The 55,158-nt window shown below is 73.7% G+C and carries 55 protein-coding genes (1 of these 55 only partly in view); 26 read left to right on the forward strand and 29 right to left on the reverse strand.

The annotated features are described in order from the left end of the window. Positions 1-34: 34 nt before the first annotated feature. Positions 35-712: a snapalysin gene (gene snpA, locus NX794_RS30525; protein WP_258782689.1), complete on the reverse strand. Its 678-nt coding sequence runs from the start codon at positions 710-712 to the stop codon at positions 35-37. Between the two features lie 185 nt (positions 713-897). Here snpA and NX794_RS30530 point away from each other — a divergent pair, with 185 nt between their 5' ends. Further along, on the forward strand, positions 898-1,836 hold the full coding sequence (locus NX794_RS30530; RefSeq protein WP_258782691.1) for a LysR family transcriptional regulator: 939 nt from the start codon (positions 898-900) through the stop codon (positions 1,834-1,836). Between the two features lie 7 nt (positions 1,837-1,843). Here the strand turns inward: NX794_RS30530 and NX794_RS30535 are convergent, their stop codons facing one another. Genes NX794_RS30535 through NX794_RS30545 form a run of 3 tightly spaced genes read right to left on the reverse strand, consistent with a single transcriptional unit; the run spans position 1,844 to position 5,983 of the window. Further along, positions 1,844-3,832 (reverse strand): glycoside hydrolase, encoded by a 1,989-nt coding sequence (locus tag NX794_RS30535; protein ID WP_258782692.1) that lies wholly within the window; start codon positions 3,830-3,832, stop codon positions 1,844-1,846. A 58-nt stretch (positions 3,833-3,890) separates the two neighbouring features. Beyond that, entirely contained in the window at positions 3,891-5,279 is a 1,389-nt protein-coding gene (locus NX794_RS30540; RefSeq protein ID WP_258782693.1) for a HAMP domain-containing sensor histidine kinase, read from the reverse strand. Next, complete coding sequence (locus NX794_RS30545) at positions 5,276-5,983, reverse strand: response regulator transcription factor (protein ID WP_258782695.1); 708 nt, start codon at positions 5,981-5,983, stop codon at positions 5,276-5,278. Before NX794_RS30545 ends, NX794_RS30540 begins: the two co-directional genes overlap by 4 nt. A 145-nt stretch (positions 5,984-6,128) precedes the next feature. Here NX794_RS30545 and NX794_RS30550 point away from each other — a divergent pair, with 145 nt between their 5' ends. Then, the gene (locus tag NX794_RS30550) at positions 6,129-6,917 is read left to right on the forward strand and encodes an SAM-dependent methyltransferase (RefSeq protein WP_258782696.1); all 789 of its coding nucleotides are present in this window, start codon (positions 6,129-6,131) and stop codon (positions 6,915-6,917) included. A 43-nt stretch (positions 6,918-6,960) separates the two neighbouring features. On the opposite strand, the gene NX794_RS30555 is transcribed toward NX794_RS30550, so the two are convergent. After that, on the reverse strand, positions 6,961-7,557 hold the full coding sequence (locus NX794_RS30555; protein ID WP_258782697.1) for a TetR/AcrR family transcriptional regulator: 597 nt from the start codon (positions 7,555-7,557) through the stop codon (positions 6,961-6,963). Positions 7,558-7,629: 72 nt separating this feature from the next. Here NX794_RS30555 and NX794_RS30560 point away from each other — a divergent pair, with 72 nt between their 5' ends. The 3 genes from NX794_RS30560 to NX794_RS30570 all read left to right on the forward strand — a co-directional run bounded on the left by NX794_RS30560 (position 7,630) and on the right by NX794_RS30570 (position 11,689). Continuing rightward, complete coding sequence (locus NX794_RS30560) at positions 7,630-9,252, forward strand: FAD-binding oxidoreductase (protein ID WP_258782699.1); 1,623 nt, start codon at positions 7,630-7,632, stop codon at positions 9,250-9,252. Between the two features lie 10 nt (positions 9,253-9,262). After that, positions 9,263-10,957: a serine/threonine-protein kinase gene (locus NX794_RS30565; RefSeq protein ID WP_258782700.1), complete on the forward strand. Its 1,695-nt coding sequence runs from the start codon at positions 9,263-9,265 to the stop codon at positions 10,955-10,957. Between the two features lie 96 nt (positions 10,958-11,053). Further along, on the forward strand, positions 11,054-11,689 hold the full coding sequence (locus NX794_RS30570) for a hypothetical protein (RefSeq protein WP_258782701.1): 636 nt from the start codon (positions 11,054-11,056) through the stop codon (positions 11,687-11,689). A gap of 12 nt (positions 11,690-11,701) precedes the next feature. Here NX794_RS30570 and NX794_RS30575 read toward each other — a convergent pair whose 3' ends face one another. Beyond that, entirely contained in the window at positions 11,702-12,895 is a 1,194-nt protein-coding gene (locus NX794_RS30575) for a spore photoproduct lyase family protein (RefSeq protein WP_258782702.1), read from the reverse strand. Positions 12,896-12,971: 76 nt separating this feature from the next. Next, positions 12,972-13,700 carry a TetR/AcrR family transcriptional regulator gene (locus tag NX794_RS30580; RefSeq protein ID WP_258782704.1) on the reverse strand — a complete coding sequence of 243 codons (729 nt, stop codon included), beginning with the start codon at positions 13,698-13,700 and terminating at the stop codon, positions 12,972-12,974. 148 nt (positions 13,701-13,848) lie between these two features. Between NX794_RS30580 and NX794_RS30585 the strand changes: the two genes are divergently transcribed. Beyond that, complete coding sequence (locus NX794_RS30585; protein WP_258782706.1) at positions 13,849-15,072, forward strand: saccharopine dehydrogenase family protein; 1,224 nt, start codon at positions 13,849-13,851, stop codon at positions 15,070-15,072. A 28-nt stretch (positions 15,073-15,100) separates the two neighbouring features. On the opposite strand, the gene NX794_RS30590 is transcribed toward NX794_RS30585, so the two are convergent. The 4 genes from NX794_RS30590 to NX794_RS30605 form a co-directional block, all read right to left on the reverse strand. After that, positions 15,101-15,553 carry a phospholipase gene (locus tag NX794_RS30590; RefSeq protein WP_258782708.1) on the reverse strand — a complete coding sequence of 151 codons (453 nt, stop codon included), beginning with the start codon at positions 15,551-15,553 and terminating at the stop codon, positions 15,101-15,103. Positions 15,554-15,756: 203 nt separating this feature from the next. After that, positions 15,757-16,176 (reverse strand): hypothetical protein, encoded by a 420-nt coding sequence (locus NX794_RS30595; protein WP_258782710.1) that lies wholly within the window; start codon positions 16,174-16,176, stop codon positions 15,757-15,759. A gap of 72 nt (positions 16,177-16,248) precedes the next feature. Then, positions 16,249-17,388, reverse strand: coding sequence for a fatty acid desaturase family protein (locus tag NX794_RS30600; protein WP_258782711.1), 1,140 nt, complete (start codon positions 17,386-17,388; stop codon positions 16,249-16,251). Positions 17,389-17,532: 144 nt separating this feature from the next. Continuing rightward, positions 17,533-18,645: an aminotransferase class V-fold PLP-dependent enzyme gene (locus NX794_RS30605; RefSeq protein ID WP_258782714.1), complete on the reverse strand. Its 1,113-nt coding sequence runs from the start codon at positions 18,643-18,645 to the stop codon at positions 17,533-17,535. 75 nt (positions 18,646-18,720) lie between these two features. Here NX794_RS30605 and NX794_RS30610 point away from each other — a divergent pair, with 75 nt between their 5' ends. The 3 genes from NX794_RS30610 (at position 18,721) to NX794_RS30625 (ending at position 22,386) form a co-directional block, all read left to right on the forward strand. Continuing rightward, the gene (locus NX794_RS30610; RefSeq protein WP_258782721.1) at positions 18,721-19,212 is read left to right on the forward strand and encodes a MarR family winged helix-turn-helix transcriptional regulator; all 492 of its coding nucleotides are present in this window, start codon (positions 18,721-18,723) and stop codon (positions 19,210-19,212) included. After that, positions 19,212-21,515, forward strand: a complete 2,304-nt coding sequence (locus NX794_RS30615) for an MFS transporter (protein WP_428985991.1) — start codon at positions 19,212-19,214, stop codon at positions 21,513-21,515. The genes NX794_RS30610 and NX794_RS30615 overlap by 1 nt, the downstream gene beginning before the upstream one ends. 106 nt (positions 21,516-21,621) lie before the next feature. Then, positions 21,622-22,386 (forward strand): SDR family oxidoreductase, encoded by a 765-nt coding sequence (locus NX794_RS30625; protein ID WP_258782723.1) that lies wholly within the window; start codon positions 21,622-21,624, stop codon positions 22,384-22,386. 19 nt (positions 22,387-22,405) lie between these two features. Here NX794_RS30625 and NX794_RS30630 read toward each other — a convergent pair whose 3' ends face one another. After that, the gene (locus NX794_RS30630) at positions 22,406-23,725 is read right to left on the reverse strand and encodes a phosphatase PAP2 family protein (protein WP_428985992.1); all 1,320 of its coding nucleotides are present in this window, start codon (positions 23,723-23,725) and stop codon (positions 22,406-22,408) included. 287 nt (positions 23,726-24,012) lie between these two features. Between NX794_RS30630 and NX794_RS30635 the strand changes: the two genes are divergently transcribed. Further along, complete coding sequence (locus tag NX794_RS30635; RefSeq protein WP_258782724.1) at positions 24,013-24,717, forward strand: SDR family oxidoreductase; 705 nt, start codon at positions 24,013-24,015, stop codon at positions 24,715-24,717. Between the two features lie 9 nt (positions 24,718-24,726). Here the strand turns inward: NX794_RS30635 and NX794_RS30640 are convergent, their stop codons facing one another. Beyond that, complete coding sequence (locus NX794_RS30640; RefSeq protein WP_258782728.1) at positions 24,727-25,908, reverse strand: alanine--tRNA ligase-related protein; 1,182 nt, start codon at positions 25,906-25,908, stop codon at positions 24,727-24,729. Between the two features lie 459 nt (positions 25,909-26,367). On the opposite strand from NX794_RS30640, the gene NX794_RS30645 reads away from it, so the two are divergent. The 5 genes from NX794_RS30645 (at position 26,368) to NX794_RS30665 (ending at position 29,167) form a co-directional block, all read left to right on the forward strand. Beyond that, positions 26,368-26,961, forward strand: coding sequence for a hypothetical protein (locus tag NX794_RS30645; protein ID WP_258782730.1), 594 nt, complete (start codon positions 26,368-26,370; stop codon positions 26,959-26,961). Positions 26,962-27,078: 117 nt separating this feature from the next. Then, positions 27,079-27,522, forward strand: coding sequence for a helix-turn-helix domain-containing protein (locus NX794_RS30650; protein ID WP_258782732.1), 444 nt, complete (start codon positions 27,079-27,081; stop codon positions 27,520-27,522). Positions 27,523-27,638: 116 nt separating this feature from the next. Beyond that, on the forward strand, positions 27,639-28,202 hold the full coding sequence (locus tag NX794_RS30655) for a hypothetical protein (RefSeq protein WP_258782733.1): 564 nt from the start codon (positions 27,639-27,641) through the stop codon (positions 28,200-28,202). A 196-nt stretch (positions 28,203-28,398) separates the two neighbouring features. Beyond that, positions 28,399-28,542: a hypothetical protein gene (locus NX794_RS30660; RefSeq protein WP_258782734.1), complete on the forward strand. Its 144-nt coding sequence runs from the start codon at positions 28,399-28,401 to the stop codon at positions 28,540-28,542. A gap of 43 nt (positions 28,543-28,585) precedes the next feature. Continuing rightward, on the forward strand, positions 28,586-29,167 hold the full coding sequence (locus tag NX794_RS30665) for a GNAT family N-acetyltransferase (protein ID WP_258782735.1): 582 nt from the start codon (positions 28,586-28,588) through the stop codon (positions 29,165-29,167). 3 nt (positions 29,168-29,170) lie between these two features. Here the strand turns inward: NX794_RS30665 and NX794_RS30670 are convergent, their stop codons facing one another. Continuing rightward, entirely contained in the window at positions 29,171-30,025 is an 855-nt protein-coding gene (locus NX794_RS30670; protein ID WP_258782736.1) for an alpha/beta hydrolase, read from the reverse strand. 166 nt (positions 30,026-30,191) lie between these two features. Between NX794_RS30670 and NX794_RS30675 the strand changes: the two genes are divergently transcribed. Further along, positions 30,192-31,043: an ABC transporter ATP-binding protein gene (locus NX794_RS30675; RefSeq protein WP_258782737.1), complete on the forward strand. Its 852-nt coding sequence runs from the start codon at positions 30,192-30,194 to the stop codon at positions 31,041-31,043. Positions 31,044-31,086: 43 nt separating this feature from the next. On the opposite strand, the gene NX794_RS30680 is transcribed toward NX794_RS30675, so the two are convergent. From NX794_RS30680 to aceA, 3 genes are all read right to left on the reverse strand, one after another. Then, positions 31,087-31,956: a 3-hydroxybutyryl-CoA dehydrogenase gene (locus NX794_RS30680; protein WP_258782738.1), complete on the reverse strand. Its 870-nt coding sequence runs from the start codon at positions 31,954-31,956 to the stop codon at positions 31,087-31,089. Then, positions 31,953-33,545: a malate synthase A gene (gene aceB, locus NX794_RS30685; RefSeq protein ID WP_258782740.1), complete on the reverse strand. Its 1,593-nt coding sequence runs from the start codon at positions 33,543-33,545 to the stop codon at positions 31,953-31,955. Before aceB ends, NX794_RS30680 begins: the two co-directional genes overlap by 4 nt. Positions 33,546-33,645: 100 nt before the next feature. Next, positions 33,646-34,929, reverse strand: a complete 1,284-nt coding sequence (aceA, locus tag NX794_RS30690) for an isocitrate lyase (RefSeq protein WP_258782741.1) — start codon at positions 34,927-34,929, stop codon at positions 33,646-33,648. A gap of 377 nt (positions 34,930-35,306) precedes the next feature. On the opposite strand from aceA, the gene NX794_RS30695 reads away from it, so the two are divergent. Then, positions 35,307-36,713 carry a short-chain fatty acyl-CoA regulator family protein gene (locus NX794_RS30695; protein WP_258782743.1) on the forward strand — a complete coding sequence of 469 codons (1,407 nt, stop codon included), beginning with the start codon at positions 35,307-35,309 and terminating at the stop codon, positions 36,711-36,713. 74 nt (positions 36,714-36,787) lie between these two features. Here NX794_RS30695 and NX794_RS30700 read toward each other — a convergent pair whose 3' ends face one another. Next, positions 36,788-38,011, reverse strand: coding sequence for an FAD-dependent monooxygenase (locus tag NX794_RS30700; protein WP_258782745.1), 1,224 nt, complete (start codon positions 38,009-38,011; stop codon positions 36,788-36,790). Positions 38,012-38,138: 127 nt separating this feature from the next. On the opposite strand from NX794_RS30700, the gene NX794_RS30705 reads away from it, so the two are divergent. Further along, on the forward strand, positions 38,139-38,645 hold the full coding sequence (locus NX794_RS30705; protein ID WP_258782747.1) for a MarR family winged helix-turn-helix transcriptional regulator: 507 nt from the start codon (positions 38,139-38,141) through the stop codon (positions 38,643-38,645). Positions 38,646-38,684: 39 nt separating this feature from the next. Here NX794_RS30705 and NX794_RS30710 read toward each other — a convergent pair whose 3' ends face one another. Further along, the gene (locus tag NX794_RS30710) at positions 38,685-39,335 is read right to left on the reverse strand and encodes a CatB-related O-acetyltransferase (protein WP_258782749.1); all 651 of its coding nucleotides are present in this window, start codon (positions 39,333-39,335) and stop codon (positions 38,685-38,687) included. Positions 39,336-39,504: 169 nt separating this feature from the next. On the opposite strand from NX794_RS30710, the gene NX794_RS30715 reads away from it, so the two are divergent. Continuing rightward, the gene (locus tag NX794_RS30715) at positions 39,505-40,512 is read left to right on the forward strand and encodes a zinc-binding alcohol dehydrogenase family protein (RefSeq protein WP_258782799.1); all 1,008 of its coding nucleotides are present in this window, start codon (positions 39,505-39,507) and stop codon (positions 40,510-40,512) included. Between the two features lie 70 nt (positions 40,513-40,582). On the opposite strand, the gene NX794_RS30720 is transcribed toward NX794_RS30715, so the two are convergent. Beyond that, a complete protein-coding gene (locus tag NX794_RS30720) occupies positions 40,583-40,804 on the reverse strand; it encodes a DUF3072 domain-containing protein (protein ID WP_258782755.1) in 222 nt (73 codons plus the stop codon). Between the two features lie 108 nt (positions 40,805-40,912). On the opposite strand from NX794_RS30720, the gene NX794_RS30725 reads away from it, so the two are divergent. The 5 genes from NX794_RS30725 (at position 40,913) to NX794_RS30745 (ending at position 44,605) form a co-directional block, all read left to right on the forward strand. Then, positions 40,913-41,221, forward strand: coding sequence for a hypothetical protein (locus NX794_RS30725; protein ID WP_258782757.1), 309 nt, complete (start codon positions 40,913-40,915; stop codon positions 41,219-41,221). A gap of 88 nt (positions 41,222-41,309) precedes the next feature. Next, complete coding sequence (locus NX794_RS30730; RefSeq protein ID WP_258782759.1) at positions 41,310-41,825, forward strand: SRPBCC family protein; 516 nt, start codon at positions 41,310-41,312, stop codon at positions 41,823-41,825. 119 nt (positions 41,826-41,944) lie between these two features. Next, positions 41,945-42,283, forward strand: coding sequence for a DUF3140 domain-containing protein (locus NX794_RS30735; RefSeq protein WP_258782760.1), 339 nt, complete (start codon positions 41,945-41,947; stop codon positions 42,281-42,283). A gap of 80 nt (positions 42,284-42,363) precedes the next feature. Then, positions 42,364-42,783, forward strand: a complete 420-nt coding sequence (locus NX794_RS30740) for a CBS domain-containing protein (RefSeq protein ID WP_258782762.1) — start codon at positions 42,364-42,366, stop codon at positions 42,781-42,783. 115 nt (positions 42,784-42,898) lie between these two features. Continuing rightward, positions 42,899-44,605, forward strand: coding sequence for a RecQ family ATP-dependent DNA helicase (locus NX794_RS30745; RefSeq protein ID WP_258782764.1), 1,707 nt, complete (start codon positions 42,899-42,901; stop codon positions 44,603-44,605). Positions 44,606-44,627: 22 nt separating this feature from the next. On the opposite strand, the gene NX794_RS30750 is transcribed toward NX794_RS30745, so the two are convergent. Continuing rightward, entirely contained in the window at positions 44,628-45,020 is a 393-nt protein-coding gene (locus NX794_RS30750) for a hypothetical protein (protein ID WP_258782766.1), read from the reverse strand. A 78-nt stretch (positions 45,021-45,098) separates the two neighbouring features. Next, positions 45,099-45,491, reverse strand: coding sequence for a VOC family protein (locus NX794_RS30755; protein WP_258782768.1), 393 nt, complete (start codon positions 45,489-45,491; stop codon positions 45,099-45,101). A gap of 147 nt (positions 45,492-45,638) precedes the next feature. Between NX794_RS30755 and NX794_RS30760 the strand changes: the two genes are divergently transcribed. Both NX794_RS30760 and NX794_RS30765 read left to right on the forward strand, forming a co-directional pair. After that, on the forward strand, positions 45,639-46,343 hold the full coding sequence (locus tag NX794_RS30760; RefSeq protein ID WP_258782774.1) for a DUF2470 domain-containing protein: 705 nt from the start codon (positions 45,639-45,641) through the stop codon (positions 46,341-46,343). Between the two features lie 17 nt (positions 46,344-46,360). Continuing rightward, positions 46,361-47,032: an isochorismatase family protein gene (locus NX794_RS30765; RefSeq protein ID WP_258782775.1), complete on the forward strand. Its 672-nt coding sequence runs from the start codon at positions 46,361-46,363 to the stop codon at positions 47,030-47,032. 19 nt (positions 47,033-47,051) lie between these two features. Here the strand turns inward: NX794_RS30765 and NX794_RS30770 are convergent, their stop codons facing one another. The 7 genes from NX794_RS30770 to NX794_RS30800 form a co-directional block, all read right to left on the reverse strand. After that, positions 47,052-49,127 carry an iron ABC transporter permease gene (locus tag NX794_RS30770; protein WP_258782776.1) on the reverse strand — a complete coding sequence of 692 codons (2,076 nt, stop codon included), beginning with the start codon at positions 49,125-49,127 and terminating at the stop codon, positions 47,052-47,054. A 4-nt stretch (positions 49,128-49,131) separates the two neighbouring features. Then, entirely contained in the window at positions 49,132-50,130 is a 999-nt protein-coding gene (locus NX794_RS30775) for an ABC transporter substrate-binding protein (protein ID WP_258782777.1), read from the reverse strand. Continuing rightward, complete coding sequence (locus NX794_RS30780; protein WP_258782778.1) at positions 50,127-50,987, reverse strand: ABC transporter ATP-binding protein; 861 nt, start codon at positions 50,985-50,987, stop codon at positions 50,127-50,129. The genes NX794_RS30775 and NX794_RS30780 overlap by 4 nt, the downstream gene beginning before the upstream one ends. A 52-nt stretch (positions 50,988-51,039) precedes the next feature. Further along, positions 51,040-52,032, reverse strand: coding sequence for an ABC transporter substrate-binding protein (locus tag NX794_RS30785; protein WP_258782780.1), 993 nt, complete (start codon positions 52,030-52,032; stop codon positions 51,040-51,042). A gap of 53 nt (positions 52,033-52,085) precedes the next feature. After that, positions 52,086-53,117 carry an ABC transporter substrate-binding protein gene (locus NX794_RS30790; protein WP_258782781.1) on the reverse strand — a complete coding sequence of 344 codons (1,032 nt, stop codon included), beginning with the start codon at positions 53,115-53,117 and terminating at the stop codon, positions 52,086-52,088. A gap of 109 nt (positions 53,118-53,226) precedes the next feature. Beyond that, positions 53,227-54,315 carry a FecCD family ABC transporter permease gene (locus NX794_RS30795; RefSeq protein ID WP_258782782.1) on the reverse strand — a complete coding sequence of 363 codons (1,089 nt, stop codon included), beginning with the start codon at positions 54,313-54,315 and terminating at the stop codon, positions 53,227-53,229. Further along, a protein-coding gene (locus NX794_RS30800; RefSeq protein WP_258782783.1) for a FecCD family ABC transporter permease crosses the window boundary here: on the reverse strand, positions 54,312-55,158 show its 3' portion. The gene runs 224 nt beyond the window's last position; 847 of the gene's 1,071 nt are visible here — the last part of the coding sequence; its start codon lies off the right edge, out of view; its stop codon occupies positions 54,312-54,314. The genes NX794_RS30795 and NX794_RS30800 overlap by 4 nt, the downstream gene beginning before the upstream one ends.

Here is a 55,158-nt window from a genome sequence, read left to right on the forward strand (position 1 = left end):
GCCCCGGTCCGACCCGCCGATGTCACACCCGTACTCAGCGGGCCGCGTTCACCTTGGCCAGCGCCTTGGCGAGGCCGTTGGCCCACAGCTGGTTGACGCGGGAGCGCTCGGCGGCGTTCGGGTACCGGTTGGTGCAGGACGTGCCCGGGCCGCCACCCGACATCAGCTCGCTGCACGGACCGCTGTAGTGGTCCGGCAGCCCCAGCACATGGCCGGTCTCGTGGGCGGTCACCCGGATCGAGTCGTACTGCCGGTTCTGCGCGTAGTCCAGGAAGATGTAGCCGCTGCCGTGGCCATCGGTGGAGGCGTACGAACCACGCGAGTCGTTGCCCTCGTAGTACGAGAAGTCGGCGCCGCCCGACGTCGCCGCGAGCTTGACGTTGGACACCGAGCTGTTCCAGATGGACGCGGCGCTCGATATCTGGGAGCGGAAGCTCGGGGCCTGCCCGACGTTGTAGTAGACGGTCACCACCTTCAGCGACGGGTGCTCGGCCTGCCGCTCGGCGACCTTGGCCAGCACCGCGTCGAAGAACGCCTTGCTGCCGGCGCCGTCGGCCTTGCCGACGTAGCCGGCGGCCGGAGACTTCGCGGTGTCCTGCGCGCTCGCCGGGCCCGCGGTGCCGAGCGCGGCGGAGGCCAGACCGAGACCGAGCGCGAGGGCCACCAGTCTCCTGGAGTTCTTCGTCCTGGTGCTCAGACGACACGATGACATGTGGGGGGCTCCTACTCGTCCAGTGGGGGTGGAACGATCGGTTGCCAGTGAGTCTCGGGCAGACCAACGGGCCTGGGGATGATGGCAACCGGGGATAGCTCCGGGCTATCGGGGCCCGACTCGCCCGATTTCCTTGCCCCTTGAACATCTGGTGCCGTGCGGCGGGCCGCCCTACGCTCCCCTCCATGGAGTTGGAGGTGAGACACCTGCGCGTCCTGTGCGCCATCGCGGACACCGGCAGCCTGCACAGGGCGGCCCGTGAACTGGGCATGGCCCAGCCCTCGTTGAGCACCCAGCTGCGGCGCATCGAGAACACCCTCGGTGCCCCGCTCTTCCTGCGCGCCCGGACCGGGTGCCGCCCCACCCCGCTGGGCCTCGCGGTGCTGAGCCGGGCCAGGCCGCTGGTCGCGGAGTTCGCCGCGCTCGTCACCGAGACCCGGGCGGCGGCGGCCCGCGCCGCCGGCGGTTTCCAGCTCCGCCTGGGCGCCACCGCCAGCCGTGCCATCCCCGGCTGGCTCGGCCGGCTGCGCGGGCGGGTGCCCCCCGTCGAGCCGTCCCTCCAGATGAGCGTGTCCGCCAACTCCCTGCTGGCGATGGTCGCCGAGGGCCGCCTCGACATGGCCTTCGTGCACGAGGTCGAGGGCACCCCGCTGCGCGTCCCGCCCGGGCTGCGCGCCCGGGTGCTCGTCGAGCGGGAACCCCAGTTCGTCACGCTCGCCGCCGACCATCCGGCGGCCTCCCGGCGCCAGGTGCGGCTGGCCGACCTGGCCGGCGAACGCTGGATGGTCGACTCCACCGTCGACGGCGAGTGGGACGCCCTGTGCCGGGTGCTGCGCGCGGCGGGCCTGGAGGCGCAGATGCTGCACGGCGACTACCTCACCGCGTACTCGCTGGCCGCCACCGGCGAGGTGGTCACCGTCAGCCAGCCCACCGCCCACCCCCGCCCCGACCTCGCGATCCGCCCCCTGGAGGGCGACCCGATAGGGGTACGGCTCCTGCTGGCGGCCCGCACGGAAACCGAGTTGGACGAGGTGTACCCGGAACTGGAGGAGTCCTACTGGGCGGTGGCCCGCGAGGCCCCGGCCTACCTGGAGTGGCTGGGTCGCGCGGCTCCCTCTGCCTGACGCGCCGTCACAGTCCGGTGGGGCAGAGCCGCTTGGCGTGACCGCCCTGGACCACCGCGTCGACGCAGCCGCCGGGCAGCCCCTTGCGTGCCGTGGCGGAGAAGTTGGCGGTCACGGTGAGCTTCCCGTCCCCGAACGTCGTGCGCTGCACCAGGCCGTCCGCGGTGAGCCGGCGGAAGTCCGTCATCGGCTCGGTCGCCGCGGCCTTGTGCAGGGGCTCGAAGTACTGCTGCAAGGCGGCGATCGCCGTGCCGTGCCGGTCGAGTTCGTCCTGGTCCAGCACGAGGTTCAGCGGCACGTTGTAGAGCATCGCCAGCAGCGCGCGGGTCCGGCTCTGCTCCGGGAGCTTCGACCACGACAGCTCCCAGCGCTCGGTGCTGATCACCGAGTCGTGCAGCACCGTCTGGTAGAGCGGCACCCGGTACCGGGGGTCGTACATCGCCTTGGCGACGTCGGCGGGGAGCCGGGCCGGCTTGAAGAAGACGCCCGGCGCGCCGGCGGGCGCGTAGCCGCCCCAGTTCGCGCGGTCCCGCTCCAGCGTCCACAGGCGGTCGTCGGCCGGGGTGCCGGAGCCGTGGCTGAAGGACAGGACTCCGTTCGCCCACGAGCCCGCGCTCTCCGAGCCGAGCACCAGCTTCCGCTTCCCGGACAGCCACGCCATGCGCTTCAGCCGGTTCTCGCGGTCCTGTGCCCGGGTCATCGGGTGCGCGGGGCTGTGGTCGGTGAACAGCTCGCCCGCCGCGTCGACGTCCAGGAAGTAGCTGTCGGCGCCGTTCGCGGTCATCTCGTCCGTCCGGTCGGCGAGCAGGTGCCGGGTGGGCTCCGCGCGCCGCAGCGCCTGCGAGCTGACGTAGCAGCCGCGCCCGCCGAAGCCGGTGACCGGCTTGCCGTCGGCGTCGTGCACACACGCGTCCTGCCACACCGGGGCCGGCCACTTCGACACGGAGGTGTCGGCCGTCTCGGGGTCCTGCGCGTTGGCCCAGGAGTCGTAAGGACCGACGAGATAGCCGGACCGCTCCGCGGCGCGTATGGCCTCGGCGCTCATGGGGGAGCCGTCGGCGTCGTAACCGAGCCACATGCGGTCGATGCCGAGCTGCCGCAGCCGTCGTACGCCCTCGGCGGTGCGGGCCTGGCCCCAGGTGTAGGCGTGGAAGGCGCCGATCAGCTTGCCCGCCTCGGGGTTGCGGGCGATCTTCGTGCGCAGGGTGGTGATGCCGCCGTGGTCCTGGAGCCAGGCGCGGTAGTCCCGGGCCGCGGCCACCGGGGAGCCGTCGGTGAGCGCGAACGTCACCCGGTAGTCGGAGGTGTCCTCGTGAGGCGAGAACGCGTGCGCGGTCTCGGTGTGCAGCCGGCCCTTGGTGGAGACGAACTTCAGGGTGGTGCCGATGTCGGACTCGGCGATGTAGCTCGCGCCGTGCCGCCCGGACTGGCTGGTGCCCCAGAACGGCATGGTGAGACCGTCGACCAGGCCCGCCTCGGAGCCCGCGAGCCCGGCCCGCGCCGAGTTCCACCACCGGTCGGCGACCGGCACCGCGAGCCCTTCGCCGCGCGGCACCTGGAGTTCCCTCGTGGCCGGGTCGGTGGCGGTGACGGGCCAGGCGAGGGTGTCCGTGCGGTCGGAGCGCACGGACACCGCCAGCCGTCCGTCCCGGGCCGCCGCGGTGACGGTCAGGCCCCGCTGCGGGTACCGCCAGGTGGCCGCGCCGCCGGACACCGACACCCGGCCGGCGGGGCCGAGCCGGCCGGCCGCGGGCCCGGACAGCTGCCAGCCCCGGCCGTCGTCGGCCCGGGCGCGCACGGCCAGTGACGCGGTGTCCACGACGGCGCGGCCTCCGGTCACGAGCACGGTCACCGTGCCGCCACCCGCCTCGACGCCCGTACGAGGCCCGGGGCCCGTGCCGAACGCGGTGGCCGTGCCGACCACGCCGAGCACCGCGAGCGCGCCGCCCAGGGCGAGCGCCTTCTTCCTGGTCTTCCTGATCTTCCTCGACTTCATGGTCGGTCACTGTCGTGACGTGGGATAAGAGAGATATGAGAAACGCGGGACGAGAGAGTCAGGAGAACCGGAGCCGGAAGACGGCCCCGCCGCCCGGCGCGTGCCCGGCAGTCAGCTCGGCCCGGTGCGCGCGGGCGATCTGGCGGGCCATGGCCAGCCCCAGCCCCGAGCCCGGCAGGGCGCGTGCCGCACGGGCGCGGTAGAACCGGTCGAAGACGTGCGGCAGGTCCTCCTCGGCGATGCCCGGACCGTGGTCGCGGACCTCGGCCGTCAGCCGCCCCGCCGCGCCGGTGAGCGTGACCTGGACGGGGCGTCCGGCCGGGCTGAACTTGGCCGCGTTGTCGAGCAGGCAGGACAGCAGCCGGGAGAGCCGGGCCGGCACCCCGGCGACCGTCGCGGTACGGGCGTCGGGGGCGATGTCCAGGGTGAAGGGCACATGCGGCCAGTGGTCGCGGGCCGCGTCCACGGCGTGCGTGACCACCGCCGCCAGCTCGACGTCCTCCACGAGGGGATCCGGCTCCTCCTCGCGCGCCAGCTCGATCAGGTCGTTGACCAGCACGGTCACCTCGCGCAGTTGGCGGCCCAGCGCGCCGGCCGCCCGGTCCCGCTGCGCCTCGGTCAACCGGTCCGCGCGGGCGAGCAGTTCGGCGTTGGTACGCAGCGCGGTCAGCGGGGTGCGCAGCTCGTGGGAGGCGTCCGCGACCAGCCGGCGCTGGGCGGTCACGGACTTCTCCAGCTCCGCCAGCATGGTGTTGAAGGACCCGGCGAGCCGGGTGATCTCGTCCTCGCGGCGCGGCCGCCCGGCCGGCAGCTCGATCCGGTGCCGGGCGTCCCGGGTGGCCGCGATGCGCTCGGCGGTCGCGGTGAGCCGGGCGACCGGTGCCAGACCGGTCCGGGAGACCCAGAAGCCGAGCAGCCCGGCCAGCGCCACCCCGCCCGCGCCCACGGCGGCGAGCAGCCCGGCGGCCCGCCGTACGCCCTGGTCGACGGTGTCGGCCCGCACGGCGACCTGGACGGCCCGGCCGCCGCCCAGGGAGGTGGTGAGCATCCGGGCGCGGTGCCCGGCGAGCCGGATCTCGCTGAGGTACGGGCCGCGCGCGCCGGCCGCGACCTGGCGGGTGGCGGCGGTGACGGGCAGGAGATAGGGGGTGGCCGGGTCGTCGCCGGGGCGGGCGGGCACGAGCTGGGTGCAGGCCGGGGCGGCGAGGTAGCGGCACTCGCCCTGGACGACGCCGGGGGGTTCGTGCCGGTACTGCTGGGCGGCCAGGCGCGCGGACTGGGTCAGGTGCAGGTCCAGCTGGTGCAGCAACTGGTGCCGGATGACGAGGAACGCGGCGCCGCACACGCCGAGCACGACGACGGCCACGGCGGCGGAGGCGGCGAGGGTCAGCCGGGTGCGCAGCCGGTGCCGGGGCCACCGGGCACCGGCCGGGGACCGGCGCGTCACGGCAGGTCCAGCCGGTAGCCGACGCCGTGCACGGTGTGCACCAGCCGTGGCTCGCCCCCGGCCTCCAGCTTGCGCCGCAGATAACCGACGTACACCGCGAGGGAGTTGGACTCCGGGCCGAAGTCGCAGCCCCACACCCGCTCCAGGATCACCGACCTCGGCAGCGCCTGGCCGGGATGCCGGAGCAACAGCTCCAGCAGGGCGAACTCGGTACGGCTGAACTCCACGGCACGCGAGCCGCGCCGCCCGCCGCGGGTGACCGGGTCGACCACGAGGTCGGCGAAGGACAGCTCCGCCCGATCGGCCGCCTCGGGCGCGGCCCGGCGCAGCAGGGCCCGCACCCGCGCCACCAGCTCGTCCAGGGCGAAGGGCTTGACCAGGTAGTCGTCGGCGCCCGCGTCGAGGCCGTCCACCCGCTCGCGCACCGAGCCCAGGGCGGTCAGCACCAGCACCGGCGTCCGGTCGCCCAGGTCCCGCAGCCGCCGGCACACCGCCAAGCCGTCCAGACCCGGCAGCATCACGTCCAGCACCAGCGCGTCGGGCTCCCAGGCGGCGACGGCGGCCAGCGCACCGAGCCCGTCCTCGGCGCCGCGCACCTCGTACCCCTCCACCGCGAGGCCGTCCGCCACCGCGTCCCGCACCTCGGGTTCGTCGTCGACCACCAGGATCCTCGGCGGCCCGCTCCGCTCACCAGCACTGTTCATACGGGACAGCCTGCCAAAGACCGTCCCGCGGACCGCGCACCGAAGACCGTCCCGTGCGCCAACACCCTTGCCGGGCACGGAGAACCGTGTGTCACACTCGATCATCGTCACCACCACAGGTCAACGACGCGCGACGGAGTCCGCCATGACGCCTGGCACACCCGCTCCCCGGCAGATCGACACGAGCACCGCCCACCCGGCGCGCGTGTACGACTGGCTGCTGGGCGGCAAGGACAACTACCCGGTGGACGAGGCGGTGGGAGAGCGGCTGCCCCCCGAGGCCCGCGACGCCGCCCGGCAGAACCGCGCCTTCATGAACCGCGCGGTCGCCTGGCTCGCCGGGCAGGGCGTCGACCAGTTCCTGGACATCGGCACGGGCATCCCCACCGAGCCCAACCTGCACCAGATCGTCCAGCGCGTCGTGCCGACGGCCCGGGTCGTCTACACCGACAACGACCCGATCGTGCTGCGGCACGCGGAGGCCCTGCTCGTGGGCCGCCCCGAGGGCGTCACGGACTATGTGGAGGCCGACGTCCGCGACCCGGCCGAGATCATCCGGCACGCGCGGGAGATCCTCGACTTCGAACGGCCCATCGCGCTGTCCCTGATCGCGCTGATGCACTTCATCGCCGACGACCAGAACCCGCACGGGCTGGTCCGGGACCTGCTGGCCGGCCTGCCCTCCGGCAGCTATCTGGTGCTGTCGCACGCCGCGTCCGACATCTTCCCGGACCTCGCCGAGCAGGTCACCGCCGAATACGCCAAGGGCGGCATCCGGCTCGGCTTCCGCACCCGCGCCGGTGTCCTGAGCTTCTTCGAGGGCCTGGAGCTGGTCGAGCCGGGCCTGGTGACCGCGCCGGAGTGGTTCAAGGACGGCCCCGCGCCCGAGCCCGAGGGCAGCGGCATCTACACGGCCGTCGCCCGCATCCCCTGACCGCCCCCGGTGCCCCCGAGACTCCCGGGGGCGCCGGAGGCGGTCAGCCGCCGCCGAGCGCGGTGAGCAGCCGCGCGCAGCGCTCCGCCATCGCCGCCGCGCTCTGCTCCGGGTGCTCCGCCCACCAGCGCATGACGGCGGTCACCGTGTACTGCCAGATCTCGTTCAGGAGTTGGTGGTCGAGCGGATCCGCGTGCCCGGCCCGGTCGAGGAGCCGCGCGGCCCCCGCCGCCCCCATCTCCGCCAGCCGCTCGCGGTACTGCCGGACCGCCTCCCCGGCGGCGCCCGCCCAGGGCGGCGCCGGGTCGTAGAGCACGGACCAGGCGTACGGGCACTGTTCGACCGCCGTGAACAGCGCGGACAGGGTGTCCAGCGCGTGCCCGGTCGAACCGCTGCGGGCCCGGGCCCCCGCCACCGCGTCCACCAGCAGGGCGCCGACCCGCTGGACGCAGGCCAGATAGAGCCCGTCCTTCGCGTCGAAGTAGCTGTAGACCAGCGGCTTCGAGATGCCCGCGCGCCGCGCGACGGCGGTCACGGAGACACCCGCGTACCCGTGCCGCCCGAACTCCTCGACGGCCACGTCCACGATCTGCCGCTCCCGGTCGGCCCGGGAGACTCCCTTGGTTCCGGCCTTGCCCATGCGGCACACTCTAGCCCACCATGTGACCGGCAGGTAATTTACCCATCAGTCAATTCGGGGGAGCGTACGGTCATGGGGCGGTCGTGGTGGGGCTGGGGAAACGACGAGGACGCCGTCACGGGCGCCGAACTCCGCGAACTGCTGGACCGAGTAAGGGCGTTGACGTCCGGTGAGCTGGTCGACCACCGGCCGCCCGACATCGCCTCCCTCGCCCTGCCCCGGCCCCGGACCGCCCCGCCCGCCGCACTGGCCGCGCTGTGCTCCGACGACCCCGGGGACCGGGCCGCCCACGCGCACGGCAAGGCGTACCGGGACGTGGTGCGCAACCTCCACGGGGACCTGCGCCATGTGCCGGACCTCGTCGCCCGCCCCCGCGACGAGCGAGAGGTGACCGACCTCCTCGACTGGTGCACCCGCGAGAACATCGCCGTGATCCCGTACGGCGGCGGCACTTCGGTGGTCGGCGGGGTGGAACCCCGGTGCGCCGACGACCACCCCGCCGTCGTCACCCTGGACCTGGGCCGCATGGACCGGGTGCTGGAGACCGACCGGACCAGCCGGGCCGCCCGCGTCCAGGCCGGGGTGCTCGGCCCCCGGCTCGAAGAACAGCTGCGTCCCGAAGGGCTGACGCTGCGCCACTTCCCGCAGTCCTACGAGTTCTCCTCCTTGGGCGGCTGGCTCGCCACCCGGGCCGGCGGCCACTACGCGACGCTCTACACCCACATCGACGACCTGGTCGAGTCGATGCGGGTGGTCACACCGAGCGGCGTCAGCGCCTCCCGGCGGCTGCCCGGCTCCGGCGCCGGACCCTCACCCGACCGGCTGTTCCTGGGCAGCGAGGGCACCCTCGGCATCATCACCGAGGCATGGCTGCGACTGCGCGAGCGGCCCCGCCGGCGGGCCGGGGCGTCCGTGCGGTTCGAGGACTTCGACGCGGCCGTCACCGCCACCCGCGCCGTCGCGCAGAGCGGCCTGAACCCCGCCAACTGCCGTCTCCTCGACGCGGCCGAGGCGCTGCTCAACGCGGGCGTGAGCACCGGCGGCGGCGTACTCGTCCTCGCCTTCGAGTCCGCCGACCACCCCGTCCGGGCCCACCTGGACCGGGCCGTGGAGCTGTGCCGCGACCACGGCGGCACACCCTCGGCCCCGAAGTCCCGCACGACCCCGGAGCGCGACCCCGCCGCCGACGCCTGGCGCTCGTCCTTCCTGCGGATGCCCTACCAGCGCGACGCCCTGGCCCGGCACGCGGTGATCGCCGAGACCTTCGAGACGGCCTGCACCTGGGACCGGTTCGAGGCACTGCACCGGGCGGTCACGGAAGCGGCGCGGGACGCCCTGCGCGAGGTCACCGGGACCGGCGTGGTCACCTGCCGCCTCACCCACGTCTACCCGGACGGGCCCGCCCCCTACTTCGGCGTCTACGCGCCCGGCCGCTGGGGCTCCACCGTCGCCCAGTGGGACCACATCAAGGCCGCCGTGTCCGAGGCGATCGCGACGCACGGCGGCACCATCACCCACCACCACGCGGTCGGCCGCGACCACCGCCCCTGGTACGACCGCCAGCGGCCCGGCCCCTTCGCCGCCGCCCTCACCGCCGCCAAGGCCGCCCTGGACCCGGCCGGCATCCTCAACCCCGGGGTGCTGCTGCCGGCGCCGGGGCGGGCCCGTGCGGGAGCTGTCGGTGGCGCCAACTAAGCTCCCGCGCATGAGCGAAGCGGGCAGCGACACCAGCGGCAGACGGGTGGTCGACGGGCGGTTCGAGCTGGAACGACGGCTCGGCGCTGGCGGCATGGGCATGGTCTGGCAGGCCCGGGACCTGGCCCTGCACCGGAGCGTGGCCGTCAAGGAGGTACGGCCCCCCGACCCGGACCTCGCCGAGTACGACCCGGAGGCCGCCCGGATGCTGCGCGAGCGGGTCCTGCGGGAGGCCCGCGCCCTGGCCCGGGTCGACCACCCCAATGTGGTGACGATCCATCACATCGTGGACGGCGGCCCGGGGACCTACCCCTGGATCGTCATGGAACTGGTCACCGGCGGCTCCCTCGCCGACCGCCTCGCCCAGGGCCCCATGGCCCCCGCCGAGGCGGCGCTGCTCGGCCGCGAGGTGCTGGCGGCGCTGCGCGCGGCGCACGCGGCCGGCATCCAGCACCGGGACGTGAAACCGGCCAACGTCCTGCTGCGGCCCGACGGCCGCCCGGTCCTCACCGACTTCGGCATCGCCGCCATCCGCGAGGCGACCGCCCTCACCGCCACCGGCTCGGTCATCGGCACACCCGACTACATGGCCCCGGAACGCGTCTCGGGCCAGGACGGCGGCCCCGCCTCGGACCTGTGGTCGCTGGGCATGATGCTCTACACCGCCGTCGAGGGCCACCACCCACTGCGCCGGGGCACGACCCTGGCGACGCTCGCCGCCGTCCTCAGCGAGGACATCCCGCCACCGGTCCGGGCCGGCGCGCTCGGACACGCGCTCTCCCGCGTCCTGGTGCGCGACCCGGAGGCCCGGCCCGGCGCCGCCGAGCTGGACCGCATGCTCGACGCCGCCGCCCGCAGCGCCGAGCCCGCCACGTCGTACCACCTCCAGCCCCCGCCCGCCGGACCGCACCCGCACCCGTACCCGGCGACGACGGCACCCGGCTTCGGCCCCGCGCCCACCATGCCGTCGGGCCCCCACGACGCCCGCCCGGCACCCACCGTGCCCCCGGGACCCGCGGACGCCCGCCCGGGAGCCCCCACCCGGCCCGTGCGCCCCGGCCGTCGCACACGAGGGACGCTGATCGCGCTGCCCGTCGCCGGGGTCGCGCTGGCCGGCGCCCTCGTCTGGACCCTGCTGCCGGACGGGAACACCGAAGTCAGCGCCGGAACCACCCAGGACACGGCCCAGCCGCACAGCGACAGCCCGAAGTCCACCGCCTCGCCGGCCGGCCAGGAGCGGACCGGCACGACGGATCTGCTGACCCCGGACGGCATCCGCACCGCGCTCGCCGCCCTCAAGAAGGCCACCGGCCGCGATCGCTACGGCGACCTCACGGTGTACCCGGAGTACGTCTCCGCCTCGATGATGGTCGACGGCAGTGACAGCAAGTACGACACCTACACCTACCGCCCCGGACAGGGCGTGCAGAAGGGCATCATCAGCAACAGCCTGCCCAGTTCCGACAAGCCCGTCTCCCTGGACGGGTTCGACTGGGACGCGGTGCCGGCCCTGCTGCGCGAGGCCCGCCGGAAACTGAACGTCGACGACGCCGACACCCGCTACCTGGCGCTCGACGCCCCGAGCACGGCCTTCGGCACGCCCGCCGGCATGTCCGTGTACCTCAGCAACGCCTACCACCAGAGCGGCTACCTCCAGGCCGACCCCAAGGGCAAGGTGCTGAAGGTGATGCCGTACGACGGCTGACGGATACGGCGGCGGCACCTACCCGCGGCCGAGTCGCGCGCCGGCCGCACAGCACCGACGATGGCCTCACGATCTCCCCCACGCAAGGAAGACCGCATGTCTGCCCTTCGCCGGATCAGCCCGCGCGGCGCTCGCCGCCGTCCCCTGACCGCCGTCGCCCTGGCCTGCTGCTGCCTCGCGGCCACGGGCACGCTCACCGGATGCGGCGGCGGGAACGGCGGCGGCTCCGCCGCCAGCGCGACGCCCACCGCCCCGGACACCGCCTCCTTCTCCGGGACCCTGCCCTCCGCCCTGGCCTCCTCCGCGTCCTCGGCCGTCGCCTCCGCCCGCGCGTCGGCCTCGGCGGCGGCCTCCTCGGCCGCGGCCCGCGCCTCCGAGTTCGAGGCCTCGGTGTCGGCCGAGGGCGAACGCCGGACCGCGGCGGCCCGGAAGGCGCTGGGGGACGTCAAGGGCGGCGGGAACGCCCGCTCCGACGTCGCCATGAGCGGCATTCCCATGTCCCAGACCGGCGGCGTGCTGGCGGTCCTGCTCACCATCACCAACCGCACGGACAAGAAAGCGTCCTACGCCGTGCGGGTCGACTTCGAGGACAAGGACCACCACGTCGTCGAGACCCGGTACACCGGCGCCGAGAACCTCGCACCGGGCAAGAAGGAGCAGCCGGTCGTGTTCAGCCACAAGCCGTCCGAGCCGAGGCTCACCCCACGGCTGGCCAAGGCCCAGCGCTACTGACGCGCGAACCCCTCAGAAGGCGTAACGGACCCGGAGCCAGGGGGCGTGCTCGGCGACCAGCGACCGTAGCGACCCCACGGCCGCGCTCTTGACGCCGAGGCCGTAGCGGACGTTCACGGCGCCGTTCTGCGAGCGCTTCTCCTCCTGGAGGCCGGGCTGCCACAGGACGTCCTCGGCGCGGGGATGCCAGCCGAGGTTCACCTCGTGCAGCGCCTGGTTGTGCGTGAGCATGATGACCTCGGCGGCGGCCTGCCGCCTGACCCGCTCCGGCAGCACGTCGTCCAGGTGCCGCAGCAGTTCGCCCCAGGCCTCCTTCCAGCCGGGGCGCAGGACGACGGGCGAGAGGTTGAAGTGCACCTCGTAGCCCGCGTCCAGGAAGTCCGCGGCGGCGGCGATCCGCTCCTCGACCGCCGAGGTGCGCAGGTCCAGCAGCCGGGAGTCCGCCTCCGGCATCAGCGAGAACCGGACCCGCGTACGGCCGCGCGGGTCCAGGTCCAGCAGATCGGGGTTGACGAACTTGGTGGCGAAGGAGGCCTTCGCCGTCGGCCACTGGCGGAATGACCGCACCAGGTCGGCGGTGTTGTCGCAGATCAGCGCGTCCACCGAGCAGTCGCCGTTCTCGCCGATGTCGTACACCCAGGCGGAGTCGTCGCACTGGTTCGGCTCGCGCTTGGCACCCTGGCGCAGGACGTGCCGGCGCAGCTGGGCGATGATCGCCTCGATGTTGGTGAAGACGGTGACGGGATTGGCGTACCCCTTGCGTCGGGGCACGTAGCAGTAGGCGCAGGCCATCGCGCACCCGTTGGACGGACCCGGGGCGATCCAGTCGGCCGAGCGGCCGTTGGGCCGGGTGGCGAGGGTCTTCTTCTCGCCCAGGATCAGTGTCTCGCCCTTGACCCGCACCCAGCGCTCGACGTTGCCCTCGTTGCCGTGCAGCTCGGGGATGCGCCAGTGCGAGTGGACCTCGGTCACGGCCGCGTCCGGGTAGCGGGCGAGGATCTGCCGGCCGCGCGGGGAGGCCGCGGCGGCCGGTTCGGCGTAGATGTGCCGGACGGGCAGCAGCCGCCGGGCGGCGGGGGAGTCCCGGAACGCCGGCCGGCCCCCCGCCCCGGCCGCGTCCCCTCCGGTGGACGGAGCGGCGTCCAGCGCGTCCAGGCCGAACAGCGCGTCGGCGCCGTCGCCGGGTCCGGCGGAGGAAGGGCACATGGTGCTCCGCTCACAAAGAGTTATAAAGGACAGATATCCACTGTAGGGGCACATCGGGAACCGATCGGACAGCCGCTCAGTCCTCGCGGTCAAGGCCCGTGCGGCGCCTGGCGGACAGCTCGGCGGCGGCGCCCGCGAGCAGGGTGTCCAGGACCACCGGATAGGCGCTGTGCGGCATCCGCGCGGCCAGCAGGGCGGCCGTGGCGGCGATGTGCGGAAAGGACTCGGCGGGCAGCCGGGCGTACGTGGACGACCACAGGTCCTCGTCCGCCGCGCGCGCCTCCTCCGTCAGCGCCAGCGCGCCGGCGTCCAGCGCGGCGAAGGCCAGGCTCAGGTCGATGAAGGCGTGGTAGAGACGGACCGCGGCGGGGTCCGGGAAGCCGGCGGAACGCAGGATGCCGAGGATCGTCTCGTCCAGCGCGATCTCCCGGGGCCGTCCGGTGACCCGGCTCGCGGTCAGGGCCGCCGCCTGCGGGTGGGCCAGATAGGAGGAGTGGACGGCGAGGCCCAGCGCGCGCAGGTCCGCCCGCCACTCGCCACTCGCCGACCAGCTGTCCAGCGCCCGCCCCAGCAGCTCCTCGCCGATGGCCCGGGTCAGCTCGTCCATCCCGCCGAAGTAGCGGTACAGCGTGCTCGGGTCGGCGCCCAGGGCGGTGCCCAGCCGGCGCGCGGTCAGCCCGCCGCTGCCGTGCTCGCGCAGCACCCGCAGCGCGGTCTCCACGATGAGCCGCTCGGACAGCACCGTGCCCTGCCGGGTCGGCCGGCGCCTGCGCCGGGCCGTCTCGGGCACCACCTGCTTCGCCATGACCGTACTCCTCCACCCGGGTCCACCCGGGCCACCCTTATGCCAACGCGGTTGACTTTACCTCGGGCGGTCGCGTTGCATCGGGCCAACTTCCCGGGCACGCCTCCGTCGCACGGCGCGTGCCCTTCCCGAGAGAGGTGTGTCTGACATGCGAGTACTCCTCGTGGGCGCGGGCGGCGTCGGCACCGCCGTCACCCGGATCGCGGCCCGCCGCGACTTCCTGGCCCACATGGTCGTCGCCGACTACGACCTCATCCGCGCCGAGTCGGCCGTCGCCGCCCTGACGGAGCGCGCCGACCGGTTCAGCGCCCGGCGCCTGGACGCCTCCGACGAGGACGCCGTACGCCGGCTGCTCACCGAGGAGCGCTGCGACGTCCTGCTGAACGCGACCGACCCGCGGTTCGTGATGCCCCTGTTCCGCGCGGCCCTCGCGGCGGGCGCGCACTACCTGGACATGGCGATGTCGCTGTCCGCCCCGCACGCGGAGCGCCCCCACGAGGAATGCTGGGTCAAACTCGGCGACGACCAGTTCGAACTGGCCGACAGCTGGGCGGAGTCGGGCCGGCTGGCCCTGGTCGGCATGGGGGTGGAACCCGGTCTCTCCGACGTCTTCGCCCGGTACGCGGCGGACGAACTCTTCGACGAGATCGAGGAGATCGGCGTCCGGGACGGTGCGAACCTCACCGTCGAGGGGTACGACTTCGCGCCGTCGTTCAGCATCTGGACCACCATCGAGGAGTGCCTGAACCCGCCGGTGGTCTACGAGAGGGACCGCGGCTGGTTCACCACCGCCCCGTTCAGCGAACCGGAGGTCTTCGACTTCCCCGAGGGCATCGGCCCGGTCGAGTGCGTGAACGTGGAGCACGAGGAGGTGCTGCTCATCCCGCGCTGGGTGGACGCGCGCCGGGTGACCTTCAAGTACGGCCTGGGCGACGACTTCATCACCAAGCTGAAGACCCTGCGCCAACTCGGCCTGGACGCCACCGGGAAGGTTACCGTCCCGGGGGAGGACGGGCCGGTGCGGGTGTCCCCGCGTGACGTGGTCGCCGCCTGTCTGCCGGACCCGGCCACGCTGGGCGACCGCATGACCGGCAAGACCTGCGCGGGCACCTGGGTGAAGGGCGTCAAGGACGGCGCCCCGCGCGAGGTGTACCTGTACCACGTCGTCGACAACCAGTGGTCGATGGGCGAGTACGGCTCCCAGGCCGTGGTCTGGCAGACGGCGGTCAACCCGGTCGTCGCCCTCGAACTCCTCGCATCCGGCACCTGGTCGGGCCGGGGCGTCCTCGGCCCCGAGGCCCTGCCGCCCCGCCCGTTCCTCGACCTGCTCACCGAGTACGGCTCCCCCTGGGGACTGCGCGAACAGGGCTGACCCTCGGGGCCACCGGTGGGCCGGCGCGTCAGCCGAAGACCTTGACCGCCTGGTAGTAGGTCCAGGCCGTGCTGTCGCACGCCGACTTCGTCGCGCCGCTGTAGGTGACGCAGACCCGCTTGAGGTCCTCGTACAGGGCGCTGTCCAGGCGTGACTTGTTGGCGTCGAAGGTGCCGGCGGCCTTGTAGTTGCGGTAGCCGAAGTCGTGCCGGGCGCAGGAGGTCGAGAAGGGGAAGCCGAACGGGTTGTCCGGCGAGGAGGAGCAGTAGTCCGTGGACCAGTCGAAGCCGTACGCGGACCAGGCGGACTGGTTCGATCGGGCGGCGGCCCAGAGGTGGTAGCTCGACGCGCTGGTCTGCGTCCAACTGGCCAGCACCTGGGGCTTGTCGGCCGGCGCCGCGTCGGCGGCGGTCGCGGTGGCGACGGTGGTGGCCAGGGCGAGGGCCGAGGCGGACAGTCCGACGGCGAGTCTGCGGTGCATCCCACACCTCCATGAGACCGCGGCCCGCCCATCGGGCCACAGGTACATGACAAGATGATTGATGCGTCAACGGGTTCTGTACACCGTCCGGACCCGAACGGGCCGTGAACTGTTGGCGGACCGACTCGACCCCCGGTGAACACGAGGCGGGCACCCGGGACGTGCGCCGGGTGCCCGCCTGGTGCGCTTCCTGGTGCGGCGGTTCAGCCAACGGTCACGTTGAAGACCGGCGAAGCCGTCTGGCCGCTGACGATGCGCAGGTCGTTCTTGCCCTTCAGGCCGAGCTTGACGCCCAGGGAGTACGAGCCGTCCCGGGAGATGGGCGCGGACGCGGGCAGCGCGACCCACGTGCCGTGCTGCTTCTGCTGGAGGGTCACCTTGCTGCCCGCCCGCAGACCGGTGGTCTTGCCGGTGACCCGGAACAGCTCCCAGGCGCGGACCGTCGTGACGGACGGCTTCGCGGTGATGCCCGCCGTGGCCGCCGGGGCCTGGTGCGCGGCGGTGGCGGTGGCCGTGGTGTGCGAAACCGGGGTGGCCGCCATCGCGGTACCCGCGAGGGCGAGGGAGGCCGCGCCGAGAACGCCGACCACGGCCACGCGGAGGGAGCGTCGCTGGAAGAGCATCACAGTTCTGTCCGTTTCTGTCGCGAGAAGAGATGTACGAACGAAAGGACACCTACGTGTCGATTGGTGCCGTCACTGGTTACGACGACACCGCGGGCGCCGGCGTTCACTCGCCGTATGTCCCTGTCCTGTAACAGCCGGACCGGCCTCCCGCCGCCGGATCGGCTCGCCCACCCGGTGCAGATGAGCGAGCGCCTCGCGGTAGGAGCGGAGCAGGCCCGTCTCGTGGTACGGCACCCCGGTCTCGGCGCAGTACGCCCGCACCAGGACCCGGGCCCGGCGGAGATGGGGCGTGGGCATGCTCGGGAACAGGTGGTGCTCGATCTGGTGGTTGAGGCCGCCGAGCATCAGGTCGGTGAGGCGTCCACCGCGCACGTTCCGGGAGGTCAGTACCTGGCGGCGCAGGAAGTCCGGGCGCTCGGCACCGGTGAAGGTGGGCATGCCCTTGTGGTTCGGGGCGAAGGTGCAGCCGAGGTAGACGCCGAACAGACACTGGTTCACCGCGAGGAACGCCACCGCCTTGCCGGGCGGGAGCACCAGGAAGAGGGCGGTCAGCAGACCCGCGAGGTGCAGCAGGAGCAGCGTGCCCTCAAGCACCCGGCTCTTCATCGCCGGCGAGCGCAGCGCCCGCAGGCTCGCCACGTGCAGGTTGAACCCCTCCAGGGTCAGCAGCGGGAAGAACAGCAGCGCCTGGTGACCGCCGATGAGACGGGCCGGTCCGCGGCTGGAGCGGGCCTGGTCGGCGGACCACACCAGGATGTCCGGGGCGACGTCCGGATCCAGCTCCTCGTGGTTGGGGTTGGCGTGGTGCCGGGTGTGCTTGTTCATCCACCAGCCGTAGCTCATGCCGATGCCCAGGTTGCCGAACAGCCGCCCGGCGATCTCGCTGGGGCGCCGCCGCCGGAACACCTGACGATGCGCCAGGTCATGGGAGACAAGCGCGACTTGGCCGAACACGAAAGCCAGGAAGGCGGCGATCGCCAGCTGCCACCAGGTGTCGCCGAGGGTGGCGAAGGCGGCCCAGCCGGCCGCGTACAGCGCGGTCACCGCGCCGATCCGGGCGGTGTAGTAGCCGGGCCGCCGGGCCAGCAGACCGGCCTCGGCGACACGGCGGGACAGCCGGGCGAAGTCGCTGCCGCCGGCGCCGCCCGGCGCCCTGGCGGGCCCGGCGGAGGGCCGTGTCGCGACGGGAACATCGGGGGAGATCGTCATACCGGGGAGTCTGGTGCGGGGTCCCGGCTCACGGAATCCGGCCAGCCACCCGCCGCGGACGCGGCCTGCCACAGGGACGGCCGGGGGCTAACCCCCCGACGTACCACGTACGTCCCTTCCGCCCCGGCTCGGCGAGGGGACCGGTCAGTCGCGCAGCGACGCCAGCGCGGCGGCGACCCGCTCGGGCGCCTCCGGCGGTGTCGAGGCGTGCGGCGAGAGCCGGAGCGAGTCGGCGCGCACCGTGGCGGTCACCTCCTGGGCGTGCAACGCCTTGACGACGACGGACGGTTCGCGTTCCGGCACCGTGAAGGACAGGATGCCGGCGCGCCGCGCCGGATCGGCGGGGGACAGGACCCGGCCGCCGTACTCCGTGACGACCTCGGCCAGCTCCGCGACCCGTACGGCGATCGCGGCCTCGATCGCCGCGACCGTGTGCCGCTCGACGACCGCGAGCGCCGCCGCGAAGGCGGCGGCCGTCACCGGGCTCAGATGGGTGATCGACCAGCGCCCCGCGTCCGGCACGGGCGGATGCTCCGATCCGTCGAAGAGGCCCGCGTCCTCGACCCCGGTCCAGCCGGTGAGGACCGGCTCCAGTACGGCGAGGGCCTGGTCCGAGAGGGTCGCGAAACCCGTGGACCAGCCCGCCCGCAGCCACTTCTGCCCGCCCGCCACCACCACGTCGGCCGCGTCCCAGTCCATCGCCGCCACGCCGAACGCCTGGATGCCGTCCACCAGGAGCAGCCGGTCCGGTCCGATCACCTCGCGCAGCGCCGCCAGGTCCACCCGGTAGCCGGTGCGGAAGTCCACGGCACTGACGGACACGGCGACGACGTCCTCGGTCAGCGCGGACCGCACTAGCTCCGGGGTGACCCCGCCGCCGGGCGCGGGGTCGAGCCAGCGGGGCGTGGCCCGGCCCAGCCGCGCGGTCCGGCGCCACGGGTAGTGGTTGGCCGGGAAGTCGGTGGAGGGGACCAGGACCGTGCCCTCCCGGACGCCGAGCGCGGCCTGGAACAGTCCCGTGGACGCGTTCGGCAGCAGCACGGTGTGCCCGGCGTCGGTGCCGGCGAGCCGGGCGGCCGTCTCCCGTGCGACCCCCTCCGCGCGCATCAGGTCGTCCACGGTGCCGCGGGCGGCCCGGGCGGACTCCTCCATCGCGCGGGCGGTGGCGGCCACGGCGTCCCGGGACGGCGGCCCGAAGCGGGCGAAGTCGAGGTATCCGGCCGGTGTGTCGAAGTGGGTCGCGTACGGCGTGAGCACGGGGCTCGTCCTCCCGGGGATTCTTCTTACCGTGTTTTCATAGGCTGCCTATATAGGCGCGTGATACTCAGAAGTGTGGACCACGCGCAGGGTAAGGGGGACGCCCGGCAGACGGCTCGGGCGCTGGCGGACACCGCGTCCGCCGTGATCAGGGTCGTGACGGACCGCCGGGGCATGAGCTTCACGGCCGCCGCCACGCTGGCCCGGCTCGAACGCGAGGGACCCGCCCGGCTGACGGCACTCGCGACGGCCGAGGGCGTCACCCAGCCGTCGATGACCCAGTTGGTGCAGCGGCTTGAGCGGCAGGGCCTGGTGCTGCGGATCGCCGACGAGGTCGACGGCCGCGTGACCCTGGTGGCCGTCACCGACGCCGGCCGCGAGGTGCTCGCCGCCCGCCGGCAGGCCCGCGACGACCGCCTCGCCGCCCTCGTGGCCACGCTGCCGGACGCGGACCGGCAGGCCCTGCGGGAGGCGATGGAGATCGTCGCCCCGCTGGTCCGGCGCATGGTCGCCGACGACACCCAGTCCGCCGCCGTGACCGCCCGCGAAGACACCGGGAGCGTGTGATGACCGCCGAACAGACCGACCGGACACCGCCGGGCACCGGACCGGACGGTGCGCCGCGCCGCCGGACCTGGATCGGCGCCGACCACCCCCGCTACAAATGGGTCGCGCTGACCAACACCACGGTCGGCATGCTCCTGGCCACCGTCAACAGCTCGATCGTGCTGATCTCGCTGCCCGGCATCTTCACCGGCATCCGCCTCGACCCCCTCGAAGCCGGCAACGTCAGCTATCTGCTGTGGATGCTGATGGGCTACATGCTGGTCACGGCCGTCCTCGTCGTCGCGCTCGGCAGGCTCGGCGACATGATGGGCCGGGTCCGCATCTACAACGCCGGCTTCCTGATCTTCACGCTCACCTCGGTGGTCCTCTCCCTCGACCCCTTCCACGGCGGCAGCGGCGCGCTGTGGCTGATCGGCTGGCGCATCGTGCAGGCCGTCGGCGGCTCGATGCTGATGGCCAACTCGGCGGCCATCCTCACCGACGCCTTTCCCGCCCGGCAACGCGGCATGGCCCTCGGCGTCAACATGGTCGCGGGCATCGCCGGCTCCTTTCTCGGCCTGGTGCTCGGCGGGGCCCTCGTCACCTGGAACTGGCGCTCCGTCTTCTGGGTCAACGTGCCCATCGGCCTGATCGGCACGGTCTGGGCCTACAAGTCGCTGCACGAGACCGGCGTCCGCAGGCCCGGCCGCATGGACTGGTGGGGCAACGTCACCTTCGCCCTCGGCCTGACCGCGCTGCTCGCCGGCATCACCTACGGCATCCAGCCCTACGGCGGCCACACCATGGGCTGGACCAACCCCTGGGTCCTCGCCGGGCTCATCGGCGGCGCCGCCATGCTCGGCGTCTTCTGCGTGGTCGAGACGAAGGTCGCCGAGCCGATGTTCCCGCTGCGGCTGTTCCGCGACGCCGCCTTCGCCGGCGGCAACGCGGCCACCCTGCTCGGCGCCATCGCCCGCGGCGGCCTCCAGTTCATGCTGATCATCTGGCTCCAGGGCATCTGGCTGCCCCTGCACGGCTACGACTACGCCGACACCCCCCTGTGGGCGGGCATCTACATGCTGCCCCTGACCATCGGCTTCCTGCTCGCCGGACCCGTCTCGGGCGCGCTCTCCGACCGGTTCGGGGCGCGGCTGTTCGCCGCCTCCGGCTTCCTCGTCATGGCGGTGTCCTTCGCCGGGCTGCTCGTCCTCCCCGGCGACTTCTCCTACGGGGTGTTCGCCGCCCTGATCTTCCTCAACGGCCTCGGCGGCGGCCTGTTCGCGGCACCCAACACGGCGATCATCATGTCCAGCGTCCCGGCCGACGCCCGGGGCGCCGCGTCCGGCATGCGGGCCACCTTCCAGAACGCCGGCATGGTGCTGTCCATGGGCGTGTTCTTCTCCCTCATGGTGGCCGGCCTCTCCGGCACCCTGCCCAGCACCCTCACCACCGGCCTGACCGCGCAGGGCGTCCCCACGGGAGCCGCCCACACCGTCGCGCAACTGCCGCCGGTCGGCGTCCTGTTCGCCGCGTTCCTCGGCTACAACCCGATCCAGCACCTCCTCGGCCCGGACATCCTCGGCCGGCTGTCACCCTCCGCCGTGGACCATCTCACCGGCCGCGAGTTCTTCCCGCACCTCATCTCCCAGCCCTTCCACGACGGCCTGGTGGTCGTCTTCTCACTGGCCATCGCCATGTCCCTGGCAGCGGCCGGCGCCTCACTGGTCCGGGGCCGGACCCGGCCGGCGACAGCGGGCCCGGCTCCCGGCGCGCACCCGGAGCGCCCGGCGCCTGCCGACGCCGCCCCGGCACCCGGGATAAGCGGCCGGGTGACCGACAGCGCCGGCCACCCGGTCACCCAGGCGACCCTCACCCTCGTCGACCGGGACGGCCGGCAGTGCGCCCTGGCCAGAAGCGCCGGGGACGGCACGTACACCCTGACGCCGCCGCCCTCACCGTCGTACACCCTGGTCGTGTCCGCGCCGGGCCACCACCCCCGCGCGGTGCGGCTCACCGGCGACCCGGGACCCCCGGCCACGGACGTCACGCTGGCCGGTGTCGGCGGGGTGCGCGGCACCGTGCGGCAGGAGCGGACCGGGCTGCCCGTGCACGAGGCCCGCGTCACCCTGCTGAACCCGCAGGGCAAGGTGGTGGCCGCCGCCCTGACGGTCGCCGACGGCACCTACACCGTGCCGGACCTGGCCCCGGGTGACTACACGGTGGTCGTCTCCGGGTACGCGCCGGTGGCCGCGCGGGTCGCCGTCGCGGAGGGCGAGGCACGCCGGGTGGACCTCCGGGTGGGGCGGCGCACACCCGCGCAGTGACGCCGTTCGAGATGCCCGGACGCCCGGACGGTGGTTCCTTGGGACGAGGACGCGGCGCCCGGCACCGCGTTCCCTCCCGTTCGCGCGCAGGGCCAAGGAGGCCGTCATGGTCAGCACTCCGGACAACGCACTCGCCGGAAAGGTCGCCTTCGTCGGCGGCGCGTCACGGAACCTGGGCGGACTGATCAGCACCACCCTGGGAGCCGAGGGCGCGAAGGTCGCCGTGCACTACAACAGCGACTCCTCCCGCGCCAAGGCCGAGGACGTGGTCGCCCGGATCGACGCCGGCCCGGGTGAGGCGTTCGCCGTCCAGGCCGACCTGACCCGGCCGGCCGAGGTGGAGCGGGTCTTCGACGAGGTGGTCGACCGCTACGGCCGCCTCGACTACAGCGTCAACACCGCGGGCATGGTGCTGAAGAAACCGCTGACGGAGATCACGGAGGAGGAGTACGACCGGATGTTCGCGGTCAACTCCAAGGCCGCGTTCTTCGTGATGCGCGAGGCCGCCCGCCGTATCGAGGACGGCGGCAGGATCATCACGGTCGTCACCTCGCTGCTGGCCGCCTACACCGGCCTGTACGCGGCCTACGCGGGCAGCAAGGCCCCGGTCGAGCACTTCACCCGGGCCCTGTCCAAGGAGCTGTTCGGCCGGAACATCTCCGTCAACGCCATCGCGCCGGGACCGATGGACACCTCGTTCTTCTACCCGGCCGAGGACGACGACTCGGTGGCGTACCACAAGTCCTCCGCCATGAACGGCGACCTCACCAAGATCGAGGACATCGTCCCCTGGGTCCGCCACCTCCTGACCGACGGCTGGTGGGCCAACGGCCAGACCCTCTTCCTCAACGGCGGCTACACCACCCGCTGACCGCCGTGGCCCCCGCCCGTCAGGCCGGTTCGGGCTGGGGCTCCGGCTGTGCCAGGGGGGCGGGCGCCGGTTCCCACCGGCGGGTGGTCCGGACGTAGCCGTAGATCACCGAGGCCGTCGCCAGCAGGAGGAGCGGGCCGAACAGCAGGGGGTGCCGGGCCATCTCCAGCGGCAGATACCGGTAGGCCAGCAGCAGTCCGGTGAAGACGGCCGCGCCGTACGCCACCAGCCGGCCGGCGGCTCGGTCCCAGCCGCGTGCCTGCGCGCGCAGCGCGGCCTCGACGGTGAGCGCGAAGACCACGCCGGCGAGGAGGTCCACGCCGTAGTGGTAGCCGAAGCCCAGGGTCGCGGTGAGCGTGGCGACCAGCCAGAACGTCCCCGCGACGCGCAGGGCGCGTGGGCCCTTGCGGGAGTGGACGAAGATCGTGGTCGCCCACGCGGTGTGCAGGCTCGGCATGCAGTTGCGGGGGGTGAGGCCGTCGAACGGCACCGGGTGCGGGGCGGCGACCGGTACCGGTGTGTCCGGCCACAGGTTCGCCACCGCCCAGTGCAGGCCCCCGGTACCGGTGGCGCCCGGGCCGTAGGCGAAGACCGGTCCGACCACCGGGAAGAGCAGGTAGATGCCCGGTCCGAGGAGGCCGATCACCAGGAAGGTGCGCACCAGGTGGTGGCTCGGGAAGCGCCGCTCGGCCGCCACGTCGCGCAGCTGGTACACCGCGATGACGACCGCCGCCACGGCGAGCTGGCCGTAGACGAGGTCGAGGAGATGGGAACCGACCGGACCGGTGGCGCGGACCAGCCGGCCCACCAGCCAGGACGGGTTGCCGAGCGCGTGGTCGGCGGTCGCCACGTACGGGTCGAGCACCGTCGGGCGGGTCTTGGACGTGATGAGCAGCCAGGTGTCACCGGTCTTGCGCCCGGCCACCAGCAGCAGGGCGAGACCGACGCCCTTCAGCAGCAGCGCGCGCTCCGCCCCGGTGCGGCGCGTGACGGCGATGACCGCGCAGCCGAGGATCACCCACAGCGCTCCGTTGCCGAAGGGGTGTCCGCTCGTCATGTCCGCGTGCACCGCCCACCGCACGAGCAGGAAGACGGCGTCGACGCCGATCGCCACCCCGGCCGCGACCAGCCGTTCCCGCCAGGTGAGGACCACCATCATCAGGCCCAGGCTGGCGTACAGCAGGAATCCCGACTTGGGGAGGAACACGACCTCGCGCACCTGGGCGCTCACCGGTCCCGGCAGCCCGTAGTGGCGTGCCGCGATCTCCAGCGCGACGAGGAACCCGAGGGTCACCACGCCGGCCGCGGTCCACACCAGCGCCTGAGGCCGGCGCGGCACGGCGAGTCCGGCTCTTGATTCTGTTCGCGAGACGTCCCGCGGTCCGGTGGATATCAACTGTTCTGCCGCTTTGTTCCCTGGTGGCCGGATGGTCGCTCTGCTGGCTGCTCGTGATGAGCCGAATCATGTTATCGGAGTGATTCCGGCACACTCCGGGCGCGCCCCGATTCCCTCGCCGGGCCGGTGGCCGCGCTGCGGCTCGACACGGGAAACCGATCGGTTTACAGTCGGAGCGGTAGAGAAAACCGATCGGTTTCCCTCGGGGAGACCCGGAAGAAGGCACACCCATGACCGTCAACGGCTCCGTCGCCCTCGTCACCGGCGGCAATCGAGGTCTCGGCGACCGCTTCGTCCGCGCCCTGCTGGAGGCCGGCGCGAGCAAGGTCTACGCGGCGGCCCGCGACCCCCGCCAGATCACCGCCGAGGGAGCGGTCCCGCTCGCGCTGGACATCACCGATCCGGCCGCCGTGCGCGCCGCGGCCGAGCGGGCACCCGACGTGACCCTCCTCGTGAACAACGCGGGCAGTTCGTCCGGCGGCTCCCTCCTCGACGGCGAACTCGACGCCTTCCGCACCGACTTCGAGACCCATGTGCTCGGCACCCTGAGCGTCAGCCGCGCCTTCGCGCCCGTCCTCGCACGCAACGGCGGCGGCGCGATCCTCAACGTCCTGTCGGTGCTGTCCTGGGTCAGCCTGCCGGACGCCGCCGGCTACTGCGCCGCCAAGTCGGCCGAGTGGTCCGTCACCAACGCGCTGCGCGTGCGGCTGGCCGGCCAGGGCACCCAGGTCAGCGCCCTGCACGTCGGCTACATGGACACCGACATGGTCGCCCGACTCGACGCGCCGAAGTCCGACCCCGCCGACATCGCCCGGATCGCACTGGAGGGCGTGGACAAGGGCCTGCACGAGATCGTCGCCGACGACCTCAGCGGACAGGTCCGCGCCGGCCTGTCCGGGGGCGTGGAGGCGCTGTACCCGCAGCTCGCGCGCTGACCGGACACCTCACAGGTCCGTCACCTCGCTTCCCCGCAGGCTCAGCACCAGGTCCCTGGGCAGCCCGTGGGTGTCGTGCAGGTAGTGGAAGTCCTCGTCCGTCAGCGGCCGTCGGAACCGCGGCCGGGCGAGGACCCGCCGCCCGCGCTCCAGCAGCCGGCCGAACCGCCGCTCCTCGTCCAGCAGCAGACGGCGTACGGTGCCGGGGCCGGCGTCCTGCCGGAACCGGTCGAGGGTGTGCGTGACCAGCTCGTCCGGCAGGTCTCCGAGGCTGCGCGAGGGGTCCTCCCGCCACAGCACGGTGAGCACGCGGCGCAGCAGCCGGCGCAGCACGTACCCCTGCCCGGTGTTGGCGGGCCGCACACCGTCGCCGACGACCACGACGGCCGAGCGCAGATGGTCGTGGACCAGCCGCAGCGAGGGGTCGTCCAGCGGCCACAGGCGCGGCACGAGCCGGCGCCAGGGCTCGAAGACGTCGCACTCGAACACCGAGGATTCGCCCTGCAGCAGCGTGGCCAGCCGCTCCAGGCCGAGGCCGGTGTCGACGTTGCGCCGGGGGAGCGGCACCAGCGTGCCGTCGGCGAGGCGGCGGTGACGCATCATCACGTGGTTCCACACCTCCACCCAGCGGTCGTCGCGGGTGGGTGTCGACCGGGGCGGTCCGTCGCCGGTCCACAGGAAGATCTCCGAGTCCGGCCCGCAGGGGCCGACGGGCCCGTTGGCCCACCAGTTGTCCTCCACGGTGAGTTCCACGGGAACACCGTGTTCCTGCCACAGCCGGAGCGAGTCGGTGTCCGGTCCCACCTGGCCGTCCCCGCCGAAGACGGTGGCGTGCAGGCGCCCCCGGTCGATCCCGAACCCCTCGGTGAGCAGCCGGAATCCCCAGTCCAGGCTGACCGGGCCGTCGTAGTCGCCCAGCGACCAGGTGCCGAGCATCTCGAACACGGTCAGATGGGTGGCGTCCCCGACCTCCTCCAGGTCGGTGGTCCGCAGACACCGCTGCACATTGACCAGCCGCCTGCCCAGCGGGTGGGGCCGGCCCTCCAGGTAGGGGGTCAGCGGGTGCATGCCGGCGGTCGTGAACAGCACCGGGTCACCCGGCGGCGGCAGCAGGGTCGAGCCGGTGATCCGGCGGTGACCGCGGTCCTCGTAGAACTCGGTGAACGTACGGACTACCCGCTCCGTGTCCATGGGGTGGCTCCTTCGCGTGATCAGCGGGGAGGCGCCGGAGAACGGGGGCCGCGCGGTCGTCGTACCAGGGCGGGAAGAGGAGAACGCCACGGGAGCACCGGCGGGCCCGTTTCCGGTCGCCGGTGGGAGAAGAAGGTCAGACGGCGGCAACCGGCGAGCTGGTCGCTCGCGCGGTCGCGGTGACGGTTCGGCCGGTGACGTTCATGGCGGCGACCCTAGCGCGCCGATGCCACCGAGGCACCCGGTTTTCTGCGCGCCGGCCGCTTTTAACCGGCGTTCACGGCGCCGTCAAGCCCCGAATTCGCGGAACGTGACCGGGCCCCCGGGATCCGGCGTACTTGAAGCACGGCCCCACCGGAAACGGAAAGCCCCCGCAGGAGCGGGAATTCCCTCCCCGGCCGACATCCCGAAACCGACGAGAGCCGCCTCCGCACGGCCCGACCTCTCAAGGAGCAGACCATGACTCGTGACAACCACACCCCCGGTACCACCCGCCCCCAGCGCCGAGGCGTCCGTCTCGCGACCGTCTTCGCCTCCGCCGCACTGATCACCGGTGGCGTCGTCCTCCCGGTGTCCTCCGCGATGGCGGCCCCGATGCCGGCGTCGACGGTGAGCCTGGTGCGCGGTGGCGGCGCCGGCGGCGACGGCGGTGCCGGTGGCGGCGGCCTGATCGGCGGCGGCGGGGGCTCCGGCGGTTCCGGTGGCGGCAGCGTGCTGGGCGTGGGTGGTGCCGGGGGCAACGGCGGCAGCGGCGGTGACGGCATCCTCGCCGGTGGGGGCGGCGGTGGCGGTGGCGGCGGCGGGGACGGCGTCATCGGCGGTGCCGGTGGCAACGGCGGCAAGGGCGGTGACGGCATCTTCGCCGGCAGCGGCGGCTCGGGTGGCGGCGGCGGTGACGGTGTCCTCGTCGGCGGCAAGGGCGGCAACGGCGGGACCGGGGGCTTCGGTGTCCTGCAGGGCGGCAACGGCGGCAAGGGCGGCACGGGCGGCCTGGGCGGTCTCTTCGGTGGCCTCGGCGGCAATGGCGGAGCCGGCGGCGGCAGCGTCTTCTGACCGACGCGGTCCACGCGGCGGGGGCGGTCCTCGATACCGCCCCCGCCGTCCCCCGGGGACCTCACGTCCCCGGAGCCCCGGCAAGGAAAGTCCCGGCAACGAAAACGGAGAACCCCGATGTTCACAGCCACCTGGCGGCGCCCCGTCCTCCTGGCGGTGGCCGGCCTGGCCCTCGTCTCCGGCACCGCCTGCACAGCACAAGCCGCGTCCTCCGCGCTCGCCCCCGCCACCAGCCACTCCGCCGACTGCGGTGAGGGCGGCCGGGGCGGGCAGGGCGGCGCGGCCGGCGGGGGCGGTGAGCCCGGCCGGCCCGGCGAACCGGGCCGGCCCGGACACGCGGCCTGTCTGTCCGCCGAGGACCTGCCCGACAAGCCCGAGCGGGACCTCACCGGAGTGGACAAGCTCCGGATCGTCCTGATCGTGACCTCCGGGCACGCCACGAAGGCCGAGGTCGCCAAGAAGTACAAGATCACGGAGAAGGTGTACGACACCTGGGAGCGGCGGTTCCAGGACGGCGACTGGCTCGCCCTGCTGGACGGCGGCTCGCCCTTCCCCTCCTGACGCGAGGACCGGCGCCCTGCCCGGAGCACGGGCGGGGCGCCGGCCCAGGCGGCCCCGCACACCCACCGACCCCCTCGACCCTCTCACCCGGAACTCCCCGACAAGGAGAAAAGGCCATGCGCAGACGTTCCTCGACATTCGGTCTCGGCCTCGCGGTCGCGGCGGCCGTGGCGGCCGGCGGTGCGATGGCGCCGGGCGCGTCGGCCGCTCCCCTGCCGGGGGCCGCGCCCGGCACGGCCTCCGCCACCCGGCACCTGCCCACCGACGACACGGGGCCCGGTGCGACGACCGGCGGTGCCGGGACGCTCGGCGGCATCCAGCTCGGCAACGGCAGCGTCCGTATCGGCGACAAGATCTGCGCGGGCGACTGCGACGGGACCGTCAACGGCACCGCCGGCTCGGGCGGCGGCATCTGCGCGGGCCTGTGCGACGGCAGCGCCAACGGCGGCAACGGCACCACCGGGGCACCGGGACGCGACGGCGGCGCCGGCGGCAACGGCGGCATCTGCGTCGGCGTGTGCGGCGGCAGCGCCAACGGAGGCGCGGGCGGCCGGGGCGGGGACGCCGTGGGCAGCGGCGACGGCGGTGCCGGAGGCCGGGGCGGCAACGGCGGGATCTGCCTCGGAGTGGGCTGCGAGACCGCCGGACAGGGCGGTCGCGGGGGCGGCGGCGACGGCTGAGGCCCGGGACTCCCGGAGCGAGCCCCGAAATGCCCGGGGGTGGGCCCCGGGATTCCGGGGGCGGCGCGGCGGGAATTCACCCGACCGACCTACACCCCCGCCGTCCCGAGGTGCCGTGTTCAGCCATTCGGCTCACGCTGGAAGCGAACCCGATGTCGTTGCCGTCCCCGTGGTCCCCGCCCTGGTGGGAGGCATCATGGTCCTGCTGGCCCTGCTCGTACCGGTGCTGCTCATGCTCGTCGTGTTCGCCCTGGACGCCTACGAGAACCTGCTCTTCCCCCCGCCGCCACCCCCTCCCGCCGAGCTGGACCCGCTCGGTCCTGACCCCTCCGAGAACTGAACCGCTCTCCGAGGGGTGGGCCGGGACCCGGCAGAATCGGCCCGTGCACATACTGTCGTTCGCCGAAGAAGCCACCCCCTCCGTGCTGCGCGCGCAGGTGCGGGAGATCCAGGAGCAGGCGTGGCCGTCGCCGGCCGGGTCGGCCGCCGATCCGGAAGCCCCCGCCCACGACCCCCTGCTGCGGCCCCGGTCGATGCTCCTCGTCCGGGACGGGACGGTGCTGGCCGCACTGGACATCCTGTCCAAGGAGATCACCCACGCCGGCCGACGGTACGCGGCAGCCGGCCTGAGCGCGGTCGTGACGCGGCAGGAGAACCGGGGGCAGGGCCACGGCCGCCGTCTGGTGGCGGCGGGCCGCGAGGCGATGATCACGAGCGGCGCGGATCTGGGGCTGTTCACCTGCGACCGGCCGCTCCGGTCGTTCTACGAGAGCGCCGGCTGGCGGGTCCTGCCCGGGACCGTCCTGGTCGGCGGCACGCCTCGCGATCCGTTCCCCAGCGACCGGCCGGGCTTCGACAAGGTCACCATGGCCGGCCTCTTCACCCCGTGGGCGCGGCAGGCGGAGGCGTCGTTCCACGGCAGCAGGATCGAGCTGTACCCCGGGGACATCGACAAACTCTGGTGAGCCTCACCGACGGTCATCCTCTCCGAGCCACGGAAGCAGCAGGTCCAGCAGGGGGCCGGGGCGGTCCAGCGGGATGATGTGCCCACAGTCCGGCAGCACGTGACCCCGGAGATCGTCGGCGTGCGGGCGCAGCTGGTGTTCGAGGGCGCGGCCCACCGGATGGGCCCCGATCGTCATCGTCGGCACGGTGAGACGGGCGGAGCCGAGCGCGGCCTCGATCTGGCGAACCGTGTCCGGCAGTGCCCGGTAGAGTCCGAAGGCACCGCGCAGCGCGTCCGTGCCGCGATAGGTCCGGACGATGGCGTCGCGCACCTCGTCACGCACCCCCCGGCCGAGCGTGCCCTGGTCCAGGAACCAGCCGACATAGCGCTCCTCGTGGCCCACCAGCACGGACTCCGCGAGAGCGGGCACGGCGTGGAAGCCGAACCACCACGGCGGGCCGTCGGCGAGGAAGCCCTCGGCGCCCGGCAGCCGGCCCAGCAGCGACTCCATGAGCACCAGCCGCCGTACCAGGCCGGGCCCGCGCATCCCCAGCAGGAACGCGGGCGGGGTACCGGCATCGATGCCGACCACGGCCGCCGACTCCACGTCCAGCGCCGCCAGCAGTGCCTCGGCGTCGGCGGCCAGCGTGCCGGCGTCGTATCCGTCCGGCGGCCGGGCGCTGTCACCGAAGCCCCGCAGGTCGGGGGCGATCACGCGCCACCGCCGGGACAGTTCGCCGATGACGTCGGTCCACAGCCGCCAGGTGTGCGGGAAGCCGTGCAGCAGCAGTACGGCGGGGCCGCGACCGGCCGTCGCCACGTTGAGTGCCACGCCGTTCACCGTGATCCGGCGCAGCTCGACCTCCGAGACGGGCATGGCGGCCTCCTTCGGTCACCCACAGTACGGGGCACCGGCTCGCGGAGTGACGGCACCGTCGGGATACCAGGGGGCCGTCCGCCATCCGGACGGCCCGGCAACCGCGTGGGCCTTACATCTACCGTTCGCCGCACGGACGACAGCCGACGACGAGAGGGCGTGCCGGATGACCGGGCGGACGGTGCGGGACACGAGCCACGACACAAGCCAGGAAACCCCGGCGGCCGTCGTCCTCCTGCGCGAGGTGAGCGTCCGCCGCCACGCCGGCGACCACCTGATCCTCGACGGCGTCGACTGGACGGTCCGGCCCGGAGAGCACTGGGCGCTGCTCGGGGCCAACGGCGCCGGCAAGACGACCCTGCTGCGGCTGCTCGGCGCCCTCATGCACCCCACGACCGGCAGCGTCGAGGTGCTCGGCAGCAGGCTCGGCCGGGTGGACGTCCGTGACCTGCGCGCCCGCATCGGGCACGTGACAACCGCCCAGCGGGTGCCCGGCGACCTCACCGCCCACGCCGTGGTCCTGACCGGCCACACCGGCACCGTGCAGCCGCTGTGGCGCGTGTACGACGACGAGGTCCGCCGGCGCGCCCACGAGCGGCTGGCCGAGCTGGACATCAAGGAGTTGGCCGACCGGCCGTACGGCGTGTGCTCCGGCGGACAGCGGGCCCGGATCCTGATCGCGAGGGCCCTGATGGCGGAGCCCGCGCTGCTGCTCCTGGACGAGCCGTTCAACGCGCTCGACCTGCCGTCGCGCGAGGACCTCATCGACGCCCTCCACCAACTGGCCGGGGGACGGCCCCGGTTGGCGACCGTCACGGTCACCCACCACCTGGAGGAGCTGTCCCCGGTGATCGGCCACGCCCTGCTGCTGCGCGAGGGCCGGATCCTGGCCCGGGGACCGGTCACCGAGGTGCTGACCGACGCGACCCTGACCGAGTGCTTCGGCCGGGGCATCACGGTGACCCGCCGGGACGGCCGCTGGGCGGCGTACTCGCGGGGGCGGGCGCCCCGGGGCTGAGGCACGCGAGCGCCCCTGTGCCACAGCCACCGTGCCGGTCCCCTCAACCCCGCTCGTGGACGTGGAAACCGCGCCCGGTCTTGCGGCCGAGCAGCCCCGCCTGCACCATCCGCCGCAGCAGCGGCGGCGGGGCGTACAGCGGCTCGCGGAACTCCTCGTAGAGGGAGTCCGCGATCGAGGCGACGGTGTCCAGGCCGATCAGGTCGGCGAGCCGCAGCGGCCCCATGGGATGGGCGCAGCCCAGTTCCATGCCGGTGTCGATGTCCGCCGCCGTGGCGAAACCGGACTCGGCCATACGGATCGCGGACAACAGGTAGGGGATCAGCAGGGCGTTGACGACGAAGCCGGCCCGGTCCCGGGACCGGATCACCGTCTTGCCCAGCACCCGGGACGCGAAGTCCGCCACTCTCGCGGCCGTCGCGGCCGAGGTGTGCAGGGAGGTCACCACCTCCACCAGCGGCAGCACCGGGACCGGGTTGAAGAAGTGCAGGCCCACGACCCGGTCCGCCCGGCCGGTCGCCATGCCGAGCCGCATCACGGGCAGGGACGAGGTGTTGGTGGCCAGCACGGCCGACGGCTCCCGGACGATCTTGTCGAGGGCGGCGAAGACCTCCGTCTTGGCCTCCGCGTTCTCCACCACCGCCTCCACGACGAGGTGGCGGTCGGCCAGGTCGTCCAGATCCCCGGTGAACACGAGGCGGTCGAGGGCGCCCCGCGCGGCGGCCCGCTCCAGCCTGCCGCGCCCCACCGCGCGGTCGAGGGAGGCCGCCACCCGCTCGCGTGCGGCCCGCGCCGCGACCGCGTCGACCTCGCAGACCACCGTGTCGAGACCGGCCCGCGCGCACACCTCGGCGATGCCGGCGCCCATCTGCCCGCCGCCGACCACACCGACGCGCCGGATCTCCCCGCTCATGCCTCGCCCCCGGCCCGCCGCACCAGGTGCCGCGTGTAGGCGTCCGGAGTGAAGAACTGCGGCAACTCCCCTTGCAGCGCGCCCCGTTCGAACAGTGCGCGGATCTCCTCCACCGGCGCCCACGGATACTCCGCCCCCACCGCGTCGATCTCGGCGTCCAGCAGCTCCAGCACGGTCCCCCGCTCGATCACCCGATGCCGCAGCCACTGCCAGAGCTGCACACGCGCGATCTCGGCGGTCGCCGCGTCCTCCATGAGCCCGTCCAGCGCGACGGCGCCCTGCCCGCGCAGCCAGGCGGCGAAGTACCGCACCGCGACAGCCACGTTGGTGCGTACCCCGTCCGGAGTGGGCGGCCCGCTGATCCGGCGGACGGACAGCAGGTCGGCCGGGCCCACCTCCACGTCGTCCCGGGTCCGGTCCAGTTGGTGGGGCCGGTCGCCGAGCACGCCGTCGAAGACCTCGCGGCAGACCGGCACCAGCGCCGGATGCGCCACCCAGGAGCCGTCGAAGCCGTCCTCGGCCTCCCGTTCCTTGTCCAGGCGGACGGTGGCGAACGCGGCCTCGTTCGCCACCGGGTCCCGGCCGGGGACCTGGGCGGCCATGCCGCCGATGGCGTGCGCCCCGCGCTTGTGGCAGGTGCGGACCAGGAGTTCGGTGTAGGCCCGCAGGAACGGGGCGGACATGGTGACCTTCGCGCGGTCGGGCAGGAGGAAGTCGGTGCGGTGTCCAAAGGTCTTGATCAGACTGAACAGGTAGTCCCAGCGGCCCGCGTTGAGCCCCGCGCCGTGCTCGCGCAGCTCGTAGAGGATCTCCTCCATCTCGAACGCGGCGGTGATCGTCTCGATGAGGACGGTGGCGCGGACGGTACCGCGCGGGATGTCCAGCAGCTCCTGCGCCAGCAGGAAGACGTCGTTCCACAGCCGGGCCTCGTAGCGGTTCTCCAGCTTCGGCAGGGAGAAGTACGGGCCGTGGCCGGCGTCGAGCTGCCGCCGCGCGCAGTGGAAGAAGTACAGCCCGAAGTCGACGAGCGCGGCGGGCACGGGCCGGCCGCCGTACTCCAGGTGCTCCTCGTCCAGGTGCCAGCCCCGGGGCCGTACGACGATGGTGGCGAGACGTTCCCCGAGCCGGTACTCCCTGCCCTCGGGCGTGGTGAAGTCGATCCGGCGCTCGATGGCGTCGAGCAGGTTGAGCTGGCCGCCGACGACGTTGTCCCACAGGGGTGCGGTGGCGTCCTCGAAGTCCGCCATCCACACCTGGGCACCGGAGTTGAGCGCGTTGACGGTCATCCGGCGGTCGGGCGGACCGGTGATCTCCACCCGCCGGTCGGTCAGGCCCGGCGCGGGCGGCGCCACCCGCCAGCGCGGGTCGTCGCGCACGGCCGAGGTGACCATGGGGAAGTCCAGCGGGGTGCCGGCCGCCAGCCGCAGCACCTGCCGGCGGCGCTCCTTCAGCAGATCCAGGCGGCGCGACGCGAAAGCCTCGACGAGCCGGCCGACGAAGTCGAGGGCGGCGGGGGTGAGGATCTCGTCGTGCCGGTGACCGGGGGCGGCGAGGACGCGGACGGTGCCGGGCGGGGCGATCGTGGTCATCGGGTTCTCCTGGGTGGGGGAGCGGGGCGGAGACGGAAAGGGCACGGCCGCCGCCGGTCCGTGCCCGACGAGGGGGCGGACCGGCGGGCGTCGGAGCGCTCTAGTGGAACTGCTCCTCCTCCGTGGAGCCGGCCAGCGCCGTGGTGGAGGAGGCGGGGTTGACGGCGGTGGAGACCAGGTCGAAGTAGCCCGTGCCGACCTCGCGTTGGTGCCTGACGGCGGTGAAGCCCTGCGCCTGGGCGGCGAACTCCCGTTCCTGGAGGTCGACATAGGCGGTCATGCCGTGCTCGGCGTAGCCGCGGGCCAGGTCGAACATGCCGTGGTTGAGGGAGTGGAACCCGGCCAGCGTGATGAACTGGAACCGGTAGCCCATCGCGCCCAGTTCGCGCTGGAACTTGGCGATCTGGTCGTCGTCCAGCGCCGCCTTCCAGTTGAAGGAGGGCGAGCAGTTGTAGGCCAGCATCCGGTCCGGGTACCGCGCGTGGATCGCCTCGGCGAACTCACGGGCCTGGGCGAGGTCCGGGGTGCCGGTCTCCACCCAGATCAGGTCGGCGTACGGCGCGTAGGCCAGACCGCGCGCGATCACCGGGGCCATGCCGTTTTGGACCTGGTAGAAGCCCTCCGCCGTGCGCTCGCCGGTGGTGAACTCGGCGTCGCGCTCGTCGACGTCGCTGGTGAGCAGGTTCGCCGCGAGGGCGTCCGTGCGGGCGATGATCACCGTCGGCACGTCGGCGATGTCGGCGGCGAGGCGGGCCGCGTTCAGGGTGCGGATGTGCTGGGAGGTGGGCACCAGCACCTTGCCGCCGAGGTGGCCGCACTTCTTCTCGGAGGCGAGCTGGTCCTCGTAGTGGATGCCCGCCGCACCGGCCGCGATCATCGCCTTCGTCAGCTCGAAGGCGTTCAGCGGGCCGCCGAACCCGGCCTCGGCGTCCGCGACGATCGGCGCCAGCCAGTCGGTGGTGTCGCCGGCGCCCTCGGAGGCGGCGATCTGGTCGGCGCGCAGCAGGGCGTTGTTGATGCGGCGCACCACCTGCGGCACCGAGTTGGCCGGGTACAGGCTCTGGTCGGGGTAGGTGTGGCCGGCCTGGTTGGCGTCGGCGGCGACCTGCCAGCCGGACAGGTAGATGGCCTGGAGCCCGGCCCTGACCTGCTGGACCGCCTGGCCGCCGGTGAGCGCGCCGAGCGCGTGGACGTAGTCCCGCTCGTGCAGCTGCCGCCACAGCCGCTCGGCGCCGCGCCGGGCCAGGGTGTGCTCCTCGCGGACACTGCCGGAGAGCCGGACCACATCCTCGGCGTCGTAGGTGCGCTCGACGCCCTGCCAGCGGGGGTCGGTCGCCCAGCGCCGCGCCAGCTCCTCGGCCGCCTGTGTCCTCGCGTCTGCCATGACTGTCACCGTCTCCTCGGTCTGTGGCGGCTGCCAATGTCCCCGTCCGGGTGGAACGGGGGTGGCACTGTGTGTCGTAGAGCTGGGTACGGCCCGCCGTCATCCGGTGGGACGGAGGTGAGCAACGCTGCCGTGCGCGGCCTCCACCGTCCCGGGGTCGTACGACGTCAGGGCGTGAGTCGTGGCCCGGGTGCGGAAGTCGGCCGCCGGGTGGCCGGCGGGCCGTAGGACGACTGTGACATTGGCACTGAGTGCCATCAACCGTGGAGTGTTGCCAAGTTCTGCGCATCTTGCGCCCGCCGTCTGCCAAGTCTGCGAAGGGTGCGCCGACGCCGTGCTCGCGTACGCTGTCCGGACGCGGACACGGAGGGGCGCGCGTGGGCAAGACGTATGCGGGGGCACGGCTGCGCGGGCTGCGCGAGGAACGGCGGATGAGCCAGGCGGAACTGGCCCGGGTGCTCGCCATCTCGCCGAGCTACCTGAACCAGATGGAGCACGACTCCCGGCCGCTGACCGTGCCGGTGCTGCGACGGCTGACCGAGGCGTTCGGCGTGGACCCGGCCTTCTTCTCCGAGCGGGACACCACCCGGCTGCTCGCGGACCTGCGCGAGGCCCTTGCCGGGGAACTCGCCGAGGCCCGGGTCTCCGCCGCCGACCTCGCGGACCTCGCCGGCCGGCTGCCCGCCGTCGCCCGGGTCCTCGTCGACCTCGGCCGGCGCAACCAGGCACTGGCCGAACGCCTCGCCGGGGCCGCGGAGGGCCGCGGCGCCGACCCCGCACAGCCCCGCTCGCCCCACGAGGAGGTCCGGGACTTCTTCTACCGCCGCCGGAACTACCTGCACGACACCGACCTCGCCGCCGAAGGCCTCGCCGAGGAGGCCGGCATCCGCCCCGGCGAGGTCGTCCGGGCCCTGGCCGGCCGCCTCGCCGACCGGCACGGCGTCCGGCTGTCCGACGACGCCGGCGACCACCTGCACCACTACGACGCGGTGACCCGCACCCTGCACCTGTCCGGCCGGCTGCGGCCCGGCCAGCGCGCGTTCCGCGCCGCCACCCAGCTCGCGCTGCTCGAACACGGCGCCGAACTCGACCGGTTGGCCGCCGAGGACTTCGCCCCCGGCTCGCCCGCCCACACCCTGGCCCGCATCGGCATCGCCAACTACTTCGCGGCGGCGCTGATCCTGCCGTACCGGGCCTTCCACACGGCGGCCGAGGAGGCGCGCTACGACATCGAGCGTCTCACCGACCGCTACGGACTGGGCTACGAGACCGTCTGCCACCGGCTGAGCACGCTGCAACGCCCCCGGCTGCGCGGAGTTCCCTTCTCCTTCGTCCGGGTGGACCGGGCGGGCAACCTGTCCAAGCGACAGTCGGCGACCGGGTTCCACTTCTCGCGGGCCGGCGGCACCTGCCCGCTGTGGAACGTCTACGAGGCGTTCGCCGCCCCCGGCCGCATCCACGTCCAGCTCGCCGAAATGCCCGACCGCGAACGCTACTTGTGGACCGCCCGCGCCGTCATCCGGCACCGCGGCGGCTGGGGCGAACCCGGCAAGACCTACGCCGTCGGCCTCGGCTGCGAGGTGCGGCACGCCCACCGCCTCGTCTACTCCGACGGGCTCGACCTCGCCAGCCCCACCGCCGCCACCCCCATCGGCATGGGCTGCCGCGTCTGCGACCGCCCCGCCTGCCCCCAGCGCGCGGCACCACCGCTCGGGCGCCCGCTGCGGATCGACCAGAACACCGGCACCTTCGCGCCGTACCCGATGGCCGACGAACCGGCCTGAGGCGGGCGCCCGACGCGGGGTGCGGCGGGCGCCCGACGGGGAGCGCGTGGGAGCCGTCCCGGGGCCGACGCCGGTCAGCCGGCCGCGCCGTAGTCGGGCAGCACCAGCCCGGAGTGCGCCGTACGCCCCTCCTCCGCGCCGGCCGTCACCAGGGCCCGCGCCTGGGCGCCAGGCTCCCGCAACACCGCGTTGCGGGCCTCCAGTTGCTCGCGGGTGGTCGGTGTGACCACGGTGCCGCCGCTGGTGGCCAGCGCCTGGTTGCGCTCGGCGAAGGGCCGCATCCGGCGCTCGTACGCGGCGAAGGCCTCCTCGTGGCCGGCGTGCGTGGCCAGCTCGCCGGCCAGGACGTAGGCGCCCACCAGCGCGACGCTCGACCCCTGCCCGGACAGGAACGAGGTGGCGTGCGCGGCGTCACCGGCCAGGGCCACCCGGCCGTGTGACCACTTGGGCAGGTGGATCTGGCTGACGATGTCGAAGAACAGGTCGTCGGCCTCCCGCATCGCCGCCACCAGGCGCGGCAGGTGCCACACCCGCTCCGGGAAGCGGGCCGTCACCAGGTCGCGCTGCGCCCCCGGGTCGCGGAACGCCTCGAAGGGCGGCGTCTCGCGGGTGAAGGTGAGGAAGCCGTGCACCCGCTCGGACGGCTCGTGGGCGTACAGCGCCGCGCTGCGGCCCGGCTCGTTCCAGATCACGGCCTCGTGCCCCAGGCCGAATTCGTTCGGCAGGGTGAAGCCCGCGAAGACGTGCCCGAGGTAGTGGTGGAAGGGCTCCTCGGGTCCGAACACCAGGCGCCGCGTGTTCGAGTGAAGTCCGTCCGCCCCGATGACGAGGTCGAAGGTGCGGCGGGCGCCGCTGTCGAACGCGACGTGCACGGCGTCGCCGTCGTCGTCCAGGGTGGCGATGGAGTCCCCGAAGAGGAACTCGACCCGGTCGCGCAGCGGGGTGTACAGCGCGTCGGCCAGGTCGCCGCGCCGGACCTCCAGGTCGAGGCCGGCCGTGCCGCCGGTCATCTGCTCGGGCGCCAGCGAGCCGACCGTCTCACCGGCCGCGTCGAGGAACGTGACACGCTGGGTGTCGACGTGCGCGGCCCGCAGCCGCGGCAGCAGGCCCATGCGGTCGACGGCCTCGCGGGCGGTGCCGCGTATGTCGATGGCGTAGCCGCCGCCGCGCACGGTCGCGGCCTTCTCCACGACGGTGACCTCGAAGCCGTAGCGGTCGAGCCAGTGGGCGAGCGCGGGGCCGGCGATGCTCGCCCCGGAGATCAGGACGCGGCGAGCGGGACGGAAGGTGCGGGACATGGTGGATCCATCCTTTCGATGGAAGATGCCTACCTTAGGTATCCTTGCAGAGGCCGCGCGGCGGTGGCCGACGCGAACCGTCCCCACCAATATAGATAACTAACTCAGGTATGTAAATGGAGGTGCCATGACCCCCGAGTCCCCCGGGGCGTCCGGACCGGAGACTCCCCACTCCGAACTGCTCACCGTGCTGCCCCGGATCACCCAGCTCAGCGCCGCCTTCAGCAAGGGCCGCCTCGTCGAGCGTGCCGTCGAGGCGGCCGGACTCGCCCTCGACCGGCCCGCGATCGGCGTCCTGGTGTCCGTGCGCACGGCCGACGGGCCGCTGCGGATCGGCGAGATCGCCGAGCGCATGCAGGTCGTCGGCCCCCACATCACCCGTCAGGTCCAGGCCCTGGAGAAGCGCGGCCTGGTACGGCGCGTCGCGGACCCGCACGACCGCCGCGCCAGCCTCATCGAACCCACCGAGGCCGGCCGGGAGGCGGCCGACCGGTACGTGACCTCCATCCTCGGCTGGTTCGCAGACGCGCTCGCCGACTGGCCCCCGCAGGACCGCGACGACCTCGCCCGCCTCCTGACCCGCCTCGCCGACGACGTGACGGCCCGGCTGGCCCGGCTGGAGGACGAGGACTGAACACCGGACCGGCGGGGCCCCGGGGCCCCGCTACAGGCGTCAGGCGGGCGCGAGTTGGGGAGCGGCGGCCTCCAACTCGGCGATGCTGCCCGACATGATCGTGCGCACGTGCTCGGTGATGTGCTCCACCGGCCAGTCCCACCACGCCACCGCCAGCAGCCGGGCGATGTCCCCGTCGTCGTACCGGGTGCGGATCAGCCGCGCCGGATTGCCGCCCACGATCCCGTAGTCGGGCACGTCGCAGGTGACCACGGCGCCGGTGGCGACGATCGCGCCGTGGCCGATCCGCACCCCGGGCATCACCGTCGCGCCGTTGCCGATCCAGACGTCGTGGCCGACGACCGTGTCCCCGCGCCCCGGCAGGCCCGTCAGCAGGTCGAAGTGCTCGGACCAGGAGCCGCCCATCACGGGGAAGGGGAACGTCGAGGGGCCGTCCATCCGGTGGTTGGCGCCGTTCATGATGAACCGCGTCCCGGTGCCCAGCGCGCAGAACCTGCCGATGACCAGCTTCTCCGGCCCGCGGTGGTAGAGCACGTTACGCGTCTCGAAGGCGGTCGGGTCGTCCGGGTCGTCGTAACAGGAGAACTCCCCGACCTCGATCAGCGGAGACCGCACAAGGGGCTTGAGCAGCACCACCCGGGGCTGCCCGGGCATCGGACGGAGGACGGTGGGGTCGGCGGGCACAGGCATGCGGGGTGTTCCTCAATCGGTGATGGATCCGTGTCCCCCCATGATCGCGGCACCGCCGCGCCGATCCGGGACTCCCGCGCGGTGTGCCGTCCCGGCCGGCCCCCGAAATACTGGGAGAAGAGGACGACCGCTGCCGTCGGAAGGGGCGGAGGCGATGACGACACCGATGATGCGGGCCTGGTCCGTGGTGCGGCCCGGGCCGGTCGAAGGGGACCCGCTGCGCCTCGTGGAGCGGCCGGTTCCGGTGCCCGGACCGGACGAACTGCTGGTCCGGGTACGGGCCTGCGGAGTGTGCCGCACCGATCTGCACGTCACCGAGGGCGACCTGCCGGTACGCCGGGCCGGGGTGACCCCCGGGCACGAGGTGGCCGGCGAGGTCGCGGCGGCCGGCCCCGGTGCGGACGGCTTTTCGGTGGGTGACCGCGTGGGCGTGGCGTGGCTGCGCCGGACCGACGGGGTGTGCGCCTACTGCGCCCGGGGCGCCGAGAACCTCTGCCCGCGCTCGCGCTACACCGGCTGGGACGCCGACGGCGGCTACGCCGAGTACACCACCGTCCCGGCCGGCTACGCCTACCGGCTGCCCGACGCCGTGCCCGACGTGGCGGCGGCACCCCTGCTCTGTGCCGGGATCATCGGGTTCCGGGCACTGCGCCGCACCGGACTGCCGGCGGGCGGCCGGCTCGGCCTGTACGGCTTCGGGGGCAGCGCCCACCTGTGCGCGCAGGTGGCCCTCGCCGAGGGCGCGACCGTGCACGTCGTCACCCGGGAGCCGGCCGCCCGGGAACTCGCCCGCCGGCTGGGCGCGGCCTCCGCGGTCGACCTGCGCGAGCCGCCGCCGGAGCCGCTGGACGCCGCGATCCTGTTCGCCCCGGCCGGCGACCTGGTCCCGGTGGCGCTGCGCGCCCTCGACCGGGGCGGGGTGCTGGCGCTCGCGGGCATCCACCGCAGCGACGTACCTCCGCTGCGCTACGAGACCGACCTGTTCTACGAGAAGGAACTGCGCAGCGTCACCGCCAACACCCGTGCGGACGGACGGGAGTTCCTCACCCTGGCGGCCCGCTACGGGGTACGGGCGACCACGCATCCCTATCCGCTCACCGAGGCGCCCCGGGCCCTGCGGGACCTCAAGGCCGGCCGCTTCGACGGGGCGGCGGTCCTCGTGACCGACCCGGACTGACCCGGCCGGCCACGACGACCTCGCTGGCTTGGTGCGGCGTACGCCTCCCGGAAGGGGGAGGGACGGGGGCCTACCGGTCCCCGCTCTCCGGTCCCGGCGTCCCGGACGTACGCGGGGACGCCTGCTGGAGGCGGTCGATCATCCGGGAGGCGTCGGCCTTCGTGAGGCTCTCGGGGACCTCTTCGCCCGCTTCGCGTGCCAGGGTGCGCAGGTAACTCAGCTGCGGACCGGTCGCCGGCTCGTCGCCGGTCGCCCAGTCACGCACGTCCTTGCTCGGGTTCGCTTCGCTCATGGCTCACGGCTACCCACGACCGCCGCTTCGACGCGGCCGACGCGGCACGCGGTGATGCGGCCGTGCCGGTGCCGTGTCGTGCGGAGCCGGTGGGGAACCCGGCCCGGCATGGCAGTACACGAATCTCGTAATTCCCCACGAAACGACCGGGAGGTCGTCACCCGGCTGCTTCCGGTCTGGCTGGAGGAGATGGAGCGGCACGACCCCGGCGCCGCCGAGCGCGCCCGGGAGGGCTGGGAGAGCGGCGCCCTGTCCGAGGACGCCGCGCAGGACCTGGCCACCTGGGTGACGGCGCGCGTCACCGACACCGGTTTCAACGACGAGGAAGGGCCCCGGGTCGACGGTCCCGCCCGCATCACGCCGGCCGACAAGGAGAGCCTGCACCGGTGGCTCGCGGCCCACGGTCACCACATCTGAACCGGGAGCACTGTCATGCCTCCTCGGCGTGCCATGATTGCTACTCGCCAGTAGGACGTCCTTTGGCCCCCGACCGGGAGGCGGCAGCATGCCCCGACTGTTCACCGTGAGCGACAGCATCGTCATCGGTGTCCCGCCCGAACACGCCTACCGGGCGGTGAGCCGCCCCGGTGACATGGGCCGGTGGAGTCCGGAGAACCTCGGGACGACGGACGACTCGCCGACGGGACCGGTCTCGCCGGGCACCACGTTCGTCGGGCGCAACAAACGCGGGCGCTTCCGCTGGGTGACCCGGTGCACCGTCACGGCGGCGGAACCGGGCCGGTACTTCGCCTTCCGGGTGCACGCCATCGGCGTCGACCGGCCGCGGCTACGGGGGCCCATCGCCACCTGGGAGTACCGCTTCGAACCGGAGGGCGACGGCACCCGGGTGACCGAGACCTGGACCGACGACCGGCGCTCGTGGCCGGCCCCCGCCGCCCAGGTCTTCGACCGGATCGTCACCGCGGGCCGCACCTTCGCCGACTTCCAGGCGAGGAACATCCGCGCCACCCTGCGCAACCTCAAGCGGGAACTGGAGCGCGAGGCGGACGCCGCGGTCTGAGCGTCGTACCCGGAGCCGGCAGGCGTGAAGCTGCGCGGCGGGCGGCCCGCCCGCACGATGGAGGCGCGGCCCGCCGCCCGCGCGGGACCGGAGGGGGCCGGGACGGGAAGCGAGGCGGTATGGACGACACCGAGCGGAAAGAGACCTGGGACGAGTTCCGCGAGCTGGTGAACATGACACCGGCTCAGCTGGACACGTGGCTGGACACCGACGAGTCGCGCGGCGCCGGTCAGCACCAGGGCGGGGGCGAGTCCACCGGGCACGCGTCCGGGCGCCGGATCACCGAGATCCTGCGGGCTAGGAAGGGCGACCTCTCGGACGACGACTACCGGCACATGCGCAAGGTCGTCGGCTACGTCCGCCGCCATCTGGCCCAGCGCCCGGACGGGGACGTGCGCGACACCCGATGGCGGTACTCCCTCATGAACTGGGGCCATGATCCGCTGGCCGGTGACTGACGACGAGGCCGGGAGGCCGCCGCGAAAGGGGTACCCGGACACCGGCAGAGACCGTTGCACAGCCGGAAGGGACTTCTCCCATGACTCAGCATGTGCGTGATGTCATGACCAGCGACCTCGTCACCGTCGAACCGCAGGCGTCGGCAGCCGCCGCGGCGCGGCTGATGCGGGACGAGGACGTCGGCGCCGTCCTGGTGACGGACCACGGTCACCTGCGGTGCCTGGTGAGCGACCGCGACCTGGTGGTCCGCGTGTTCGCCGAGGGCGGGGACCCGGAACAGACGACCGTGGCCCAGGCGGGCAGCGAGGAACTGATCACCGTCGGCCCGGACGACGACCTGGACCGGGCCCTCGGCCTGATGCGCGAGCACGCCGTCCGCCGCCTCCCGGTCGTCGAGGGCGACCGGCCCGTGGGCATCCTCTCCCTGGGCGACATGGCGATCGAACGCGGCGAGGGCACGGCCCTGGGCGACATCAGCGTGGCCAGGCCCAACACCTAGCGGCCTGCACACGGCCCGTCACCGCATCGTGCGCGGCGGCGCGGGTACCGGACGCACCACGGGCGGTGCCTGCGCATCCGTCCGGGAAGGTCGGGAACGCGGCGAGGAGCGGACGATGGGGCGCGACGGGCGGCACAGGCACACAGGACACGACCGGGCCCGGCGCCTGCGCGAGGCGGCGGCGGAGGTGTTCGGCTGGGACGCCCTGTCGCCGGAACAGCTCACGGCGATGGAGTGGGTGCTGGAGGGCGAGGACACGCTCGTCGTCATGCCGACCGGGTCCGGCAAGTCGGCCGTCTACCAGGTGCCGGCCGTACTGCTGTCCGGGCCGGTGGTCGTGGTGTCCCCGCTGCTCGCCCTCCAGCGGGACCAGATAGCGGGGCTGCCGGACGACGCCGGGGCGCCGGGCGCCGTGGCCGTCAACTCCGATCTCGGCGCTGCGGAGACGGAGGCCGCGTGGCAGGCGGTGGGCCGGGGCGAGGCCCGGCTGGTGTACCTGTCGCCGGAGCAACTGGCCAAGGACGAGGTGGTGGAGCGACTGGCCGGAACGTGTCCCGCCCTGTTCGTCGTGGACGAGGCGCAGTGCGTGTCCTCCTGGGGGCACGACTTCCGCCCCGACTACCTGCGCCTGGAACAGGCGGTACGGCGGCTGGGCCGGCCCCCCGTGCTGGCGCTGACCGCGACCGCCGCACCGCCGGTGCGCCGCGAGATCGCCGAGCGGCTCGGCATGCGGGAGCCACGGGTGCTGGTGACCGGCTTCGACCGGCCGAACATCCGGCTGGAGGTCCGCCACTTCGTGGACGACGAGGACCGGCGCCGGACCGTCGTCGAGCGGGCCGCGGCCGAGCCCAAGCCGGGCATCGTCTACGCCGCGACGCGCAAGGACAGCGAGTACTACGCGCGGGAACTGGCCGCCCTGGGGCTGGCCGCCGAGAGCTACCACGCCGGGCTGCGCGCCGCCGAGCGCTCGCGGATCCACGACGCCTTCCTCTCCGGCGCGGCGGACGTCGTGGTCGCGACCTCCGCCTTCGGCATGGGAATCGACAAGGAGGACGTACGGTTCGTCGTGCACGCCGCCCTCCCCGGTTCCCTGGACGCCTACTACCAGGAGGTCGGCCGCTGCGGCCGGGACGGGCGTCCCGCTCTCGCCGTGCTGCACTACCGGCCGCAGGACACCGGGATGCAGAGCTTCTTCGCCGGGCGCGCTCCGAGCCGCGACACCCTGGCGGAGGTGGCCGAAGCCGTCCACGGCCACCGGGACGACCCCGCCGACCTGGCGGACCTGCGCCGCCGGGCCGGCCTGTCCCGGAACCGGGTCACCGCCGCGGTGAACCTCCTCCAGGAGGCCGAGGCCGTCACCGTGGGGGAGCGGGGCGAGGTTTTCCCGGTCCCCGGAGTGTCCGCCCACCGGGCCACCGAGCGGGCCGTCGAGGCCAAGGAGGCGCACCGCCGGACGGAGCGGACCCGGGTCGACATGGCGCGGGCGTTCGCCGAGACGTCCGGCTGCCGGCGCCGGTTCCTCCTCGGCTACTTCGGCGAGGAGTACCCGGCACCCTGCGGCAACTGCGACCGGTGCGAGGAGGAAGGCGCCGAGGACACGGCCGGGGAGCGGCCCGCGCATCCGGACGCGGCGGCCTACGCCGTGGGCAGTCAGGTGCGGCACGAGCGGTGGGGCGACGGCACCGTGCTGAGCGAGGACCAGGACCGGATCACCGTACTGTTCGATCACGCCGGGTATCACACACTGTCCCTGGAGGCGCTGGCCGACCGCGAGAACCTGCTGACGGTGGTGGGCCCGCCGGGCGACGAACAGCCGGCCTGACGCCCGGCCCCGCTCCGACGGCTCAGTGCCCTGCGCGGTACCTCGCGGTGTCCGGCCTGCCCAGCAGGTTCACGGCCGTCAGGGCGGCCCAGCCCAGGGCGCTGGCGACCGCCCCCGTACGGCGGACCCGGCCGGAGAGCGTCCGGCCGAGCAGCAGGGCGTCGCCCACGTCCGACGCGATGCGCAGGGCGGAGGCCGTGGCCAGGGCCGGCCCGTCGGGGGCGACGACCATCGCCAGTCCGCTCGCCGCGTCGCGCCACGCCATCGGGCGCAGGACCATCGCGGTGTGCGGCGCGACGCCGCCGTGCCGCTCGACCAGCCCCGAGGGACGGGCGAGCAGCCCCGGACGGCACGCCGTCGCGATCCCGTAGACGAACGTCACCGCACCGATGGCCCGCAGTCTTCCGGTACGCACCGCCGACACCTCCACCCGTCGCCGACCGCTCCTGTCCTCGTCGCGCGCCGAGTTCCCCCGGCACCCGCCCCGAATCCGTCAGCGCGGCCGGGTCGCGAGCTGGATCAGGTTGCCGCAGGTGTCGTCGAGGACGGCGGTGGTGACCGGACCCGTCTCCAGCGGCTCCTGGGTGAAGCGGACGCCGAGGCCGCGCAGCCGCTCGTACTCCGCCCGCACGTCCTCGACGGCGAACTGCGCGAGCGGGATGCCGTCCCGGACCAGTGCGTCACGGTACGTCCGGGCGGCCGGGTGGCCGGCCGGCTCCAGCAGGAGTTCGGCGCCCTCGGGCTCCTCGGGCGAGACGACCGTCAGCCACCGGTCCGTCCCGCCGACCGGTACGTCGTGCTTCTTCACGAAGCCGAGCACGTCCGTGGAGAAGCGCTCGGCCCGGTCCTGGTCGTCGACGAAGACGCTGGTCAGGTGGATTCTCACGAGGCGATCTCCTCCGCTCGGCGCTGTGCCGCCAGTATCCGCCCGTTCGTCAAGTCACGGGCGGGCGGGTGCGTTTCGCTGGCCGCGGAGGGTTCGAATAGGTTAGGTTAGGCAAACCTAAGTTTCTTCAGGTCCTGGAGGGCCCGGATGCGTCATTCCCTCAGCCATGCCAGTGCGCCGACAGCCGCTGAGCGCGTCCGTTCGATCCTGGCCGCCGCCCACTCGATGACGGTCATCAGCGACGGACGCCACCACGAGGTCCGCCGGCTGGACGGACTCGGTGCCATGGGGCACTTCCACCTGCACGCCCCCTACGAGGGCACCGGCACCCCGTCGGGCACGCGGGTGCCGGTCCGGCTGGAACTCACCGACATCGCCCCCACGCCGGTACGCGACCGGCTGCGGGCCCGCGTCACCCTGACCGGCGTACTGGGCGCCCCCTACGACGCCGACTCCGGCGAGAGCACCTGCATGGAGTTCGGGCAGGCAGTCCTGGAGGACGCCGACGGGCGCGCGTTCGTGACCCTCCCCGAACTGGAGGCGACCGAACTGGACCCGCTGGCGACCAGCGAGGCGAGCATGCTCACCCACCTCGTCGACGACCACGCCGATCTCGTGCCCCGGCTCCTGCGGCTCGTCAGCCCGCGTCCCGAGGCCGGCGTGCGGCGGGTCGTCCCGGTGGCCGTCGACCGGTACGGCCTCACCCTGCGCCTGGAGTACCGGAGCACCCACCGCGACGTCCGCATCCCGTTCCGGACCCCGGTGCGCGACATCGACCATGTCGGTCCCCAGATCCACGCCCTGCTGGCAGCCTCGCGCAGGCTCTCCCACACCCGCCACCTGCCGGCCTGAGCCGAAAGGCCGAGACCATGACGTCGTCAAGCGCCGTCCCGTACCGCATGCCCGACGCGGCATCGGTACCGGACGGCGGTACCACCTGGAAGATCAACCCGCACCGCTCGGCTCTCCTGGTGCAGCACATGCAGAAACATGTCCTGCGGACCCTCAGGGAGACCGCGCCGGTCGGCGAACTCCTCGCCAACATCGGCCGGCTGGTCCACTGCGCCCGAGCGTCGGACATCCCCGTCCTGTATGTGACGCGGGCGCCGGGGCAACGGCTGGACGGTACGGACCGACCGGGCCCCGCCACCCTGATGGCCGCCCCGCCAGGGCCCTTGGCCGACGGCGACGCGCGCGCGTTCGCGGAGGTGCTCCAGCCGCAGCCCGGCGACACCGTCCTCACGGCCAAGCGGTACAACGCCTTCGCCGGCACCCGGCTGCGTTCGCGCCTGACGGAACTCGGACGGGACCAGCTGGTGGTCGTCGGCGCGGCGGCGCGCACGGACGTCCTGCTGACCGCCGCCGACGCCTGGATGCAGGACCTGCAACCCGTCGTGGTCGCGGACGCCGTCGCCGACCGTACGGCCGACGCCCACGCCATGGCCGTCGACTGGCTGGCCGCCACCTGCTCCATGGTCACCGTCACCGACTCCGCGGCGGACGCCTTCCGCGGCCGGTCCGCGGCCGCCGTAGCGGTGTGAACAGGGCACGCGGCCATGGCTAACGCCGCGTGCGGACCAGCAGGTACAGGAAGTACGGCGTCCCGATCACGGCCGTCATGAGCCCGGCGCCGAGCTGGGCCGGTGCGATCACGGTCCGGCCCAGCAGGTCGGCCGCGCACACCAGCACGGCGCCGAGCAGCACCGCCACCGGGACGACCCGCACATGCCGGCGGCCCACCAGGGCCCGTGCCGCGTGCGGGGCGACCAGGCCGACGAAGCCGATGGTGCCCGCGGCGGCGACGGCGGTGGCGCTGAGCAGCACGCTCAGCGCGAGGAACCCCAGCCGCCCACGCGCCGGATCGAGCCCCAGCAGCCTCGGGGTGTCCTCGTCCAGCGACACCAGGTCGAGTTCCGCGCGGCGGAGCACGGCCATGACCAGGCCCAGGGCCAGCACCGCGGCGAGCGGCACCACGTCGGGCAGCGTCCGGCCGTAGGTGGAACCCGACAGCCAGGTCAGCGCCTTCGTCGCGTTGAACGGGTCGGTGAGGATGACGAGCAGGCCGATCAGCGCGCTCGCCCCGGTCGCCACCCCGAACCCGACCAGGACCAGCCGCTCCTGGCGGAAGCCCTCCCGGGCCGCGAGCCCGAACACCAGCACCGCGGCCACCGCGGCGCCCGCGAACGCGGCACCGGCCACGCCCCACGACCCGGCCACCGGTACCGTCGTCACCAGCAGCACCGCACCGAGCGCCGCACCGCCGGAGACCCCGAGGATGCCGGGCTCCGCCAGCGGGTTGCGGGTGACGGCCTGGACGAGGGTGCCGGACAACGCCAGGGCCCCGCCGGCGAGCAGCGCCGCCAGCACCCGCGGCACCCGGGTGTCGAGCACGAAGGTGACGGCCCGTCCGGCCCGCCCCCCGGCCCAGTTCACCACGTCGCCCAGCAGCAGCTTGCTGTCACCGAGCAGGACGGCGGCGATCGTCACGCCGATGAGCGCGGCCACCAGCACGGCCGTGGTCGTCAGGAAGACGGCACGGCTGCGGATGCGCAGCCGGTCGGGCGCGGCGGCCTCCGCGGCACCCCGCACCCGGGCGGCCATCGCCACCAGGAACACGGCACCGACCAGACTGGTCACCACACCGGTCGGCACCGCGACGGCCCGGTCCGCCGGTACGACGGCACGCAGCAGCACATCCGAACCGAGCACCAGCACGGCACCGGTGAGCCCCGCCACCGGCACACTCGTCCGGCTCCGGGACAGCGCCCGGAACCGGCGCGCCAACGGCCGGACCAGCGCGGGGGCGCACAGGCCGACGAAGCCGATCGGGCCGGCGAGCGTGACGGCGGTGGTGGACAGCAGGGCCGCGCACACCACCACCGTCACCCGGGTGGCCCGCACCCGCACACCGAGCCCCCGGGCGGCGTCCTCGCCGAGCGCCAGCGCGTCGACCCGGCGGGCGACGAGCAGCAGCCCGGCGAGACCGGCCGCGCAGACCGGCAGCATCTGGAGCACCCCGCCGAACCCCTGCTGCGCGATGCCGCCCTGGTTCCACTGGTACAGCCCCTCGGTCTGCTGCGGGAACAGCAGCAACAGCCCCTCGGTGACGGCGCTCAGACCGAGGGTGAGCGCACTGCCGGCGAGCACCAGGCGCACGGTGCCGGTACCGAGCCCGGACAGCCCGAGCACCACGGCCGCCGCCGCGAGTCCGCCCGCGAACGCCACGCCCGAGGAGGCGATGAGCGGCAGGGAGACGCCGGTGACGGCGACCAGCCCGAGGGCCAGATACGCTCCCGCGTTCACCGCGAGGGTGTCCGGTGCGGCGAGCACGTTGCGGCTGACGGACTGCAGGGCGGAGCCCGCCGCGCCGAGGACGACCCCGACGAGCACGCCCGCCACCATGCGCGGCAGCCGGGAGGCGACGACCACGGAGGCGTCGCCCGGATCGGCGCGCCCGGTGAGGGCCTTGAGGATCGCGGGGGCGCCCACCGCGGCGGTGCCCTGGGTGATGTCCACCAGGGCCAGGACGACGACCAGCAGGACGAGGCCGACCGTCACCGCGCCGGCACCCCGCCGGGAGGGGGCCGCCGACGGGCGGGTGGTGGGAGCGGGGGGAGCGGAAGCGGTGACGGTCATGGTCTCACTTGGTCAGCGCGGTGACGACGGAGTCGACGTACTCGCCCATCGACCCGGGGCCGCCGAACATCCAGACGCCGTCGGGCAGCCGGTGCACGTTCCCCTTCTTCACGAACGGCAGGGACGTCCACACCGCGTCCTTGGCCAGCACGCCCGTGAACGGGTTGGAGGTCTTGTCCTGGTCGTTGCCGATGTAGGCGAACTGCACGTCCCCGAGCTTGGTCAGGCCCTCGACGTCGGTGGTGGCGAGGCCGTAGTCCTTGTCGCCCTTGACCTTCCAGGCGTTCTTCAGGCCGAGCTTCTCGTTGACCGCGCCGATCAGCGAACCGCTGGTGTACGGGCGCAGGGAGACCTGGTTGGAGGCGACGTAGCCGTCCGCGAAGGCGTACTCGGCGCCGGCGAGACCGGCGTCGGCGAGCTTCTTCCTCCCGTCGGCGAGCTTGGCGTCGAACTGCTTCTCCAGCTCGGCGGCGCGCTTCGTGGTGCCGGTGGCCCGGGCGATGAGGTCCAGGTTCTTCGTCATCTGCCCGATCGGGTCGGCGGCGTTCGCGGAACGCACCTCCAGCACCGGTGCGATCTTGCGGAGTTGCTTGACCGCCGACGCGGACAGGTCCGTGGTGGCGACGATCAGGTCCGGGGAGAGCGAGGCGATGGTGTCCATGCTCGGCTCGCCCCGGGTGCCGATGTCCTTCGGGTCGTTCTTGAGCGGGACCGCGCTGTCCCAGTCCTTGTAGCCCTTGACGTCGGCGACGCCGGTGGGGTTCACGCCCAGGGATATCAGGCTCTCCACGACGTTCCACTCGGTGCCGACCACCTTCTCGGCCGGGGCGTCGAGCTTGACCTTCGCGCCGGTGGCGTCGGTGACGGTGACGGGCCCCGCGCTCTTGCCGCCCTTCGCGCCGGAGTCGGCGGCGGGCTCGGTCGTGCCGCAGGCGGTCAGGACCAGCGCCGCCGCGCCGGCGGCCGTCGTGGTGAGCAGGAGACGTCTGACGGGGTGCTTCATGAGGTGGTGCCGAGCCTTTCGGTTCGCGTGTGATGGCGGCCGATCGCGCGGGTGCGCAGCCGGCCGGTGAGGGGGTCGGTGTCGACCTCGATCCGGATGCCGTAGACCTCGGTCAGCCGCTCGGGCAGCAGGACGTCCTCGGGCCGTCCGGCGGCGACGATCCGTCCCCGGTGCAGCAGCGCGACCCGGTCGGCCACGGCAGCGGCCTGGTCGAGGTCGTGCAGGACGGCGCCGACGGCGATTCCGTGGTCGTCCGCCAGATCGCGGACCAGGTCGAGGAGTTCGACCTGATAGCGCAGGTCGAGATAGGTGGTCGGCTCGTCGAGGAGCAGGACGCCGGTCTCCTGGGCGAGGCAGCCGGCGAGCCACACCCGCTGCAACTGCCCGCCGGAGAGGTGTTCGGCGCCCCGCTCCGCCAGCTCGGCGACGCCGGTCAGGGCGAGCGCGCGGTCCACGGCGGCCCGGCCGTCCGGATCCGCCCGGCCCCAGCGGCCCCGGTACGGGTAGCGGCCGAACTCGACCACGTCCCGCACCGTGAGCCCGCTGGGGGTGGGGCGGCCCTGGGTCAGCAGGGCGACCCGGCGGGAGAACTCACGCGGGGTCAGCGCGAGGCCGTCGGTGTCGCCGTCGACCACCAGCGCGGCCGTCCGGGGCCGCTGGAGCCGCGCGAGGGTGCGCAGCAGCGTCGACTTGCCGCTTCCGTTCGGCCCCACCAACACGGTCACCTCGCCGGGCCTGAGGGTCAGGGCCGCGTCGTGGACGACGTCGACGCCGTCGTAGGCCACGGTGACACCCGTGGCCGACAGCTCATGGCCACGGGACGACCGGGCCGGGGAGGTCTCTTCACCAACTCGCACGCGGTAAGGCTAGCCTAACCTAAAGTTGGCCGGAACCAGTGGGTCCCCTTCGTCAGCCGGACTGCCCTCCGAGCGCCTTCTCGACGCTGTCCACGACCCCCAGGGCGTCGCTGTACGAACCGGGCAGGAAGTCGGCGGTACCGACCACACGGCCCCGCTTCGCGGCCGGCAGCTCCTTGAACGCGCGCAGGGCGAACAGCTTCTGGATGTCGTTGGCCGGGGAGCCGTCGTTGTTCGTGTAGTAGACGACGTAGTCGGCGTCCTTCAGCAGGTCCGCCCGCTCGTACGACACCGACCGCGTCCGGCCCTTGCCGACCGAGGCGGTGGCGGAGGCGAACCGGGCGCCCAGCCTGGCGAGGATGTCCCCGACCGGCGAGGTGGAGCCGTAGATCCAGTAGTTGCCGCTGTCGAAGCCGCCCTGTACCACGTCCCAGCTGCTGCCCGACAGTTTCGCGCCGTCGGCCTCGCGCACCGCGGCGATCCGGTCGGTGTACGTCTTCTTCAGCCGCGTGAGCTGCGCCGTGCGGTTCACGAACCGGGCCGTGGCGTCCGGGTACGCGGTCCAGGAGGCGCTCTCGTCGAAGGACGCGAACGCGGTCGGCGCGATCGCCGACAGCTTCCGGTACGCCTTGGACAGGTAGGGCACGTCGACGCCGACGATCAGGTCCGGCTTGAGCGCGGCGATCCGCTCGTAGTCGATGTCGGCGCCGTTCGTCACCTTCGCCGCGGCCTTCCAGCGCTTGAGGTAGCGCGACGGCACGTAGGTGGCGCCGCTGTTCTCCACGCCGACGGGCTTGACGCCCAGGTCGAGCAGCGACTCGGTGGACCAGGAGTGCACGGAGACGATCCGCAGCGGGCGGGCGGGCACGGTCACCTTGCCGTGCGCCGTGGCGACCGTACGGGTCGCGGCCCCGCCGCCGGTGTCCGTGGCCGACGGCGCGGACGAACCGCAGGCGGTCACGGCGAACGCGCACGCGAGCGCGGTGGCGGCCGCGGCCGGGCGCGCCAGGCGGGTGCGCGGGGTGGGAGAGGGTGCGGACTTCATCGGGGATCCAGGGGTGCGGGGCCGGGGCTTCGGGTCCCGGCCGGTGGCGGGCTTCAGGAGGCGGAGCGCGGTCCGACGCCGGCGCGGGCGGAGTGCACGTGCGTGGCCAGGCCGTCGAGCAGGACGGTGAAGTTCTCCCAGCTGTAGGCGTACCAGGAGGCCAGTTCGGGCTTCCAGAGCTGGCCGGCCCGGACGGCGGGCGCGCGCTTCCACAGCGGGTTGTCCGGCAGCGGGTCGGACACCGCCCACACCAGCAGGTCGGCCGGGAGGGACGGCACGTTCTCCCAGCTGACCGCCTGGCTGTACGTGTTGTCCTTGCCGCCGGGCACCGGCAGCAGGCGCATGCCCAGCGCGCTCACCGTCTTCAGCACGGCCCAGGTGTCGGGGTTCATCACGCCGATGGTGTTCTTGTCGATGCCGAAGACGAACCCGACCCTGAGGTCCCGGTTGGCGGCGACGGCCTTACGCAGCCGGCTGCCGGCCTGCTGGTAACGCTCCTTGGCGGCGGAGTCGGTGAGCCGGCCGCCGAGGGAGCGGGTGAGCCGGTCGGCGGTGCCGGCGATTCTCTCGATCGACCGGTAGGTGCTCAGACCGACCACGGGCGCGATCTTGGAGACCTCCGGGAGCTGGGAGGCGACCTGGAGGGTGCCGTCGGGCTGTACGGCGTCGATCAGCAGGTCCGGGCGGGCCTGGGCGAGCGCTTCGAGCCGTACGCCCTTGTCGGCGGAGTAGATCTTCGCGACCCCGGACCAGTCCGGGCCGACGGCCTTGACGATGCCCTGCCCGGAGTCGGTGGCGGCGACCGGGTGCAGACCGGCGGCCCACAGCGAGGCGCCCACGGTGTCGGTGAGGAACGCGATCCGCTTCGGCCGCCGGGACAGCCGTACGGTACGGCCCCGGTCGTCGGTGAAGCTCCACGCCTCGCCGCCGGAACCGCCGGACGAGGACGAGTCGTCGGACCCGCACGCGGACAGGCCGAACAGGGCGGCGGCGCCGAGACCGCCGGCGAGCAGTCCGCGCCGGGTCGGGCGGACGGCGGACAGGGGAAGGATCTCTCGGCGTCGTTCGAGGGTCGCGCTGGGCATGGGTGTGTCCTTGGGAGGTGATGAGGGTGCGGCCGCTGCAGCGGCCGGTGAGGGAGGCTTCAGTGAGGGGACCGGGGTAACAGGCCCCCGGACGCGCGCGGGGAAGCGTTCACGCCCGGGCCGCCCGCCGCCGGGCCACGAGCAGCCGGCACAGGTAGAGGCCGCCGAGCACGCCGGTCAGCGCGCCGACCGGCAACTCCGTGCCGGGCAGTACCCGTTGGGCGGCGAAGTCGCTCGCCGCCAGCAGCAGCGCGCCCATCACACCGGCGGGCACGAGCAGCGCGCCGGAGGAGCGGACCAGGGGGCGGCACAGGTGCGGGGCGGCCAGGGCGACGAAGGTGATCGGGCCGACCGCGGCGGTCGTGACGGCCGCGAGCCCCGTGGCGCAGACCGCCAGTACGAGCCGGGCGCGGCCCACCGGCACCCCGAGCCCGCGGGCGGTGTCCTCGCCCAGCTCCAGCCAGTCGAGGGCACGGGCGGCGAGCACGGTCGCGGGCACCAGCACGGCCAGGGCGGCGGCCAGGGGCGTGACGACCGCCCAGCTCGCCGAGTTGAGACTGCCGATCAGCCAGATCTGCGCGTCCTGCGCCTCGTACAGGCTGGCCCGGGTCAGCAGGTAGGCGGTGAGGGAGGTGAGCATCGCGCTGACGCCGATCCCGACCAGCACGACCCGGTAGCCGACGGCCGCACCGCGCCCCGCCGCCAGCAGGCCGACGGCCAGGGCCGTGACCAGGCCGCCCGCGAGGGACCCGGCGGCGGTGGCGTACGGCCCCCCGTGGAAGAGCACGATCTCCACCACGGCACCGCTCGCCGCACCGCTGGTGAAGCCGACGATGTCCGGACTGCCCAGCGGATTGCGGGACATGCTCTGGAACACCGCGCCGCTCATCCCGAGCGCGCCGCCGGCCAGCAGGGCGCACACCAGACGCGGCAGCCGCAGACTCGTCACGATGAAGGAGTCGGCGCCGGTGCCGTGGCCGGTGAGGCAGGCCAGCACGGCGGGCAGCGGTACGCGGTAGGCGCCGGTGGTGAGGCCGAGGGCGCCGACCACGAGGCACCCGGCGGTCAGGGCCAGGCACACCAGCACCGTGCGGGGCCGCCAGCGCAGCGACACCCGGCCGCCGTACAGGCGCAGCACCCGGCCGCGCAGGGCCGTTTCGGGCGCAGAGAGGGGGGAGAGGGTGGTCGGGGCGTTCACAGCTCGGCGATCCTGCGGCGACGGACGAGGGCGATGAAGACGGGCGCGCCGGCGAAGGCCGTCACGATCCCGGCCTGGATCTCGCCGGGTGGCGCGACGACCCGGCCGAGGATGTCGGACCCGAGGAGCAGGGTCGCGCCGAACACCATCGAGTACGGCAGCAGCCAGCGGTGGCCGGGCCCGGTGAGCGCCCGGGCCAGGTGGGGCACGGCCAGGCCGACGAACGTGATCGGGCCGACCGCCGCCGTCGCCGCCCCGCACAGCAGGGTGACCGCGAGCATCCCGAGGACCCGGGTGCGGCGGACACCGGTGCCGAGCGCGCGGGCCGTCTCGTCGCCGAGCGCGAGGGCGTTGAGCGAGCCGGACAGACCGAGGGCGAGCAGGGCGCCGGCGCCGAGGAACGGCAGCACCTCGGTGACCACGGACATCGGCTGCCCGGCCAGCGAGCCCACCCCCCAGAACCGGAACTGGTCGAACACGTCCGGGCGGAGCAGGGTGACGACCGAGATCAGCGCGCTGAGCACGGCGCTCACCGCCGTGCCCGCGAGCGCCAGCCGCACCGGCCCGGGACCGGACCGGCCGCGCGAGCCGAGCAGCTGCACCGCCGCGGCGGCGAGCCCCGCGCCCGCGAAGGCGAACCACACGCAGAAGGAGGGGTCGGTGCTGCGCCACAGGGCGATCGCGACGACCACGGCGGCCGAGGCGCCCATGTTGACGCCGAGGATGCCGGGATCGGCGAGCGGGTTGCGGGTCAGCGCCTGCATCAGGACACCCGCGAGGCCGAGCGCGGCACCGACCACGACGCCGAGCAGCGTCCGGGGCAGCCGCAGGTCCAGGACGACC

This window comes from Streptomyces pyxinicus (assembly GCF_024753135.1).
In the GTDB taxonomy this organism is placed as follows: Bacteria; Actinomycetota; Actinomycetes; order Streptomycetales; family Streptomycetaceae; genus Streptomyces; species Streptomyces pyxinicus.

Coding starts and splice junctions, on each gene's coding strand:
- snpA (WP_258782689.1), bottom strand. CDS start 712: ATGTCATCGTGTCGTCTGAGCACCAGGACGAAGAACTCCAGGAGACTG.
- NX794_RS30530 (WP_258782691.1), top strand. CDS start 898: ATGGAGTTGGAGGTGAGACACCTGCGCGTCCTGTGCGCCATCGCGGAC.
- NX794_RS30535 (WP_258782692.1), bottom strand. CDS start 3,832: ATGAAGTCGAGGAAGATCAGGAAGACCAGGAAGAAGGCGCTCGCCCTG.
- NX794_RS30545 (WP_258782695.1), bottom strand. CDS start 5,983: ATGAACAGTGCTGGTGAGCGGAGCGGGCCGCCGAGGATCCTGGTGGTC.
- NX794_RS30550 (WP_258782696.1), top strand. CDS start 6,129: ATGACGCCTGGCACACCCGCTCCCCGGCAGATCGACACGAGCACCGCC.
- NX794_RS30555 (WP_258782697.1), bottom strand. CDS start 7,557: ATGGGCAAGGCCGGAACCAAGGGAGTCTCCCGGGCCGACCGGGAGCGG.
- NX794_RS30560 (WP_258782699.1), top strand. CDS start 7,630: ATGGGGCGGTCGTGGTGGGGCTGGGGAAACGACGAGGACGCCGTCACG.
- NX794_RS30565 (WP_258782700.1), top strand. CDS start 9,263: ATGAGCGAAGCGGGCAGCGACACCAGCGGCAGACGGGTGGTCGACGGG.
- NX794_RS30570 (WP_258782701.1), top strand. CDS start 11,054: ATGTCTGCCCTTCGCCGGATCAGCCCGCGCGGCGCTCGCCGCCGTCCC.
- NX794_RS30575 (WP_258782702.1), bottom strand. CDS start 12,895: ATGTGCCCTTCCTCCGCCGGACCCGGCGACGGCGCCGACGCGCTGTTC.
- NX794_RS30580 (WP_258782704.1), bottom strand. CDS start 13,700: ATGGCGAAGCAGGTGGTGCCCGAGACGGCCCGGCGCAGGCGCCGGCCG.
- NX794_RS30585 (WP_258782706.1), top strand. CDS start 13,849: ATGCGAGTACTCCTCGTGGGCGCGGGCGGCGTCGGCACCGCCGTCACC.
- NX794_RS30590 (WP_258782708.1), bottom strand. CDS start 15,553: ATGCACCGCAGACTCGCCGTCGGACTGTCCGCCTCGGCCCTCGCCCTG.
- NX794_RS30595 (WP_258782710.1), bottom strand. CDS start 16,176: ATGCTCTTCCAGCGACGCTCCCTCCGCGTGGCCGTGGTCGGCGTTCTC.
- NX794_RS30600 (WP_258782711.1), bottom strand. CDS start 17,388: ATGACGATCTCCCCCGATGTTCCCGTCGCGACACGGCCCTCCGCCGGG.
- NX794_RS30615 (WP_428985991.1), top strand. CDS start 19,212: ATGACCGCCGAACAGACCGACCGGACACCGCCGGGCACCGGACCGGAC.
- NX794_RS30625 (WP_258782723.1), top strand. CDS start 21,622: ATGGTCAGCACTCCGGACAACGCACTCGCCGGAAAGGTCGCCTTCGTC.
- NX794_RS30635 (WP_258782724.1), top strand. CDS start 24,013: ATGACCGTCAACGGCTCCGTCGCCCTCGTCACCGGCGGCAATCGAGGT.
- NX794_RS30640 (WP_258782728.1), bottom strand. CDS start 25,908: ATGGACACGGAGCGGGTAGTCCGTACGTTCACCGAGTTCTACGAGGAC.
- NX794_RS30645 (WP_258782730.1), top strand. CDS start 26,368: ATGACTCGTGACAACCACACCCCCGGTACCACCCGCCCCCAGCGCCGA.
- NX794_RS30650 (WP_258782732.1), top strand. CDS start 27,079: ATGTTCACAGCCACCTGGCGGCGCCCCGTCCTCCTGGCGGTGGCCGGC.
- NX794_RS30655 (WP_258782733.1), top strand. CDS start 27,639: ATGCGCAGACGTTCCTCGACATTCGGTCTCGGCCTCGCGGTCGCGGCG.
- NX794_RS30660 (WP_258782734.1), top strand. CDS start 28,399: ATGGTCCTGCTGGCCCTGCTCGTACCGGTGCTGCTCATGCTCGTCGTG.
- NX794_RS30670 (WP_258782736.1), bottom strand. CDS start 30,025: ATGCCCGTCTCGGAGGTCGAGCTGCGCCGGATCACGGTGAACGGCGTG.
- NX794_RS30675 (WP_258782737.1), top strand. CDS start 30,192: ATGACCGGGCGGACGGTGCGGGACACGAGCCACGACACAAGCCAGGAA.
- NX794_RS30680 (WP_258782738.1), bottom strand. CDS start 31,956: ATGAGCGGGGAGATCCGGCGCGTCGGTGTGGTCGGCGGCGGGCAGATG.
- aceB (WP_258782740.1), bottom strand. CDS start 33,545: ATGACCACGATCGCCCCGCCCGGCACCGTCCGCGTCCTCGCCGCCCCC.
- aceA (WP_258782741.1), bottom strand. CDS start 34,929: ATGGCAGACGCGAGGACACAGGCGGCCGAGGAGCTGGCGCGGCGCTGG.
- NX794_RS30700 (WP_258782745.1), bottom strand. CDS start 38,011: ATGTCCCGCACCTTCCGTCCCGCTCGCCGCGTCCTGATCTCCGGGGCG.
- NX794_RS30705 (WP_258782747.1), top strand. CDS start 38,139: ATGACCCCCGAGTCCCCCGGGGCGTCCGGACCGGAGACTCCCCACTCC.
- NX794_RS30710 (WP_258782749.1), bottom strand. CDS start 39,335: ATGCCTGTGCCCGCCGACCCCACCGTCCTCCGTCCGATGCCCGGGCAG.
- NX794_RS30715 (WP_258782799.1), top strand. CDS start 39,505: ATGCGGGCCTGGTCCGTGGTGCGGCCCGGGCCGGTCGAAGGGGACCCG.
- NX794_RS30720 (WP_258782755.1), bottom strand. CDS start 40,804: ATGAGCGAAGCGAACCCGAGCAAGGACGTGCGTGACTGGGCGACCGGC.
- NX794_RS30725 (WP_258782757.1), top strand. CDS start 40,913: ATGGCAGTACACGAATCTCGTAATTCCCCACGAAACGACCGGGAGGTC.
- NX794_RS30730 (WP_258782759.1), top strand. CDS start 41,310: ATGCCCCGACTGTTCACCGTGAGCGACAGCATCGTCATCGGTGTCCCG.
- NX794_RS30735 (WP_258782760.1), top strand. CDS start 41,945: ATGGACGACACCGAGCGGAAAGAGACCTGGGACGAGTTCCGCGAGCTG.
- NX794_RS30740 (WP_258782762.1), top strand. CDS start 42,364: ATGACTCAGCATGTGCGTGATGTCATGACCAGCGACCTCGTCACCGTC.
- NX794_RS30745 (WP_258782764.1), top strand. CDS start 42,899: ATGGGGCGCGACGGGCGGCACAGGCACACAGGACACGACCGGGCCCGG.
- NX794_RS30760 (WP_258782774.1), top strand. CDS start 45,639: ATGCGTCATTCCCTCAGCCATGCCAGTGCGCCGACAGCCGCTGAGCGC.
- NX794_RS30765 (WP_258782775.1), top strand. CDS start 46,361: ATGACGTCGTCAAGCGCCGTCCCGTACCGCATGCCCGACGCGGCATCG.
- NX794_RS30770 (WP_258782776.1), bottom strand. CDS start 49,127: ATGACCGTCACCGCTTCCGCTCCCCCCGCTCCCACCACCCGCCCGTCG.
- NX794_RS30775 (WP_258782777.1), bottom strand. CDS start 50,130: ATGAAGCACCCCGTCAGACGTCTCCTGCTCACCACGACGGCCGCCGGC.
- NX794_RS30785 (WP_258782780.1), bottom strand. CDS start 52,032: ATGAAGTCCGCACCCTCTCCCACCCCGCGCACCCGCCTGGCGCGCCCG.
- NX794_RS30790 (WP_258782781.1), bottom strand. CDS start 53,117: ATGCCCAGCGCGACCCTCGAACGACGCCGAGAGATCCTTCCCCTGTCC.